The organism is Drancourtella massiliensis, from assembly GCF_016900655.1.
Classification (GTDB): domain Bacteria; phylum Bacillota; class Clostridia; order Lachnospirales; family Lachnospiraceae; genus Sellimonas; species Sellimonas catena.
The window spans coordinates 1-57,292 of the sequence record NZ_JACJKH010000021.1; the positions used below are offsets into that span (position 1 = coordinate 1).

The following is a 57,292-nucleotide window of genomic DNA, read 5'->3' on the forward strand; positions in this document are numbered from 1 at the left end:
GCAGGTTTGTCAGTTTCAAATTTTTCCTGGCAATCTGAAAAAATATCTGCCAGAGAAAGCTGTTTATATGGTATCATAGTATCAGAATAACTCCTTTCTTGGATGGTGGTTTATAGTTTTGTGCAACTCTATTATAGCATATCAGGTGAGGAGTTATTTGTTTTTAAAAGCAAAAATGCCGTATTTATGCGGCTTGTGGCGTTTCGCAAACGCCTATTTCACTTACAGTTTGAGAGGAGGTCGAATGCATGGCAATATACAAGAAAATTTTAGGGTTATTCCCCCTGATGATAGTCTTGACAATGATTTGGGGATGTGGGAATCATATGGACAAATCCAGTGAATCTTTTGATATAACAAAATTCCCACGAGATGAGCAGGGCTATCCTAAAAGCGATATTGCAATTATCAATGGAAAAGAATTTTCTTTAAAAGATTTATCGGAATCCTATGTAGAAGACAACCTTGATTGTGTAATTGAACTTCCTGATGTTAAAACAGGGGATCGTATTGAAGTAATTCTTCCTCAATATCTTCCGGTTAATTTATGGAGTATTGAAGAAAAGGAGACCATTGATTTAACAAATTACAATAAGAAGGAATTGTCTGTTCGACAGGATGTAGAGGGAAAATCGGCCTTTGTTCAAAAATTTACCTTTACTACGGATGACACAAGTATTTTGTTTAAGTGGTCTAATGTGCGAGAATGCGGAAAATCATTTAATGAAAAAGAGAAGGATTATTTATTAAAAATAAATCTAACTTAACTCTAATTATATATCGAAAAGATTTTCTCCCGCCAACCGGTAATCGGTCGGCGGGATTGATTTATGTGGCTTTAGCTAGTTAAGCGTGGTGGAGTTTTTCGCGTTCCGAAAAATGTAGGCACGCTTAACAAAAAACCACTATTGACGGGTGGTCATGGTTTTCATGAACTATTGACATACGTAAAATTACGTATTACTATAAAGACATGATAAGGAAAGGAGATACAAAAGATGCCAATGACTCCGAAAGAGATGATAAAATATCTCAAGAAAAAGGGATTGGAGCAGGCAATACTTAAACAAGCAGGGCTCAAATAAGCCCTGCGCCTGAAATGAGAATGGAAATGGAGGTATCATGTATGAATAAATTATTTTATCCGTCAATCTTTCATACGGCAGAGGAAGGTGGATTTTGGGTAACTTTTCCGGATTTTCCAGAGTGTCTCACTGAAGGCGATGATTTGCAGAAAGCTTATGAAATGGCAGTGGAAGCTTTGGGTATAGTATTAGTAGGCAGAAAAGAAGATAGAGAAGTCATTCCAGATCCTACACCGATTAATGAGTTGAATGTAGAGGATGGTGCCATTGTGATCGTAGGATTTGATATGCTGGAATATCAGAGAAAGCACAATTCAAAGGCGGTCAAGAAGACTTTGAGTATTCCGGAATGGTTGAATGAAGAAGCAATAGAAAAGGGAGTGAATTTTTCACAAGTTCTTCAGGAAGCATTGATGAATAAATTGAATATCAGAAAATAAGAAACTGTACATTTAGAGAGTATGAATCCTTAGATACAGGAGTAATTCCTTCTGGATTTGTAAGAAAAGCGCCGCAAATACGGCGCTTTTTCCATTCTGTTTTATAAAATACAGGAAGAGATCAGTCTTCCGATTTCTCTTATATCTCCTCCGGCAGAAAACTCAAATGTGACATTACCAAGGCCGCTGAAGCAGAGGGTCAATTCGGAATCCATATCAAAGGTTCCGGCTGTTTCAATGGAAAATGCCTGAACTTTGGAGTACGGAAGGGAAGTAAAATCCTTTTTGGATCCGGTAATGCCCTGTACATTGCAGGCGATCAGTCGTTTGTTTGTGAATACCACATAGTCCCGCAGAGCACTGTAGTACCCGACGATTTCTTCTCCATAAATCAAAAGATCCAGGATTTCTTTCGGAAGATGCTTTTCTTTTGCTTTACTGAGTTTGAATACTTTTTTGTTCTGAAAATCAATCATAGTCTGTCCTCCGTTTTTCTTTTATCATAGCATATGGAAGATGTCTGTTCAATTATGAGCAGAGGTATCTTTCGTATTGACAACATAGTAAAACGATGTAAAAATTTATATATAAATCAAGCAAAAAAGAAGCTGAAAATCTGAAATGAGGTGAGGAACATGCACTTTGAAAGAAAAGAAACCATGTTTACAGGAACAACAAGCAGGGAACCGGAAGCATATGAGAAACTTCATGGGGAAATTGCGCGCCGGGCAGCAGAAGAGGGGATTGTCCTTTTGAAAAATGAGGAGCATCTGCTTCCGCTCAAAAAGGGAAGTAAACTTGCGCTGTTTGGTTCTGGTGCGTCCAGAACAGTCAAAGGAGGCACCGGTTCCGGAGATGTAAACGAGAGAAGAAGTATCAGCATCTATGAAGGTTTGAAAGATGCCGGATTTGAAATTATGACGGAGAAATGGCTCCATGAATATGAAGAAGAATATAAGGGAAAACGGTTGGAATGGAAAGAAGCGATTCTTGATAAAACAAAAAGCGGAACAGATTTTTTCACCGCATATTCCACTTCTCCATTTCATGTTCCGGCAGGACCGGAAATTTATACTGTCGATGCGGATGCGGCAGTTTTCGTCCTTGCCCGGAATGCAGGGGAAGGGGCGGACAGACGGGCAGAAAAAGGAGATTATTTTCTGAGCGATGAAGAGTATACCCTTCTTTCCGATGTCTGTGACAGATTTGAAAAGGTCATTCTGTTGCTGAATTCCGGCGGAGTTGTGGATTTGTCATTCCTTGAAAAGCTTCCGCAGATTCAGGCAGTACTGGCAGTATCACAGCCGGGCCAGGAGGGCGGCACTGCCGTGGCAGATGTTATCAGCGGGATTATTTCTCCAAGTGGAAAATTGACTGATACATGGGCATTTTCTTATGATGACTATCCGAATGCCGCGACATTTTCGCATAATAACGGAAATGTCGAGAAGGAGAAGTACGAGGAAGGCATCTATGTGGGATACCGTTATTTTGATACCTTCGAGATTCCGGTACGTTACGGATTCGGGTATGGAATGTCCTATGCATCTTTCACCATGAATACTGTCCGTATTAAAACGGCAGAAAACGGAGAGGTAAGAGTTACGGTCAAAGTGAGAAACCACAGCCAGGAGTTTTCCGGAAAAGAAGTGGTTCAGCTTTATGTATCCCTTCCAGTCGGAAAGATTGAAAAAGAGTTCCGTAGATTGTGCGCTTTTGCCAAGACCAGGATACTGGCTCCGGGAGAAGAGGAGACGGTTGAGATGACTTTTGATGCCGGAACGCTAGCCTCCTTTGATGAAAGCCGGGCAGCATGGATTCTGGAAGCGGGATGCTACGGAATCTATGTGGGAAATTCCCTTATGGAAAGCACACTGGAAGGTATCCTTGATGTAAAAGAGGAGAAAGTGCTGGCAGAAACAGAGCATATCTGTCCATTAAGAGAAACTCTGGAGGAGCTGTCTGTTCCGGCTGAAAAAATCCGGAAGCGGTATGAAGCGCTGATCAACAATACGGAGAATGTGCCGCACTTTTCCTATGATCTGGCCGGACTTGATACTATCCGGTATTGTTACGATTATAAAGAGCCGGGGGATGAAGCGGCGGAAATCACCAGTGGGCTGTCCGAGGATCAGCTGATCCTGCTTGCTGTGGGAGATCCGGGAAGCGGACAGGGAAGCAATCTTGGCGCAGCCGGGATTTCGGTGCCTGGATCTGCAGGTGAGACCAGCTCCTGTGCGGCCGGACAGGGAGTAAAAGCGATTGTTCTGGCTGACGGACCGGCAGGTCTGCGCCTGAGTCAGAATTATGTGGTGTACGATGGAAAAGTGCAGACGATTCCGTTTGAAGCGGCGATTGAAAGAGGATTTTTTTACGATGGGCCGGAACAGGAAGGAGATATTTATTATCAATATTGTACGGCGTTCCCTGTCGGAACACTTCTGGCTCAGACGTGGAATGAAGAATTGATCCGGGAAGTCGGTAATGCAGTGGGCGAGGAGATGGAGCGGTTTAAAGTGACGCTCTGGCTCGCGCCGGGAATGAATATCCACCGGAATCCTCTGTGCGGACGGAACTTTGAGTATTATTCGGAAGATCCGTTCCTCAGCGGAAAAATTGCCGCAGCCATGACAAAAGGAGTGCAGAAGCACCCTGGATGCGGAACAACTGTGAAGCATTTTGCCTGCAATAATCAGGAGGATAACCGGAGCGGATCCGACAGTATTCTTTCGGAACGAACCCTTCGGGAAATCTATCTGCGCGGCTTTGAAATTGTTATTCGGGAAGCGCATCCGCTTGCAATCATGACAAGCTATAATCTGATCAATGGTATCCATGCGGCAAACAGTTATGATCTCTGTACGAAAGCGGCCCGCTGTGAATATGGATTTCAGGGATTGATCATGACGGACTGGACAACGACGCAGCTGAGTGAAGACTGTACGGCTGCGGGATGCATTAAGGCAGGAAATGATCTGGTAATGCCGGGAGAACCGGAGGATCAGGAAAGTATCCGGCAGGCGTTGTCTGATGGAACGATATCAGAGAAGGAACTCCGGGACTGCGTCACAAGGATTGTGCGGACGACATTAAAATAATATAAAATCTGTTGTACTTACAACATATTTTGCTTTCTGACTCCTGTATACTGGCCATGGAACGAAAAAGTAAGGAGGACAGAAAATGGAAAAGCAGATGTTTTGTTATCAGTGTGAACAGACGGCAGGGTGCAGCGGATGTACCGGGAAAGCGGGAGTCTGTGGGAAGAAAGCAAGGACAGCAGGCCTTCAGGATGAACTGACCGGGGCGCTGATCGGACTTGCAAGGACGTGTGCGTCCAATCCGAAGACAGAAAATACGGACCGGTTGATTCTGGAAGGTCTGTTTGCTACTGTCACAAATGTCAATTTTGATGATGAAGCCATTGAAAGGCTGATTGATAAAGTAAGAGCAGAAAAAGAGCAGATTGCGCCGGGCTGCGCAGTATGCGAAGTAAAGTGCGGGAACACCGATGAATATGATATGAAATGGATCTGGGAAGCGCAGGAGGATATCCGGTCATTGAAATCTCTGATCTTATTTGGAATCCGGGGAATGGCGGCGTATGCTTATCATGCCATGGTACTGGGCTATGTGGATGAGGAAGTCAACACCTTTTTCTACAAGGCATTATCTATACTTGCAGAGGACTGGGGAATGGAAGAACTTCTTCCGGTGGTTATGGAGACCGGAGCAGTGAACCTGAAATGCATGGAACTGCTCGACCGTGCCAACACGGAAACATTTGGAAATCCGGAGCCGTCAGAAGTATCCTGGAAAGTGGAAAAAGGGCCGTTTATCGTTGTAACCGGTCATGATCTCTATGATCTGAAACTTCTTTTGGAACAGACGAAAGATCTGGGAATCCAGGTTTACACCCACGGAGAGATGCTCCCGGCTCATGCATATCCGATGCTTCGGAAATATCCGCATCTGAAAGGAAACTTTGGAACCGCATGGCAGAATCAACAGAAGGAGTTTGCAGACATTCCGGCACCGGTTCTTTATACGACAAACTGTCTGATGCCGGTAAAGGACAGTTATGCGGACCGGGTATTTACAACGGAAGTAGTAGGATATCCGGGCATGGTCCACATTGGTGAGGACAAAGATTTTACCCCGGTGATCCAAAAAGCACTGGAACTTGGTGGATATGAAAAAGATATGGAATTTACAGGAAGCAACGGCGGCAGCACCACAATGACCGGATTCGGCCATCAGGCAGTTCTGGGTGTGGCGGGTCAGATCATCGCAGGTGTGAAAAGCGGAGCGATCCGGCATTTCTTCCTGGTAGGAGGATGCGATGGAGCCCGCCCTGGAAGAAGCTATTATACAGAGTTTGTAAAACAGGCACCAAAGGATACGGTGATTTTGACACTGGCCTGCGGAAAATACCGGTTTAACGATCTGGATCTGGGAACAATCGGAGGAATCCCGCGGATGCTCGACATGGGACAGTGCAATGATGCCTACAGTGCCATCAAGGTTGCACTGGCACTGGCAGATGCATTCGGATGTGGTGTTAATGAACTGCCGCTGTCTATGATTCTGTCCTGGTATGAACAGAAAGCGGTCTGCATTTTGCTGACGCTTCTTCACCTCGGCATCAAAAATATCCGGCTTGGCCCGACACTGCCGGCATTTCTTTCAAAAGGTGTGGCGGAGTATCTGATAAAAGAATATGGAATTGCTCCGGTTACAACGCCGGAAGAGGATTTAAAGACAATCTTAGGATAAGAAGCTAAGAAGAAGGATGTTTCCACAATCAGGAGACATCCTTTTTCTATGCGCAGGAAGAAACCAGATTAGAATCTACGGCTTAAAATGACAATTTGCAAATTTGAACCGTATTTTTTGCTGACTTGTACTGGAAAATAGAACGAAACGATTAAGATGTTATCTTTTAGTCAGAATCTATTGACAAATGCCTACCTTGCTATATAATATAGTCAAGAGAAGAACCTTATCATACAAGGTAGACTGGAGGGAAATCATGGGAACAGTGTTAGAAGTGCAGGATATTATTAGAAATTATTCTAAAAAAGGTGATGGAGCCCGTCCGGCAGAGGATGATATCAAGGTCATCCGCGGGATCAGCATGAAAGTCGAGAAAGGAGATTTCCTCGGAATCATGGGAAAATCCGGATGCGGAAAGTCAACGCTGCTCCGGGTGCTTGGACTTCTGGACCGGCCGACAGAAGGAAAAATTTATTTTGAAGATTTTGATACGGAAGAGTTGTGGAAGGATGAGCTGGCAGACATCCGCAGAAGGAAGATCGGATTTATCTTCCAGGACTACTACCTGATGGACAGTCTGACAGTGAGGGAAAACATGATTCTGCCGATGATTTTAGACAAGGCGGATTCCGCGGAAATGAAAAAGCGGGCGGAAAAATATGCGGAACAGTTTGAGATTTCGCATCTTCTTGATAAGAAGCCGACGGAGCTTTCCGGCGGAGAGAAGCAAAGAGCCGCGATCTGCCGGGCGCTGATCAATGACCCGGAACTGATTCTGGCGGACGAACCGACGGGAAATCTGGATTCCAAATCCGGAAAAATTGTTCTGGATGCACTCAAAGAGATTAATAGATGGGGAAAGACTATCATCATGGTGACTCATGACCCTCAGATGGCGAGCAATTGTAAGCATGTGATTTTGCTGAAAGATGGCGTGATTTTAAAGACACTGGACCGCAAAGGAGACGATGAAAAAGAGCGGGAACGCTATTATCGGGAGATTCTCGGAGAAATGGAGCAGCTTTAAGTGAAACAACAAGAGACAGGCGGTGAGAAATATGGACAAAGCGCAGCTTATGAAAGGGATTCTGGAAGGATGCATTCTGAAGATCATTGATCAGGAAGAGACATACGGATATGAGATCGTAACAAGGCTCCAGGATTATGGATTTTCTGACGCAAAAGAAGGCACGCTTTATCCGCTTTTACTCCGCCTGGAGAAAAAGAAGCTGATTAAGGGAACCTTTAAAGAAAGTCCTCTGGGGCCGAAGCGGAAGTACTACGCACTGACTCAGGAGGGAAAGGACTATGTCGATCAGTTTTATCAGGCATGGCAGGAAGTGAAAGAGTCTGTTGACCGGATCTTCTGACAGGAGGCGAGAAAAATGTTATGGAAAAATGAATTGACAGAAATAAGAAATGAGAATGCAGAGCAGATCAGTGGAATGAACGGAGCAATGTGGGATCAGTTATCTCCGATGGTAGAATATCTTTCCTCTTTTTCGATCCCGATGTTTGAAGAAGAAGTGATAAAAAAAGATCTGATCGGCATGGCAAAGGAGGCGGAGATCGAACAGATCTCTCTGGAAGAAAAACTGGGCATGCCGCCGAAAGAATTTTGCGACAACCTGATTGAAAACGGGGAAGAAAGAACCGGAAAAAGAAAGGTGGAGGAGCAGATTCTGGAATTGGCTGTGAATTTTGTATGGTATCTGACTGTTTTCTGGCTCATTGGGGCTTTGCTGGATGCAGAACCAAGAATGGTTTATGCATCAGATATGTTATTCGCATTTTTCGCAGCATTGTCAGATGTATGGCTTCCTGGAAAACGTATTATGGCATGGGATAAACGTAAAGAATATCTTAGGCATTTGATTAAGATAGGGTCATTAGTACTTGTAGTATTTACAGATGTCTGGACAGATCTGGCTATTACAGGAAATGGATTTGTCATAGGAGGGTGTCTGATTTTGTTATCTGTTTTGGCAGCTTTTATCAGTGCAAACTACTGGAAAAAGCAGTCGCAGAAATACGACTGGAAATAGAAAGCGGGGAAAAGAAGATGTATGTGCTTGAAGTTGAAAATTTAATTCGTAATTATCAGAAGGCTGTAGGGAAAAAGGGAAAAGAAGATATAAAAGTTTTAAAAGGACTGAACTTTCAGGTGGAAGAAGGAGATTTCACCGGAATTATGGGAAAATCCGGATGTGGAAAGACGACCCTTCTGAAAGTTCTGGGGATGATTGATAAGCAGACAGATGGAACGGTCCGATTCATGGGACAGGACACAAAAGGACTTTCCGGAGATACGCTGGCGGATATCAGAAGAACGAAACTCGGATTTATCTTTCAGGACTATTACCTGATGGACAGTCTGACAGTTGAGGAAAATATCATGTTGCCGATGATCCTCGGGCAGGAGGACGCGCAGAAGATGATGGACGCGGCAAAGGCATATGCGGAAAAGTTTCAGATCGATCATCTGCTAAACAAGAATCCGTATGAGCTTTCCGGCGGGGAAAAACAGAGAGTGGCAATCTGCCGGGCACTGATTAACAATCCGGATCTGATTCTGGCCGATGAGCCGACGGGAAATCTGGACTCCAAGTCCGGCAAAATCGTGATTGAAGCACTTCGAACCATCAATCAGGAAATGAAGAAGACGATTGTCATGGTTACTCACGACCCGCAGATGGCAAGCAACTGCCGGAAGATTATCCTTCTGAAAGACGGAGTGATTTTGGAAACGCTGGAACGGGGAGAAAAGAGCCAGGAAGAATTTTATCAGGAAATCATCGGAAAGATGGAGGAACTGTAAAAAAGTAGAGAAAGGTCAAAGCGGGGAAGAAGGGATCATATGCTGCTGACAAAGTTATGGGAAAATGATCTGATCAAAATCAGACAGGAAAATGTAAACCGGATATCCGTTCTGGATGGGAAAATGTGGGATCAGCTTTATCCGATTGTAGAATATCTGGATTCCTCGTCACTTCCGCTCTTTGAAGAAGAAGTGATCAAAAAGGAACTGATCGGAATGGCAGAAGAAGCCCTGATTGAAGGAATCACTCTGGAAGAGAAGCTTGGCATGCCGGGACAGGAGTTTTGTGATCAGATGCTAAGCTCCAGAGAGAAAAGTGACAGGAGAAAAAAAGGAGAATATTTGGTAGAATTTGCAGTTCACTTCGTCTGGTTTCTGACATTTTTCAGTATAGAAACCATCTGGACAAATCAGATTGAACTGGATATGAGTACTGTGATCCTGGCAGTGATAGGTGCGGCCGCTTCTCTTTGGATTCACGATCAGATATTTATTCATCCTATTACAGATTACAGAGGGAAGATCGCATTCCGGTCTAAAAAATCACAGGCGCTGATCATCCTTTTGGTGATTCTGTGTCTGATCTTTGCAGACTGGCTGCTTTGGAGAATGGATATCCGGATTTCCATTCCATGCGGAGGCAGAATCTTCTTTGCAGGAATGCTGGTATTATCCTACCTGATGCTGCTTGTAAGAAAACAGTACTGGAACCGCCGGTCAAAGGAATATGAATGGGCATGATGAAGAAAAGGCAGGAGGCATAAAGACATGTTCTGGAGGAACGATTTGACAACATTAAGAAAAGAAAATACAGGCCGTATCGCGGACATGGGAGAAGAGATGTGGGAACAGCTGTATCCCGCACTACAGTACCTGTCGACCAGGCAACTTTCACTTTTTGATCGGGAACTGATCAAAAGCGAACTGATCGGCATCGCGGAAGAGGCAGAGATCCAGGGGGCCAGGCTGGACCGGAAGATGGGGATGCCTTATCAGGCATTCTGCGATTTTCTGATTGAAAAACGGGGAATCAGGAAAAAAAGTTCCATTGGAGAACAATTACTGGAAACAGGGACTTGCTTTATATGGTGGCTGACGTTCTTTGCAGTAGTCAATCTGATTCAGAATGATAATGCTGTCCGCTCTAATGAGATTCTGGCGGCGCTGGTAGCAGCCATGGCGGTTGTTCTTCTGGGAGACCACATGTTTGAGTACAGAGGAAGACTTTCCGTGGATCAAAAGAAATGGCGGATACAGATTGGAGTGATGGTGGTCTGCTTTTTCGTTCTGGCGGCTGTGACATCCAGGTATCCGATTGCCATCCCTCTGACAGCAGGTAGATGGATTGTGATCGGGATTCTGCTTGTTGCTTCCGTTCTTCTGCTGCTTATCAGAAACTGGTACTGGAACAGCAGGTCAAAGCAATATAACTGGAAATCTGAATAAAGAGTGGAAAAGAACTCCTGCGATGTTGGGGAATGAAATCGCAGGAGTTCTTTGTTGCACTTAAATGATTGAATTTGACCGATTGTGAAAAATTTACAAAAAATAAGTAAAAATATTGTGAAATAAAATGATTGATTATGACTGATAATGGTGCTATGATAAGCATAGAAAGAACGGAGGTAGAAAAGAATGATTTACACAGTAACATTTAATCCGTCACTGGATTACATTGTGACAGTCAATGATTTCCGGCTTGGAGAGACGAATCGGACGGCATCAGAGCAGATGCTCCCGGGAGGCAAGGGAATCAACGTGTCTACGGTACTGGAAAACCTCGGATTTGATAATACTGCCCTTGGATTTGTGGCAGGATTTACCGGAAGAGAGATTGTAAGCAAAGTGCAGGAGCTGGGATTCCAAAGTGAATTTATTGAGCTTGACGAGGGATGGTCAAGAATCAATATCAAAATGAAGGATTTTGACGGAACCGAGATCAATGGACAGGGACCGGCTATCAGTGAAGCGGCTGTGAAAGCACTTCTGGAAAAGCTGGACGGACTGAAAGAAGGAGATATTCTGGTGCTGGCAGGAAGCATTCCGGCAAGTATTCCGGAAACGATTTATGCGGAGATTATGAAGCGGTTGGATGGAAAAGGAGTGCTCACAGTGGTGGATGCGACCAATGACCTGCTGATGGAAGTACTTCCGTATCATCCATTCCTGATCAAACCGAATCAGCACGAACTGGGAGCGATATTCGGAGTGGAACTTGATACTCAGGAATCTGTTGTGCCGTATGCCCGGAAAATGCAGGAACGGGGTGCGCTGAATGTGCTCGTATCCATGGGCGGCAAGGGAGCCGTGCTTCTGGATGCAGACGGAGAGGTGCATATGCTTCCGGCGCCGGAAGGAACTCTTGTCAATGCAGTGGGCGCAGGAGACTCCATGGTGGCAGGATTTCTGGCAGGATGGCTGGAAAAGAAAGATTACGAACATGCTTTCCGGATGGGAGTGTCCGCAGGAAGTGCCAGTGCCTTCTCGGAGCGTCTGGCAACAAGAGCAGAGGTGGAAACATTGTATCGATCGATAGAGGATGGGAGGAAATAGAGGATGAGAATCACAGAATTACTGGATAAAAGAAGTATTTCTCTTACTGCCGCGCCGGCTTCCAAAAGCGAAGCACTTGATATGGCGGTGGATCTGATGGCGGCAGGCGGAAAGATCCGGGACAAAGAAGCGTACCGGAAAGAAGTGTATTTAAGAGAAGAAGAAAGTACGACCGGAGTCGGAGGCGGCATCGCGATTCCGCACGGAAAATGTGACGCGGTGGCAAAGCCCGGTCTTGCAGCGATGGTAATCAAAGACGGAGTGGATTTTGATTCTTTGGACGGGGAGCCGGTAAATCTGATTTTCCTGATTGCCGCGCCGAATACAAAGGATAATATTCACCTGGATGTGCTGAGCAAACTTTCTATTCTCCTGATGGATGAGCAGTTTTCAGAGAATCTGAAAAAAGCATCCACACCGGAAGAATTCCTTCGGATCATCGATGAGGCAGATGAAGAGAAACCGGATGTCGATGAACAGCTGGCGGCACAGACGGAGTCCGAACCGCAGGAAAAGGCATGCAGGATTCTGGCAGTGACTTCATGTCCGACTGGTATTGCACACACGTATATGGCTGCGGAAGGAATCGAAAAAGCAGCGAAAAAGGCAGGATGCTTTGTAAAGGTAGAGACGAGGGGATCCGGCGGAGCAAAGAACGTACTGACAGAAGAGGAAATCGCAGAGGCAGACTGTATCATCGTTGCAGCAGACGCAGAAGTACCAATGGACCGTTTCCATGGAAAACGTCTGATCGAATGCCCGGTTTCCGATGGAATCGGTAAGGCAGATCAGCTTGTAGAGCGGGCGATGCATGGTGATGTGCCGATTTACAAAAGCGGAAATCCGAATGCAGGCAAGTCACAGAAATCATCCGGAGGCGGAGCCCACAAGGTATATACACAGCTGATGAACGGAGTTTCCCACATGCTTCCGTTCGTAGTTGGAGGCGGTATCCTCATTGCCCTTGCGTTTCTGATTGATGGCCTCAGCATCGATATCAATTCCCTTTCCGATGAGATGCGTGCAAACTTCGGTACGATCACGCCGGTAGCAGCGGCATTGAAAGGAATAGGAGATACGGCATTTGGATTCATGCTCCCGGTACTTGCAGGATTCATTGCCATGAGTATCGGAGACCGTCCGGCACTGGCAGTCGGATTTGTAGGCGGAATGCTTGCATCTCAGGGCAAATCCGGATTTCTTGGAGCTCTTCTTGCGGGATTTGTAGCAGGATACCTGATTCTCCTTCTGAGAAAAGTATTTGCGAAACTGCCGCAGTCCATTGAAAAGATTGCGCCGGTGCTTCTGTATCCATTGTTCGGAATTCTGATTATGGGACTTCTGATGAATTATGTGATTGAGCCTCCGGTGGGAGCATTGAATACCGCGCTTAATACAGGACTGACCAATATGAGCGGAAGCAGCAAGATTCTCCTTGGAATTATCGTTGCAGGCATGATGTCTATCGATATGGGAGGACCGTTCAACAAGGCAGCATATGTATTCGGAACTGCATCCATTGCAGCCGGTAACTATGATATTATGGCAGCCGTTATGATCGGCGGTATGGTACCTCCATGCGCCATCGCTCTGGCGACACTGCTCTTTAAGAAGAAATTTACAAAAGAAGAACGGGAATCCGGTCCGGTAAACTTTATCATGGGACTTGCGTTTATTACAGAAGGAGCGATCCCGTTTGCGGCATCTGATCCGATCCATGTCCTTCCGTCCTGTATCATCGGTGCCGCAGTATCAGGTGCGCTTTCCATGGCATTTGGCTGTACTTTGATGGCTCCGCATGGCGGAATCTTCGTATTCCCGGTTGTGGATCATGCCCTGATGTATCTTGTATCCCTGGTAATCGGTACGATTGTCGGAGCCGTACTCCTTGGAATACTTAAAAAAAGGGTAGAAGAATAAAGAAAAAATCAAACAGCATTACGCCGCGAGAAGATTATCACATCCGCGGCGTATTTTGATCCGGGTGGGAGATTGACGGGAAAGGAGAATTCTACTATAGTTATATGAGAGAAAAAGGTTTAGTCGGAGGGAAGGTTATGCTGACAGAAAAACGACAAAAAGAGATCTTGAAACTTCTGGGAGAGAAGGGAAGCGTGACCGTTCAGGAACTGACAGAAAAGCTGAATGCGTCCGAGTCCACAATTCGGAGAGACCTGACACTTCTCCATCAGAAAGGAGAACTGGTCAAGGTGTTTGGAGGAGCTGTCCAGACAGAATCCAGGATCAATATCCGGGAAGAAAAAGTTGCTCTCAGGAAAGAATTGAAAAAAGAGGAAAAAATCCGGATTGCCAGGTATGCGGCATCGCTTGTGGAGCCGGATGATTTTGTCTACCTGGATGCCGGCACGACAACGGAATACATGATTCCGTTTCTGACAGAGAAGTCAGCCGTCTTTGTGACCAATGCGGTTTCCCACGCTCTGCAGCTCACGGAGAATGGGTTCCGGGTGATCCTGATCGGCGGCGAACTCAAAGCGGCGACCGAGGCGATTGTTGGAAACGAAGCCTACGTCAATCTCCAGAAATATAATTTTACAAAAGGTTTTTTCGGAACGAACGGGGTAAACCGGACGTCCGGGTTTACGACGCCGGATATCAATGAGGCGATGATAAAAGGATGTGCGATGAAACATGCCCAAAAGCCGTATGTACTCTGTGACAGCAGCAAATTTCTGGTATCGAGTCCTGTAAGCTTTGGAGAATTCGGGGATGCAATGATTATTACGGACCGATGCCCGGATGAAAGCATGTATTCGGACAGCAATATTATCATAGTAGAATAGGACAGATACATGTTATGATCCCGGAAAAAACAGCAGGAATTCATCCTGCTGTTTTTTTGTTGACAGAACACTGATCTTTCGATAAGATGGGAAATATTTAGAGGGATGATGAGCCGGAAAGGGGAAATCTGCATTAAGAATTGTTCAGAACTTTTTCAGGAACGGTTAAGATCTGCCGTTGATAATAGAAGTATCAAAGGAAGCAGATATAAAGATACATAACAAAGCAGCCTTTGAAACAGAAAAAGAAAGTGAGGAACAGATTTTATGCAGGAACAGAAAAAAGAAAAAGGAAAAAAAGGATTTGTAAAGAAAGGCCTCATTCTGGCACTGGTTGGAGCAATGGTGTTTGCCATGGCAGCATGTGGAGGAAAAGATGATAAAAAGTCCACAGCAAAAAGCACTGCCGGGAGCAGCTCAAGCTCCGAAAAAAAAGATTCCGATAAGAAAGGCGCTGAATCTGAAAAAAAGGACTCCGATAAGAAAGTCACTGAATCTGAAAAGAAGGACTCCGATAAGAAAGGCGCTGAATCTGAAAAGAAGGACTCCGATAAAAAAGTCACTGAGTCTGAAAAGAAGGATTCCAAAAAGAAAAGCGGGAAAACTTCAAAGAACAACAAAACAAGAGGAAAAGCATCCGGGAATACGAAATCAGGAAAGACGGGTTCAGGAAAGAGTTCAAAATAATAAGAACAGGAATCAAAACAGGTGATACAGGGTGTGCTTCTTTCGGGAGGCGGACCCTGTTGTTTTGTCAGAGTGAGTGTAAGGTGAGTAAATGGAACGGATTTTAATGATTGAAGATGATGAAGACATCAGGGAAGGAGTGAGGATTCTTCTTGAAGGAGAAGGTTATGAAGTGCTTGAGGCAAAGAATGGGGGGGAAGGTCTGCAGCTGCTGGCAGAGGGGCCTGATCTTGTGATTCTGGACATCATGATGCCCGGGATGTCCGGACTGAAGACATGTGAAGAGATCCGGAAAATTTCGTATGTACCGGTACTGTTTCTGACCGCAAAAGCGCAGGAATCGGACAAACTGATCGGATTAATGGCAGGCGGGGATGATTATCTTCCGAAGCCGTTTTCCTATTCGGAACTTCTTGGAAGAGTCAAGGCTTTGATCCGCAGATGGAAAACATACCGCGGAAAGGAACCGGATCGAAAAAAGGACACGTATCTGGAACAGGCCGGAATCCGTTTGAATGAAATGTTTAATGAAGTTTTTGTCCGGGGTGGAAGTACAGAGCTTTCCGAAATTGAATACCAGATTTTAAAACTGATGATGCAGCATCCGGGGAAGATTTTTTCGGCCCAGAATCTTTATGAAAGTGTCTGGGATGAACCATATTTTTACAATTGCAATGGTACGGTAATGGTGCATATCCGGAAACTACGGGTAAAAATAGAGGAAGATCCGAAAAATCCACAGAGAATTCAGACTGTATGGGGGAAGGGGTACCGATTTGGATAATGGGAAGAAAAAAATTCATTCATTATATTTTGAACTGATCCGCCTGCTTCTGGTATCAGCAACAGTTTCTCTTTTGTTTTTTTTCATATTGAACCGGGCGGGGGAAAATCTGCTTACATTTTATTTTTATGAAAGTGATTATGTACAGAAAGCAAGTGACCATTCCATCAAAAATCTCCAGGAATATGTTACAGAAAACCATGTTTCCTCCAATGATTCTGAAAAGCTGACGAAATGGGTGAATGAACAGAAAATCGTTGCAATCAGTGTCTATAAGGAGGAACTTCTGACATATGATTCTCTGTATCCGGATGAAGAAGTGGAGAATGCCGCAATAGAAGGCGGGTATTATGAGTGGGAGTCTTACTATACAGTTGAATTTTCGGACGGAACCGCAGATGTATTTCTGTATGGATTCTTTTCCTACCAGTTTTACAGCTATGCGCTGATTGCCGAGATTCTGCTTGCTGTGGCGTTGTTTATTATGACAGCGGTACTGGGGATCCGTAAACCTGTAAAATATATTGGAAAGCTGAAAGAAGAATGTGAGATTCTGGGAAATGGCGATCTGGAATATCAGATTTCGGTAATAGGAAAGGATGAGCTTGCCGATCTTGCGTCCGGAATGGATCACATGCGCAGGGCTTTGAAAGAAAGTATAGAAAAAGAAGAAGAACTGTCCCGGGCAAATCGGAGAATGATTACGGAAATGTCCCACGATCTGAGAACACCGCTCACTTCTTTGCTTCTCTATACAGATATTCTGGCGAAAAAAGAGATCCATGATATGGAGCAGATCCGGGAATACATCCGCAAAATTGACCGGAAAGCCCACCAGATCAAAGTTATGTCGGACCATATTTTTGAGTATGCCCTCGTAACAGAAGATATGGAAGTCAGGACCGGAGAGCCGGAAAGCCTGGACAGCATCTTTTATGATCCGCTCTCTGAGATGGCGGGGTATCTGGAAGAAAAAGGCTACAGAGTCGATGTCGAATGGAAAGACGAGGATGGGAAAATCTGTGTGGATCCGGAATACATCAACCGGATTCTGGATAATCTCGTCTCTAATATTGTAAAATACGCAGATCCGGAAGAACCTGTCCGGATTCGGACAGTCTGCAGGGATTCCTGTCTGGGGATCTGTTTTTCCAACCGGATCTTGCGGGAAACGGACGAAAGAAAAGAGAGTACGAAAATCGGGCTTCACAACATTCGGAAGATGATGAAAAAAATGCGGGGAGTTTCCGAGGTATGTCAGGAAGACGGCATGTTCTTTCTGACGATACTCTTTCCAAGAACAGAAGAATAGAGCAAATCCTGCCGGGAGATATGATGTTTCCACAGGCAGGATTTTTTCGTGTACCCGGGAAAGCTCTGAACAAAAAAAGGAGGAGCCGTCCTGGCGGCTCCTGAAGGAAGAGAGAAAAATCTATCTAAAAAAATCTAAATGTCTAGGCGAAGGACAACAATCACAAAGAATTAGGAACTCTTTCCAACTGTTGTCTTCTTCTTCTCTGAAGATGTTTATAGTATAGCGCACAAATGTGAGTAATTTATGTCTCCGCGATGAAGGATTTATAAAAGAACTTAAGAAAATATAAACATCATCTGAATGATTTGGAAAGCTTGCAGATACAATAAAAGGAAACAGGTTTTCCGGAGGATGAAGAAGTGAGAAAGAAGAGAAGAATAGTCATATATCTGTTTGTTCTGGCGCTTTTGGCAGGTATGTCTGTTATCTGGATTCTGGGCAGAAAAGCAGAGAATCCGGAACAGAATAATACGGAAACAGTATCCGGAAACATGGAGGTGCACTTTCTGGATGCAGGACAGGGGGACAGCATTCTTGTGCGGTCGGAGAATGAAAATTTACTGATTGATGCAGGGACCAATGAGGATGAAGAAATGGTCGTTTCCTATTTAAAAGAACAGGGGGTAGAAAAGCTTGATTATGTCATTGCCACACATCCTCATATTGATCATATCGGCGGGATGGATGCTGTAATTGAAACCTTTCCGGTGGGAACCTGTTTCCTTCCGGAAGAAACGTATGATACAGAAAGCTTTCAAGAAGTTCTTACCGCGCTGGATGAAGCGGACGTAAAGATCAGACATCCTGAGTTTATGGAAAACTATGAAATAGGAAGCGGCAGATTTGTATTTATCACGCCGGATTCTGAAAAACAGTATGAAGATATCAACGATTCATCACTCGGGATTCGTCTGACAAATGGTGTACACAGCTTCCTTTTATGCGGAGACATCAGTCAGAGAATCGAAAAAGAGATCCTGAAATCCGGGATCTCAATCCGCTCGGATGTCATGAAACTGAATCATCATGGAAGCCGGGACGCCAACTCATGGAAGTTTTTAAAAGCGGCATCTCCTTCTTTTGTCGTGATAACCTGCGGCACCAGAAATGAGTTCGGACATCCACATGAGAAAGTCATGAAACGGGTGGAGAAACTGGGGGCAGGTGTTTTCCGGACCGACCTTCAGGGAACCATCGTGTTTGAAAGTGACGGGGAAGCTCTGAAATGCAGCACCGGTCCGGAGGAAGGAAGCAGAAAATAAGATTGTACACAAAAAGGACATAATTATCTGTTAAAATACAGAAAATAGATAGATTATCGAGAAGAAGGGATGAATTGTTTATGGAGCATATTAAGATACTGGTGGTGGATGACGAAAGCAGAATGCGCAAGCTTGTCAGAGACTTCCTGGAAAGAGCCGGATTCCAGGTGCTTGAAGCAGGAGACGGGATGGATGCGCTGGATGTTTTTTACGATAATCAGGATATCGGACTTATTATTCTGGATGTGATGATGCCGAAGATGGATGGATGGGAAGTATGCAGGGAGATCCGCAAGGAGTCCAAAGTTCCGATCATCATGCTGACGGCAAGAGGAGAAGAGCGGGATGAGCTGAATGGGTTTGAACTTGGCGTCGATGAGTACATTTCCAAGCCGTTCAGTCCGAAAATCCTTGTGGCCCGTGTCAATGCGCTCTTAAGAAGGACGAGCGGACTTGCCATGGATCAGACGGTTTCTGCAGGAGGTATTGAGATTGACAAGGCAGCCCATATCGTGAAAATTGACGGCAATCCGGTCGATTTAAGTTTCAAGGAGTTTGAGCTTCTTACCTATTTTATGGAAAATCAGGGGATTGCCCTGTCCAGAGAGAAGATTTTGAACAATGTATGGAACTACGATTATTTCGGAGATGCCAGAACGATTGATACTCACGTGAAGAAGCTTCGAAACAAGCTGGGGGACAAAGGCGAGTATATCCGGACCATCTGGGGGATGGGCTACAAATTTGAGGTTGCAAAATCATGAAAAAATTTGGAGCAAAGCTCTCTATCCGAAAAAAGATGATGTTCATTTTTGTCGGACTGATTCTTTTTCTTCTGATTCTTCTTGTGTTTGTAAACGGTACATTTGCAGAATGGTACTATATGGCAAATAAACGGTCGGACTTAGTGAGTATTTATAAGGAAATCAGCAAGGTGCAGGAGAAGGATCTTCTGGGAAACGACTCGGAAGTGCTGAAACTGAACCGTATGACCGAGAGAAATAATGTTTCCGTCCTTTTGATTGACAGTTCCATGAGGGTACAGTATGCGAACGTCTATGATGTGAGCATCCTGATAGATCAGGTTCAGGATTATGTGCTCGGCAACAAGCCGCCGCTGCTTGACAGCGGGGACTACCTGATTACAAGGGCGAGAGATGTGATGAGCGGAGCGGAATACCTGGAAATGTGGGCACAGTTTGATAATTCCAATTATCTGCTGATGCGGTGTTCCCTTGACAGTATCCGCTCTAATGTGTCGATTTCCAACCAGTTTATTTTCTATATCGGTATTCTGATTCTTGCGATTGGAATTATTCTTGTTTGGTTTTTCTCAAGAAGAATTTCGGAGCCGCTTCTGGAACTGGCGGAGCTGTCAAAAAAGATGGCAAAGCTTGATTTTGACGCAAAATATACAAGAGGCGGAGCAGACGAGATCGGAATTCTTGGAGAAAGTTTTAATACGATGTCAGATGAGCTGAAAGACAAGATTTCCGAATTAAAGACAGCCAACTATGAACTGCAAAGAGACATCAAAAAGAAGGAACAGGTAGAGACCATGCGTACAGAGTTTATCGGGAATGTATCGCATGAACTGAAAACACCGATTGCACTGATCCAGGGATATGCGGAAGGTTTGAAAGACGGGATCACGGATGATCCGGAAAGTATGGAGTTTTACTGCGATGTCATTATTGATGAGGCCAACAAGATGAACAGGATGGTGAAAAACCTTCTGACGTTGAACCAGCTGGAACAGGGCAGAGACGATACCCAGTTTGAACGGATCGATATCACAAGCCTGATCCGGGGTGTGGTGCAGAGCCTTGAAATCATGGCAAAGCAGAAAGAAGCGGATATCCGTATGAATACCCAGGAGCCGGTTTTTGTATGGGCAGATGAGTTCAAGGTAGAACAGGTTGTGCGAAACTATGTAAGCAATGCCCTGAACCATGTGGATGAAAACCGGATCGTGGATATCCGGATTGAAGAGCGGGATGGTAAGATACGGATCAGCGTCTTCAATACAGGGGAGCCGATACCGGAGGAGGATATCGAACACATCTGGGAGAAATTTTATAAAGTGGACAAGGCAAGAACCAGAGAATATGGAGGAAATGGAATCGGACTTTCGATTGTCAAGGCCATCATGGAATCCTTCCATCAGAATTACGGGGTAAAAAATTATGAAAACGGAGTACAGTTCTGGTTTGAACTTGACAAAAAGTAAAAATGCGGGCGTGTCCCGCATTTTTACATTTTCTTTTTGAAAGGGGTGTGTTAAACTTAGAAAGATAAGGAGTGGATAACAATGATTGCATTGATTGATTATGACGCAGGAAATATGAGAAGTGTGGAGAAGGCGCTTGATTTTCTTGGAGAGAAGCCGGTTGTCACACGAAAACGGGAGGAGATACTGGGAGCAGACCGGATTATCCTTCCGGGAGTCGGGTCTTTTGGAGACGCGATGCACAATCTGGAAGCATTTGGACTGACAGAGGTGATCAAAGAGGCGGTAGAAAAGAAAATTCCGCTGCTTGGAATCTGCCTTGGCATGCAGGTCCTTTTTGAAAAGAGCGAGGAAAGTCCGGGCGTGAAAGGTCTTGGAATTTTAGAAGGTGAGATTGTCAGGTTCCCGAAGACGGAAGGGCTTAAGATTCCGCATATGGGCTGGAATTCTCTTTCCTGTTCGAAGGACGGCAGGCTGTTTGAGGGACTTGAGGAGAATCCTTATGTATATTTTGTCCACTCATACTATCTGAAAGCGAAAGATCCAAAGATCGTAAAAGCAACTGCCGAATATGGAGTGACGATTCATGCCTCGGTGGAGAAGGGCAGCGTCTTCGGATGCCAGTTCCACCCGGAAAAGAGCGGCGGGACAGGGCTTCATATTCTGAAAAATTTCATAGAAAGACAGGGGGAGTAGCAGATGTTTACGAAGAGAATTATTCCATGTCTGGACGTGAACAATGGACGGGTTGTAAAGGGAGTCAACTTTGTAGATTTAAGAGACGCCGGAGATCCGGTGGAAGTCGCAAAGGTTTATGATAAAGAAGGGGCGGACGAACTGGTATTTCTGGATATTACCGCTTCCTCTGATGCAAGAAATACAGTCGTTGACATGGTAGAACAGGTGGCTGAGAATGTCTTTATTCCGTTTACGGTTGGCGGCGGAATCCGTACAGTGGAGGACTTCCGGACGATTTTAAGAGCCGGGGCGGACAAGATTTCCATCAATTCCTCTGCGCTGAATACTCCGGATCTGATCTCGGACGCGGCGTACAAGTTCGGGAGCCAGTGCGTGGTGGTCGCCATCGACGCGAAGAAGCGTGCGGATGGAAGCGGATGGAATGTATACAAAAACGGCGGAAGGATCGACACCGGCCGGGATGCTGTGGAGTGGGCCATGGAGGCCGAGCGGCGCGGCGCAGGGGAAATTCTTCTGACGAGTATGGACGGAGACGGGACGAAGGCAGGATATGACCTGAACGTGACAAGACAGATTGCGGATGCGGTGTCGATTCCGGTGATTGCTTCCGGAGGAGCAGGAGAGCTGTCCCATTTCTATGACGCGTTCAGCGAGGGACATGCGGATGCGGCTCTGGCGGCATCGCTGTTCCACTATAAAGAGCTTACGATCCGGGAAGTCAAGGAGTATCTGAGGGACAAAGGAATCCCGGTCAGACTCTGATGTGAGGAGGCAGCATGGCAGCAATTCAGAATGACTGGCTGGATGCTCTGAAGGAGGAGTTCAGACAGCCTTACTATAAAAAATTATTTCAGACGGTCAACGAGGAGTACCGGACGAGGCAGATTTTCCCGCCGGCGGACGACATTTTCAATGCGTTCCACCTGACGCCGCTTCATGAGGTGAAGGTGGTGATACTGGGACAGGATCCGTATCACGGAGAGGGGCAGGCACACGGGCTCTGCTTTTCCGTAAGGCCGGGAGTGGACATTCCGCCTTCTCTTGTCAATATTTATCAGGAGCTTCACGATGATCTGGGATGCACGATCCCGAATCACGGATGCCTCACCAAATGGGCGAAGCAGGGAGTGCTGCTTTTGAATACGGTACTGACAGTACGGGCGCATCAGGCCAATTCCCACAAGGGAATCGGATGGGAAGAGTTTACGGACGCGGCGATCCGGAAATTAAATGAGCAGGACCGGCCGATCGTCTTTATGCTGTGGGGAAGACCGGCCCAGGCGAAGAAATCCATGCTTCACAATCCTAAGCATCTGATTCTGGAGGCCCCGCATCCGAGTCCGCTTTCCGCATACCGGGGATTTTTCGGAAGCAGGCCGTTCAGTCAGGCCAACCGGTTTCTGGAGGCACAGGGGGTAGAGCCTGTGGACTGGCAGATTGAGCCGATGTAAGAAAAGGGAGTATGATGTATGAGCAGAAAAATTGATTGTATGGAGACAGAGTGCTGTGACTGTATCGAGATCCACGGGGACTGTATCAAGAAGGTCATGGAACGGATGCCTGCGGAAGAGACACTGAATGATCTGGCCGCCCTGTTTAAGGTGTTCGGAGATCCGACGAGAGTGAAGATTCTCTATGTGCTCTTTCAGTCAGAGCTTTGTGTCTGTGATCTGGCGGAGGTACTGCATATGACACAGTCTGCGATTTCGCATCAGCTTCGGATTTTAAAGCAGATGAAACTGGTTAAGAGCAGACGTGAGGGGAAGACGGTGTTTTATTCGCTGGCGGATGACCATATACAGACAATTATGAATCAGGGAATGGAACACATACTGGAATAAGAACAGGGAATCATAAAGAAAGATAAGGGTGACAAGGGAAATGAAAAAGCGAGTTGGAATGATTATGGCGGCATGTCTTTTATCCTTTACGATGACAGGATGTGCCACACAGATTGATAAAGGGAAATCCCTTCTTGAGGAGGGAAACTATGAGCAGGCCGCCGAGGCTTTTGAAAAAGCTTCGAAGGATTCCGATATGGAACAGGAAGCATACCGGGGGCTTGGCATCAGCTATTACGAGCTGGAGCAGTATGACAAGGCGGTTTCCGCCTTTGAGTCGGCACTTGAGAAAGGGGCCGAGGCAACGCCGGAGCTTTATAATCTGCTTGGAATTTCGTATATGCAGAGCGGCCAGTATGAAAAAGCGGCAGACTCTTTTGAGACCGGCAGCCAGATGGAAGGCGCCGGGGATGATCTGAAAAAGGAAATGGCCTACAACCAGATCTTCTCTCTGGAAAAGGCAGGAAAGTATACAGAAGCCAGGGAAAAGGCGGACGCATATCTTCAGACCTGGCCGGATGACGAAGATGTGAAAAAAGAGGCAGAGTTTTTAGAAACACAGGCGGGAAATGAATGATTGAGACAGGAAGGAAAAAGGAAAAGGTAATTCTGGTGGCGGCGGCTCTGGATGATCTGGAAAAGGCAGAGCAGTCGCTGGATGAGCTTGGCGAGCTGGTAAAGACAGCGGGAGCGGAAGTGGCCGGACAGATGATCCAGCTAAGAGACGCGGTTCACCCGGGGACTTATATCGGAAGCGGGAAGCTCGACGAGTTAAAGTGGCTTGTATGGGAAAAGGAAGCGGACGGCATTGTCTGTGATGATGAGCTCAGCCCGTCCCAGATCAACAATCTGGAGGAAGTGCTGGACTGTAAGATTATGGACCGGACGCTTGTGATTCTCGATATTTTTGCGGCCAGAGCATCGACTAAAGAGGGAAAGATTCAGGTAGAACTGGCCCAGTTAAAATACCGGCAGTCGAGACTGACCGGACTTGGAAAGAGTCTTTCCAGGCTCGGTGGAGGAATCGGGACAAGAGGACCGGGAGAGAAGAAGCTGGAGATGGACCGGAGACTGATCAAAAGCCGGATCGCCCAGCTGAACCGGGAACTTGCGGATGTCCGCAGACACCGGGAGGTGACAAGGGAGCAGCGAAGCAGAAACCATATGCCGGTCTGTGCGCTTGTGGGATATACCAATGCCGGAAAGTCTACGCTGTTAAATACACTGACAGGTGCATCGGTGCTGGAAGAGGACAAGCTGTTTGCAACACTGGATCCGACAACCAGAGTGCTGAATCTTCCGGGAGGCCAGAAGATTCTTCTTACCGATACGGTCGGATTTATCAGCAAGCTTCCGCATAACCTGATCGAGGCATTCCGCAGTACGCTGGAAGAGGCAAAGTATGCGGATGTGATTCTCCATGTGGCGGACATGTCCAATCCACAGATGGATGAGCAGATGTATGTAACCTATGAGACACTGGAAGAACTCGGAGTGTTGAACAAGACCGTGATTACGGTGTTTAATAAATGTGACAAAGCAGGAGAAGACCTTTTGATCCGGGATTTCAAGTCGGATGCAAGAGTCGTGGTCTCTGCAAAGACAGGGCAGGGACTGGATACGCTGAAAGAGATTCTGGAAGACTGGATCAGAGAACAGAGAATGGAGATTAAGCGTCTTTATCCGTATGCGGAGGCAGGAAAGATTCAGATGATCCGCGCCTACGGAGAAGTGACGAAAGAAGAGTATCAGGCGGATGGAATCTATATTGAAGGATTCGTTCCGAGAGAACTGTACGGAAAAGTGAATTAGGAGAATGTCATGGCATTACAGTTTATTTTTGGGAGTTCCGGTTCAGGGAAGTCCCATTCTCTATATCAGAAGACAGTAGAAGAAGCGGCTGCAAATCCGGAGAAGACTTATATTGTTCTCGTGCCGGAGCAGTTTTCCATGCAGACTCAGAAAGATCTTGTGGAGGCAAGCCCGAATCATGCGATCATGAATATTGATGTGTTAAGTTTTGGAAGGCTTGCTTATCGTGTCATGGAAGAGACCGGGGGAAACGACCGGATTGTTCTGGATGACGAGGGGAAAAATCTGATTCTCCGGAAGATTGCGGGGGATTATGAGGACGATTTGACTGTCCTTCGTGGAAATCTGAAGCGGCAGGGGTATATCAGCGAAGTGAAATCGGTCATTTCCGAGTTTACCCAGTACGATATTGGAGAAGAAGAGCTTGACCGGATGATGGAGCAGGCGGGGGAAGGAACCTCGCTTTATTATAAGCTTTCTGATTTGAAGAAGGTGTACGAAGGCTTCTATGCCTATCTGGAGGAAAAATATATCACAAGAGAGGAGATTCTGGATCTGCTCTGCGAGAGGGTGCCGCAGTCTGCCATTCTGCGGGACAGCATCATTGCGCTGGACGGCTTTACCGGATTTACCCCGGTTCAGAACCGGCTGCTGGAGCAGCTTCTCAAGGTGTGTCAGGATGTCCGGGTGACAGTGACGATTCCGAAGAATGAGAATCCTTATCTTTATCAGGGACCGTACCAGCTGTTTTCTCTCAGTAAAGAGATGACGACAAAGCTCCTTGCCATCTGCCGGGAGAAGAAGATTACGGTGAACGATCCCGTATGGATGGACGGAGAGATTCCGTACCGGTTCCGCGAAAATACTCCGATGGCCTTTCTGGAACGTCATCTTTTCCGCTACGGCAAGGCCCGTTACGAAGAAGAACAGGACCGGATCCGGATCTGCCATGCGGCAACGCCGGGGCAGGAAGTGGAAGCGGCAGCAAGAAAGATCCGTTCCCTTGTCCGGACAAAGGGATGGAGATACCGGGATTTTGCGGTGATCGTGCCGGATCTGTCCGCTTATTCGGATGATATCCGGACAATTTTTTCCGAATACGGGATTCCGGTATTTGCAGACCAGAAACGAAGTGTGCTGTTAAATCCATTTGTAGAATACGTCCGCAGTGTGACGGCCATGATCCAGAAGGGATTTACCTACGAAAGCGTATTCCGGTTTCTGAGGACGGGCCTTAGCGGATTTACGATGGAGGAAGTTGACACACTGGAAAACTATGTGCTTGCCCTTGGAATCCGGGGATACAAAAAGTGGCAGGGCGCCTGGATCCGGAAAAGCAAAGGGATGAGCGAAGAAGAGCTTGCAAAAGTCAATCATCTTCGTGTCCGGTTTATCGAAAAGGTGGACAGCCTTGTCTTCGTGTTGCGGCAACAGAAAAAGACGGTAAGGGACATTACGGAAGCGCTTTATGATTTTCTCGTGCAGGAAGGAATGTACGGGAAGGTTCGGGAGCAGGAACAGGTTTTTGAGAAGAGCGGCGAGGCCGCCCTTGCAAAGGAGTATTCTCAGGTTTACCGGATTGTCATCGATCTGTTTGATAAATTTGTAGCGCTTCTCGGGGAGGAGAAGGTTTCTCTGGAGGAATACGGGGAGCTTCTGGACGCCGGACTCGAGGAAGCCAAAGTCGGTGTCATTCCGCCGGGAATTGATGAAGTTATGGCCGGGGACATGGAGCGGACGAGGCTTACTGATATCAAAGCCCTGTTTTTCCTTGGCGCAAACGACAGCTTCCTTCCAGGGCAGCTTGGCTCGGGCGGGCTGCTCTCCGAGTATGACCGGGAGAAAATCCGGTCCGGAGGGACGGAACTTTCCGCCGGAGGGAAAGAACAGGCCTATATTCAGAAATTTTATCTGTACACGATGCTGACTAAACCACAGGAACTGCTGTACCTGTCTTATGCTTCGGTGGCGGCGGACGGGACTTCTCTCAGACCGTCTTATCTGATCCGGGATATTCAGAAGCTGTTTCCGCGTCTGACTGTGACGCGGGAGGAGGAACGGACCCTGAAAGAGACGGAACTGACCGGGAAAAACGGTCTGGAACTTCTGATCCGGGGACTTCAGAATGAGGAGACGGAAGATCCGCAGTGGCAGGAGCTTTATGCCTGGTATAAAAAGGATTTGAAACGCAGTCAAAGTCTGGAACAGGTGATGCAGGCACATTTTTACCGGATGCCGGATGACCGTCTCTCAAAGAAGGCGGCAGAGATTCTTTACCGGGAAGGAATCGACAAAGGTGTGACCCGTCTGGAGAAATATGCATCCTGTGCTTTTGCGCATTTTATGGCCTACGGCTTGCGGTTAAGCGAGCGGCAGGAGTATGAATTCAAGCCTCTGGACTGGGGAAATCTCTTCCACAAGGCGATGGAGCATTTTGCGGGGAAGGCAGAAAGACTGGAGATCCCGGTTACGGATATCACCGACGAGATGCGCCGGGAAATGGTGGACGCCTGCGTGGAGGAAAGTATCATTGATTATGAAAATACCGTGCTTTACAGTACGAAGCGCCGGGAATATCTGATTACGAGAATGAAGAGGCTTGTGGACCGGACGGTATGGGCGCTGCTTCGTCAGCAGAAAATGGGGGATTTCCGGCAGACCGGGACAGAAGTCCGGTTTGCGGGAGGCGTCATCGACCGGGTCGATACGTGTGAAGATGAAAATCAGGTCTATGTCAAGGTGACGGATTATAAGACCGGATCCAAGTCCTTTGACATCACGTCCTTTTATTACGGACTTCAGCTTCAGCTTGCGGTCTACATGAATGCGGCCCTGGAGCTGGAGCGGAAGAAGCATCCGAGCAAGGAAGTGATTCCGGCGGGAATCTTTTATTATCAGATGAAGGATCCTATGGTTTCAAAATCTGACAAAGAGCAGGCAGAGGAAGATCTGTTAAAGGAACTCCGTCCCGATGGTCTTGTGAATTCCGATCCGGATGTTCTCGGACATCTGGATCATACGGGGGCGAAAAGTTCTCTTGCGGCGCCGTTTGGAAGGAACAAAGACGGAAGTGTTTCTAAAACCTCCCGGGCCGCGTCAAAGGCGGAATTCGGACTTCTGTCTTCTTATACAAAGAGGAAGACGAAGCAGCTTAAAGAAGAGATTCTGGAAGGAAATGTCAAAAAGGAGCCTTACGAACTGGGGATGAGCACCGGGTGCGATTACTGCCCGTACCACAGTATCTGCGGGTTTGATGAGAGAATTGAGGGGTGCGGATACCGAAGCCTTGTATCGAAGAAACGGGAGGAGATTTTCCGGCTGATTGCGCAGGAACTCTCGGAACAGGAAGGGGAGTGAGAATCATGGGATGGACAAAAGAACAGGAGCAGGTCATAGCGGCCAGAGGATGTAATCTTCTTGTTTCGGCGGCGGCAGGTTCCGGAAAGACCGCTGTCCTTGTGGAGCGGATCATTACCAGGCTGACGGAAGGGGAAGATCCTCTTGACGTGGATCGGCTTCTCGTTGTGACCTTCACAGAGGCAGCGGCAGCCGAGATGAAAGAGAGAATCCGCGGCGCCATTGAAAAAAAGCTGGAGACAGATCCGGACAATGCGCATCTGCAGCGGCAGGCAACGCTCATCCACCATGCAAAGATCACGACGATCCACAGCTTCTGTCTGTCTGTGATCCGGGATTATTTCCACACGATTGATCTGGAACCGGGATTTCGGACGCTGGAAGAAGGAGAACGAAAACTTCTGATGCAGGAAGTGATGGAAAACCTTCTGGAAGAGGAGTATGCAAAAGGGGAAAGCTCATTTACTGACTTTGTAGAGATGGCATCAACGGGAAGAGACGACAAAAAAGTCGAGGAGTTGATTCTGGAGCTCTATGAGTTTTCACGAAGCAATCCGGATCCGGAAGAATGGCTTCTGGACAGCATCGAAGGATATGAATCCGTCAAAAGCGAACCGTGGGGTACGCTTCCGTTTGTTGAGGCGGCAGTGGAGCATACGAAGGCAACGCTGGAGGATATGGAAAGTGAACTGCGTTACGCGGCAGAGCTGTGTGAGGAGCCGGACGGACCGGCCGCATATGCCGATACGATTTCCTCGGATATCGGACTGATCCGCTCTCTGCGGTCAGAGGAGACCTTTGGGGAGCTTCAGGAGCAGATTGCGGGGGCGTCGTTCGCAAGGCTTGCGGCGAATAAAGATAAATCAGTTTCCGAGGAGAAGACGGCATTTGTCAAGTCCTTGCGGGATCAGGTTAAAAAGGAACTGTCCGCTCTGAAAGAACAGTTCTTCTATGAGACCGAGGCGGATTTAAAAGAGGATATGGAACAGGCAGCCCCGTTTGCCGGGGAGCTTGTGCGCCTGACAATTGCGTTTGGACGGGCTTTTGAAGAAAAGAAGAGAAATGCCGGTGTGATTGACTTTGGGGATATGGAGCAGTATGCGCTCCGGATCCTGAAAAAAGAAGAAATCGCCGAGGAATACCGGAAGAAATACGAAGAGATCATGATCGATGAGTATCAGGACAGCAACCTGATTCAGGAGACGCTTCTGATGCAGATTTCACGGATCAGTCATGGGCAGTACAATGTCTTTATGGTAGGGGATGTGAAGCAGAGCATCTACCGGTTCCGGCTTTCCAGGCCGGAGCTTTTCATGGCAAAGTACGCATCCTATGAGACGGCCGGAGAGGGGGACCGGCGCAGAATTGACCTGCACAAAAATTTCCGCAGCCGGGGGGAAGTGCTGGATGCGGTCAATTTCCTGTTTTATCAGATCATGACAGTATCTCTTGGAAGAGTGGAGTACGACGAGCAGGCGGCCCTGTACGTGGGGGCACAGTTCGAGGAAAAGGAAGGATTTGATACGGAGATCCTGCTGATCGAAGAGGGAGAGTCGCTGGAGGCAAAAGAGCTGGAAGCGCGGGCTGTGGCGGCCCGGATCAAGGAGCTTCTGAAAAATACGGAGGTGCTGGACAAGGAGACCGGTGTCTATCGAAAGGCATCCTACAGAGATATCGTGATTCTTCTCCGAAGCCTCAAAGGGTGGACGGATGTCTTTTCGAAGGTGCTGAATGAGGAAGGAATTCCGACATTCTGCGGGACAAAGGAAGGATACTTCCAGACAAGGGAGATCAGTCTTCTTTTGGACTATCTGAAAATTCTGGATAATGAAAAGCAGGATCTTCCGCTTGCGGCAGTGCTTTCCTCCTGTTTTGGCGGACTGACAAATGAGGAGCTTGCAAGGATCCGGTGCGCGTATCCGGAAGAGCCGTTTTACCAGGCGGCGGCAGATTTTGCGAGGGACACGAAAGATGAGAAACTTGGCGTATTTTACGAACAGGTACACAGGTTTCGGGAACAGGTGCCGTACACAGCGATTCATGAACTGCTGGAGCAGGTTGTATCTCAAACCGGATACCGGGACTATGTCCTTGCCATGCCGGGCGGCATACAAAGAAGAGCGAATCTGGATATGCTGATCGAGAAGGCAAAAGCGTATGAAAGCACGAGTTACAAAGGACTATTTCATTTCCTGCGGTACGTGGAGCAGCTGCAGAAATATCAGGTCGATTACGGGGAAGCCAATACAAGCGATGAGATGGCTGACACGGTGCGCCTCATGAGTATTCATAAAAGTAAAGGTCTGGAGTTCCCGATCGTGATTGTCTCCGGAATGGGAAAGAAGTTTAATACCCAGGATATTCAGAGAAAGGTGGTTATCCATCAGGATCTGGGGATCGGTGTGGATGCAGTCTATTTAAAAGAGCGGATGCAGGCACCGTCCTTTTTGAAAAAGATGATCCAGAATGAAACACGGCTGGAAAATCTGGGAGAGGAGCTCCGTGTCTTATATGTGGCACTTACAAGAGCAAAGGAAAAGCTTATTATCACCGGAACTCTGAAACATGCCGGGGAAAAGCAAAAGCAGTATGAGCGGGTGAAAAGCCAGACAGAGAGGCAGCTTTCCTTCGGGCTTTTGCAAAAGGCAGGAAGCTATCTGGACTTCCTGATTCCGGCGCTGGTCCGGCTGGATGATCCGGAATGGTCAGAGAAGGTGCCGATTCGTGTAGAAATTCTGACGGAAGAAGACGTGCTGATGGAATCCGTGATGGAGGAAGAAAGAAAACAGATCCGCAGGGAGGATATCGAAGCCATTGATCCGGAGCAGCTCTATGATGAGGAAATCCGGAATCATCTGATGGAAAGCTATCTCTTCCGGTATCCGTATGAAGAGGAAAGCCGGTGGAAGAGAAAGTTTTCTGTATCGGAACTGAAACGGGCGGCGCATGAGCCGCAGCCGGAAGAAGAGGAAAGTGTCCGTATGTTTGAGAAGCCGGAAGAAGAGATCATCCCAAAATTCCGGAAAGGGGAAACGAAGATCCGGGGAGCGGCAAGAGGAACAGCCTACCACCGGATTCTGGAACTTCTGGATTTTGGAAAATCCTATACCATGGAAACACTGGAAGAGGAAATCCGGCAGTTCGTGGAAGCGGAAAAAATCGATGAGGCATCCGCCGGGGCTGTGGAAAGAGAAGACATTCTGAAGTTCTTACAGTCGGACTGTGCGGCCCGGATGCAGAAAGCGGCACAGAACGGAAAGCTGAAAAAAGAGCAGCCGTTTGTGCTTGGCGTGGAAGCAGACCGGATTTATCCGGAAAACGGCGGAGAAAAAAGTGGAGAACTTCTGATTGTGCAGGGGATTATTGACCTGTTTTTCGAGGAAGACGGGGAAATCGTCCTGCTCGATTATAAGACTGACCGTGTCAGAACGGAAGAAGAACTGACAGGGCGTTACCGTATTCAGCTGGAATACTATCAGGAAGCTCTGGAAAAGAGTCTTGGAAAACATGTAAAAGAAAAACTGATCTATTCCTTTGCACTTGGAAAGGAGATCAGAGTATAGGAGGAAGCGATGATCTGGCAGTACCTGCTTTTGGTGATGGCGGCCTGGAACGTAATCGTACTGATAATGTACGGAATTGATAAATGGAAGGCGAAGCATGACAGATGGCGGATTTCCGAGGCAGCGCTCCTTGGAAGTGCCTTCTGCCTTGGAGGGGCGGGAGCTCTTTTTGGCATGACCGTTTTTCGCCATAAGACAAAAAAATGGAAATTCCGGATTCTGGTACCGCTCTCTGTTGTTTTACAGGCGGCAGTTGTGTACGGAATCCTTCCGCGATAAAGGAGAGCAAAAGAAATGAAAATTGCACTGGTACAAAAAAAGGCAGTGCCGAATGATGTGAAAGCAAATCTGGATCTGGCTGTCCGTTATATGGAGGAAGCCGGGCGGGCAGGCGCGGATCTGGTGCTTTTCCCGGAAATGTGGTCGATTGGATATGCGCCGCCTTTTCCGGAGGCATTTGATGATCCCTTTCAGAAAGAAAGAGAAAAAGAGCGAAAGGCATGGATTTCTCAGGCGGTTGGAGAGGACAGTGCCTATATCCGGACACTCAGGGAGACGGCAAAGCGGCTCTCCGTCGGCGCAGTGATCACCGGTATGTATGAAGGGGAAAAAGGACCGCAGAATGAAGCATTTCTGATAGGAAGAGAAGGAGAAATCCTTCTTCGATATGCCAAGGTACATACGTGTGACTTTTCCCTGGAGGCGCTGTTACAGAGCGGTACGTCCTTTGAAACCGCAGAATTTGACGGCGTCCGGATCGGAATCATGATCTGCTATGACAGAGAATTTCCGGAAAGTGCAAGGGTTCTCATGCTGAAAGGAGCAGAACTGATTCTTGTGCCGAATGCCTGCGACATGAATCCCGCCCGCCTGCACCAGCTGGAGGCACGTGCCTTTGAAAATATGACCGGAATTGCCATGGCCAATTATCCGGGCAGGGGATGGGGACAGTCCTGTGCGTTTTCTCCGGTTGTGTTCGGTGAAGATGGATATCAGGATCCGACAATTCTGATGGCATCGGAGGAGGAGGGGATTCTGATGGCGGAGTTTCCTATAGAAGAGATCCGGGAGTACCGGAAAAACGAAACGTGGGGGAATGCCTACCGGAAAACCGGAGCCTATGAAAAGCTTCTGGATCCGGCTGTAGAAGAGCCGTTTATACGGCCTCCCCTGACAAAGGAAAAGGAGGAAGGTTAAGATGCCGGGAGTTTGTTATGTGGCGCTGGGAGGAGCGCTTGGCGCATCGGCAAGGTACGCACTGAGTCTTCTGCCGGTCAGGGGAGATTTTCCGGTCTGGACCTTCCTGACCAATCTGCTGGGCGCGGTGGTAATCGGTTTTCTGGCAGGAATACTGGCGGGGGAGGATCCTGATGTGTCAAAAAGACACGCATGGTTCTGGAAGACCGGATTCTGCGGAGGCTTTACCACATTTTCCACATTTTCGCTGGAAGCCTGGACGCTTCTGGAACAGGGAAAAATGCTGAGCGGAGGACTTTATATTGCCCTGAGTGTAATCTGCTGTCTGGCAGGTGTATGTCTTGGAAGAATGATTGCAGTTCAGGTGCGGGGATAGAAGACAGGAGAATCCTGGAAACGGGGTTCTCTTTTATTTTGCAGAAAAGTCCTTTGTGGCAGTCTTCAGAAAATCTTTCGCATTTCTTTTATATAAATTCATTGACGTACAATATTATACGACGTATAATATAGAAAACGATATGATATAGGAGTCAATAAGTTTCGGGGAGGATACCCCGGCATATAAAAGGAAGTGAGGCTATGGTTTTTAATACCGGAGCAGCCCTTTTGGATGCAATTGTGCTGGCGGTTGTATCGCGGGAAGAAGAGGGGACATACGGTTATAAGATTACGCAGGATGTCAGAAAGGCGATTGACATTTCCGAATCCACACTCTACCCGGTGCTTCGCAGACTGCAGAAAGATGAGTGCCTGGAGGTCTACGACAGACAGTATGACGGAAGGAACAGACGGTATTATAAAGTAACTGACAAGGGAGCGGTCATGCTGGAGCTGTACAGGTCCGAGTGGCTGAAATATTCAAAAAAGATTACTGATATTTTTGAGGGAGGAATGATTTGATGAATCGTCAGGAGTTTTTGGAAAGATTGAGAATACTTCTCGGCGATCTTTCAGAAGAAGAGCGGGAAGAGGCCGTCCAGTATTATGAAGACTATTTTGCGGATGCAGGACCGGAGATGGAGGAACAGATCATAAAAGAACTGGGAAGTCCGGAGAAAGTTGCCCTGATGATCCGGGAAGGATTAAGAGGGGAAGATGCAGGGGATGCGTACGCTGAGAATGGATTTTTTCAGAGCCGGTACGACGACAGAGAGGTGCCGGCGGACTATACGACAAGCAGCGGTTACACGGGAAAAGAGGAGTCGTACCGCGGATACGGAGACGGGCAGCCGGAGAGGAGGCCCTGGACCAGCAGGACATTAAAAATCATTTTGATCATACTTATTATCTGTGTAGGATTTCCTGTCGTGATTCCAATCGTCGGCGGAGCTGTAGCAGGGCTTTTTGGACTGATTGCAGGAGCCTTCGGAATCTTTTTTGCTTTTGTTATTTTTTCATTCTGCATTGCGGTTTGCGGAGTGGCGATGGCAGTGGCAGGAGTGACAGTAATGTTTTCTTCAATTTCAGCAGGATTCCTCGTCTGCGGAATCGGGCTTCTTTTGCTTTCCGCGGGAATTTTGCTTACCGTGTTCAGCGTCAGACTCTGCTGCGTCATGGTTCCGTCTATTTTCCGGGTGTTGACAGGAGTCACAAGGAGACTGTTTTACAGAGGAAAGGAGCGCGCATAGTATGAGAAAGAGGTGGAAAGGTGTTCTGATTACTTGTGGAATACTGGCTGTTCTGGGAGCGGGGATGTGTGTTTCGGCAGCAGCGATCGGAATAGACCGGTCAGAAATACCATCTGATTTTTTCCCGTATGTCAGATGGCTTCATGAAAATGACACAGAACATCACGAAAAAACAGGAGATACTGTATATTTCAAGAGTTTTTCGGGAATTCAAAGTCTGGATATCCGGGCAGAAGCAATGAAAGTCGAGGTAAAGACCAGTACGGACCAGTCCGGTCAGATAAGGATTGACACAAGAGATGTGGATACGGAGTCCGAGCTGGAAGTGAAAAAAGACGGGACAAAACTTGTGGTTCGCTCAGAAAAAGAAAGAAATAATCATTGGCAGGATGACTCGGATGCTACGGTGATTATTACTGTACCGAAGAAGATTGAATTTGATAAGGTAAAAGGATATGCCGGTGCAGGATCTATATGGTTTGAGGAGATTCGATGCGAGAAGCTGGATCTCGATGTTGGCGCTGGAGCTGTAGAGGCAGATACATTTTCGGCAGGGAAGATAGAGATTGAATGTGATGCAGGAAGTGTAGAACTGAGCAGAGGGAACAGCCCGTCCGATACAGACGTTTCCTGTAATGCAGGAGGCATTACACTCGAACTTTCCGGGGACCGGTCTGAATACGATTATAAGATGAAGGCAAGTGCAGGAGATATCAGTATCGACGGTGAATCCGTTGCTTCGGGACTTCAGGAAAACTATGATCAGGACCACGGAACAGGGAAAAAGATCAAAGCTGACTGTATGGCAGGAAGCATCGAAATTGTATTTAAATAATTCGGGAAGAAACGGAGAACTCAGATAAACGGACAGGAGGAATAGAAGATATGGAACCGGAAAAAAGATTATACCGTTCAAATCATGACAGGCTGCTCTGCGGAGTGTGTGCAGGTGTGGCAGAATATTTCCACATTGATCCGACCATCATACGGCTGGGATACGTTTTGTTTACCTGCGCAAGCTTCGGGACAGGAGTCCTGGGATATTTCATCGCGGCCGTTGTGATGCCGGAGCGTCCGGAAGGCGTATAAAGAAGGAAAAGGATGGAAATACTCTCTCCATGAAAGGAGAGGGTATTTTTATGTCTCAGAAAAAAGAAAAGAAAATCAACTTAAGCGAACTGACAGAAGAGGAAAAGTTAAAATACGAGATTGCGGAAGAACTTGGACTTCTGGACCAGGTGATGAATGACGGATGGAAGTCTCTTTCCTCGAAGGAGACAGGGAGAATCGGAGGAATGGTGAACCGAAGGAGGAGGGAAAAGAAAACCGGGGAGTGAATGGAGATACGCCAGGGGCAAGCTCGGAAATCGGAGGAGGGGAAATGGAAGAGGGAAGCGAAATGACCGATTTCCTCGCTTGATGGCTGTCGCCATACGCCCAGAAACATATGTACGCCGTCCAGCAAACGAGTTTGCTTTCCGTCGTCCAATGTTCCTGGCCCCCTGGCTTGTAGCTTTACAAAAGTGTTAATTTGTGTGAAGAGTTTGTGAGAATTGTTGAAATTCGGCTGGGGGTCTGCTATAATTGCCCGGTTAGGAATGATAGGTGATAGTATGTGTGAAAAGTTTGAGGTTTTAGGCGTACAATTAGACGGATATACAGCAAAAGAGGCAATGCAGGAAGCAATCCGCTATATGGAAACGGAACCGATCAGTACTATAGAGATCCTGGCCGGAACTTCAGTAATCGAACTGACAGAAACAGGTGATCTTCGGGAGAAGATTGCGCAGATGGATCTTCTTGTCGTGGGAGACAGGACACTTCTGGAGTTGTCGGGGGTGGAAGACCGGACGCTTCTTCGGGAGGCTGAAACGAATCTGTTTGTCAAGATGTTTCTCAGATATCTGAAAAAGGATCGTCGGAAAGTATTTCTGCTGGCGCCGGGAGACGACAAACAGGAAATTCTGAGGGAGTATCTGGAGCGGTACTATTCCGGAATTGAGATTTCCGGTGCCGAGATCGTTGAGGACAGGCCCGGAGTGAGTGATATGATTGTCAATAAGATCAATGGAGCTGAGATTGACTGTATCATTTCCGTGCTTCCATCTCCGCTTCAGGAAGATTTTATTGGCGAGAACAAGTCTGTGCTGGATGCCAGAATCTGGGTGGGCCTTGGTGAAGTAATTAAGAATATACAACAGAAAAATAATAAAAAAAGCCGACTGCAGGATTTTTTTGTAAAATTCAAACTGAAATCGGAAATAAAAAGGAAAGAAAAGGAACAGCAGGGGCAGTCGGGAAGCAAACAGTAATTTCGTCACAATGCACAGAGTCATGCAGTGGAAAGACCGGATGCGGGGAGAGGAAATGCATAAAAAAATGCTATTTCCTCTTTCTTTTTTTGTGAATTTATATTAATATATAACATAGGTGAGTTTTAGAAAACGAAAGAAAAGAACAATGCGATTGTGAAAATTGCATACAAAAAATGGAGAAAAGAGGAGTCGGAATGATATCAAACCAGATACTACAGAACACCATTGAAGGATTAAAGGGAATAACGAGAATTGATTTATGTGTCATGGATATCGATGGGAAGGTGCTGGCATCGACATTCCCTGAAAACGGCGATTATGAGAATGCGGTACTTTCTTTTGTAGCATCTCCGGCCGACAGCCAGGTGATCCAGGGATATCAGTTCTTCAAGATTTTTGACGAACATCAGCTGGAGTACATCCTTCTTGCAAACGGAGGAAATGATGACGTATATATGATCGGAAAGATTGCGGCATTCCAGATTCAGAATCTGCTTGTCGCATATAAAGAGCGGTTTGATAAAGATAATTTTATCAAAAATCTTCTGCTGGATAATCTTCTTCTGGTGGATATTTATAACCGTGCCAAAAAATTGCATATTGACACTGACGTCAGACGTGTTATCTTTATTATTGAAACTTCTCACGATAAAGATACGAATGCACTTGACAATGTTCGTACTCTTTTTGGTGGAAAGACAAGAGATTTCATCACGGCCGTAGACGAAAAGAATATTATTGTCGTAAAGGAGCTTTCCGCGGGAGAAGGCTATGCCGAGATGGAAAAGGTTGCCGAAGAGATGCTTTCTATGTTAAAATCAGAAGGCGAAGAGGGGGCTCATATCGCATACGGTACGATCGTAAGTGATATCAAGGAAGTGTCAAAATCATATAAAGAGGCAAAGCTTGCTCTGGATGTCGGGAAGATCTTCTTTGAGGAGAAGGATATCATTGCATACAGCGCGCTTGGCATCGGCCGGCTGATCTACCAGCTTCCGATTCCGCTGTGCAAGATGTTTATCAGGGAGATTTTTGAGGGAAAATCCCCGGATGACTTTGATGAGGAGACGCTGACAACAATCAACAAGTTTTTTGAAAACAGCCTGAATGTATCTGAGACATCGAGACAGCTGTATATCCATAGAAATACACTGGTATACCGTCTTGACAAGCTTCAGAAGAGCACCGGGCTGGATCTTCGTGTGTTCGAGGATGCCATTACTTTCAAGATTGCGCTGATGGTAGTCAAATACATGAAGTATATGGAGACACAGGAATACTAAAAGGCAGCCAGATTACAAGGAGTATCAGTAATTAGCAGGAGGAGACTTATGATTGAATTTAAGGAAGTAACGAAGGAGTATTCCAAAGGGATTGCTGCGCTCAATGGTGTAAACCTGAAGATTGAAAAAGGAGAGTTTGCATTTATTGTCGGTGACAGTGGTTCCGGGAAATCTACACTGATTCGTTTACTGTTAAAGGAACTGGATCCGACCAGCGGCAGTATTATTGTCAACGGCCAGAACCTGAACCGTCTGAAACACAGAAAGATACCTCAGTACCGGAGACATCTGGGGGTTGTATTCCAGGATTTCCGTCTTCTGAAAGACCGGAATATCTATGAGAATATTGCATTTGCTCTCCGCGTGACAGAGACATCACCGCGTATTATCAAGCAGAAAGTGCCGGCAGCATTGTCGCTTGTGGGTCTGGCACAGAAATATAAAGCGTTTCCGAAAGAACTCTCCGGAGGGGAACAGCAGAGGGTGGCCATTGCAAGAGCAATTGTTAATGAGCCTGCGATCCTGCTGGCGGATGAGCCTACGGGAAATCTCGACCCGACCAATTCATGGGAGATCATGAAGCTTCTTGAGGAGGCCAATGACCGTGGAACGACGGTCCTTGTCGTGACACATAACCAGGAAATCGTAAACGAGATGAAAAAACGCGTTATCACAATGAAGAAGGGCGTTATTGTAAGCGACGAACAAAAAGGTGGGTATAATAATGAAAATTAGTACAATAGGATATTCGACAAAGCAGGGGGTTAAGAACATTTTCCGTAACAAGCTGTTCTCACTTGCTTCTGTTGCAACGATGGCAGCATGTATTTTCGTGTTTGGCCTTTTCTTTGCGATCGTCATGAACTTCAATTACATGGTTCAGAAGGCAGAAGAAGGGGTTGCGATTACAGTTTTCTTTAATGAAGGCACCTCCGAAGAGCAGATTCAGGCCATCGGAGATGACCTGAAACAGCAGGACGGTGTCCTGAGAGTAGAGTACGTCTCAGGAGAACAGGCATGGGAAGAGTTCCAGGAAGATTATTTTGCAGGCAATGAAGATGCGGCAGAGGGATTTGCTGATGACAACCCGCTGATCAATTCCAATCACTATGAGGTGTATATGAGCGATGTCTCAAAACAGCAGGATATCGTAGAGCATGCACAGAGTCTGGAGGGAGTCGGCAATGTCAACAAATCTGACGTTGTTGCCAAGACACTGACAAGACTGAACTCCCTGATCTGGTATGTATCCATTGCGATTATCGCGATCCTGCTTGCTGTATCCGTATTCCTGATCAGCAACACAGTTACAATGGGTGTGACGGTACGGCGTGAAGAGATTGCCATTATGAAATATATCGGTGCGAAGGACGGGTTTGTCCGGGCGCCGTTTGTAATCGAAGGTCTTATCATCGGAATCGTGGGAGCGATTATTCCTCTGATTCTTCTCTACTTCATGTATAATAAGGCAGTAGAGTATATTATGGCGAGATTCAGTCTTCTGAACAATATTATTGATTTTATTCCTGTCATGGATGTTTACCGTACGTTGCTTCCGGTAGGGCTTGCTCTGGGTGCCGGTATCGGATTCCTTGGAAGTTTTATCACCATTCGGAAGCACTTGCGCGCGTAGTCATAAGGAGGACAAAAGATCATGTTGAAAAAGAAAGCCAGACATATGGCAGCTGCGTTCATGGCGGGCATCATGATATTTTCACTTACCGCAGTTCCTGTGCAGGCTGATTCTATTTCAGAGGCCGAGCAGAGAGGAAAGGAGCTTCAGCAGCAGAAAGAAGCGGCGGAGAATGAGAAAAATTCACTTGCCGGTCAGCTGAATCAGGTAATCAGCGATATGCAGGAAGCGGAGGAAAAGCTGACAAAGAAGCAGGATGAGATCAAAAAAGCGCAGGATGAACTTGTGCAGGCCCAGATCCAGGAAAATGACCAGTATGAAGCGATGAAGCTTCGCATAAAATATATGTATGAGAACGGAAACACCAGCCTGATTGAGATCCTTTTAAGTGCCAGGAGTATGGGAGACCTGCTGAATAAAGCAGAGTATGTTCAGACAATCTCCGAGTACGACAGAAACATGCTGGAAAAGTATGAACAGCTGACAAAAGAGATTGAAAAGAAAGAACAGGCACTGAAGAAAGAGGAAGAGGAATTAAAGACACTTCAGAATGACCTGATTGCAAAGCGTGACAGTGTCAACCAGCTTCTCGCGGAAAAGGAAGTGCAGATTTCCAGTCTGGAACAGCAGATCGGTGAAAATGCCGCAAAGCTTCAGCAGCTGATTAAGGAGGCCGAAGAGGCCAAGAGACGTCAGGCGGAAGCGGAAGCTGCCAGAAAGGCAGCAGCAGAAGCTGCAAGGAGAGCCGCTCAGGCCGCATCTTCTTCCGGAAGTTCATCAAGTGCGGGAAGTTCCTATGTGTCCGGAAATGGTACACTGGCTTACCCGGTTGCAAGTCCGCGGATCACAAGCGGGTATGGATATCGTACAGCTCCGACGGCAGGTGCGACGAGCAGACATGACGGTATCGATTTTGGCGGAGCGACCGGAACGCCGATCTATGCGTCGGAAGCCGGAACCGTTGTCACGGCATCTTATAACAGCGCACGTGGAAATTATGTAGTAGTCAATCATGGAAATGGAATCCAGACATGGTACCAGCATTGCAGCGCCGTGTATGTCAGTGCAGGACAGAAGGTGTCCAGGGGACAGAATATTGCGGCGATCGGTGCGACGGGAATTGTAACCGGACCGCATCTTCACTATGAAGTACATGTAAACGGAACACCGGTGAATCCATTGAGTTACTTATAATTTCAGACTCAGAAAGGGATCAGATGGAAGATCAAAGGAAAGAAAAACGAATTTTACTTAAGGGGGCGCTTTACGGCGCCCTCACGATGTTTATGGCGGCACTGCTTGTGCTGGCAGGATTAACAGCAACGGGAAGGATCAGTCTTCACACGGATGCAATCAGTGCCGGCACGTCAAGGAAGGCTGCCGAGATACAGAGTATTATCGAAAATCAGTTTCTCTACGAGGATGAGGTAAGAGAGGAAGATCTGCAGGATATGTCACTGAAAGGCTATGTGGCGGGACTTGGAGATCCCTACTCGGTCTATTATGACAAGGAGGAGACAGAAGACCTTCTTGCTTCCACCGAGGGAAAATATGCGGGGATAGGGGCTTTGATGGCACAGGATCAAGAGACACTTGAGATTACCGTGCAGGAAGTCTACGAAGACACCCCGGCTGAGGACGCAGGAATGAAAAACGGAGATGTCCTTCTGTCGGTAGACGGAAAGGACGTGACGGGAATGTCCCTCTCAGATGTTGTAGATCTGGTAAAAGGAGAAGAAAATACGAAGCTCACCGTAACTGTACGCAGAGATGGCAGCAGTATTGATATGGAAATGACAAGAAAGATTGTGGAGAACCGGACTGTAAAGACCGAGATGAAGGAAGGCGGAGTCGGATATCTTAAGATTACCGAGTTTGACAGTGTTACTTATGAACAATTCCAGAACGGACTGGAAACGTTGGAAAAAGAAGGAATGACAGCTCTTGTCGTGGATCTTCGTGACAACCCGGGAGGAAATCTGGATACCGTTTGTCAGATTCTTGATCTGCTTCTCCCTGAGGGGACAATTGTCTATACTGAAGACAAAAACGGGGAGCGTGTGGACACGAAAACATCAGATGATGAGCACCAGTTTACGAAGCCCCTCGCAGTTCTTGTGAACGGCAGAAGTGCAAGTGCCTCTGAAGTTTTTTCCGGCGCGGTTCAGGACTATGGGACAGGAACCATCATCGGGACACAGACTTACGGGAAAGGGATCGTACAGACACTCTACTCCCTGTCTGACGGCTCCTGTTTAAAACTTACGACGGCACAGTATTTTACGCCGGACGGCCGAAATATCCATGGAGAAGGAATTACCCCGGATATTGTTGTGGAAAAGTCAGCGGATGATCAGACGGACAATCAGCTGGAAAAAGCGGTCGAGACAGTACAAAATGCCGTAGATGGAACAGAAAAGGAATGATATTTTCATTCCTTTTTTTTATGTCCTATGGTAAGATAGATATGATATATACTTGAGCATGAGGAATATGCAAAAGCAGAAAGGAAAGAAAACTGAATGAAAACATGGATTCAGAATGGACATGTGCTGGATCCGCTTACCGGAACAGATCAGGTCTGTGATGTTCTGGTAGACGGAGAAAGAATCAAAAAAGTAGGAACCAGAGAAGAAATACAGAGATGCCTTGAAAGTGAGGATGTGCAGATGCTGGATGCTTCCGGCTGCTACGTGATGCCGGGATTTATCGATCTGCATGTACATTTCCGCGATCCGGGGCTGACGTATAAAGAGACTTTGAAAACAGGAGGCGAAGCGGCTGCCCGGGGCGGGGTAACAACAGTATGCGCCATGCCGAATACAAAACCGGTGATTGATACGAAAGAAAAGGTGGAGGAAGTACACCGCCGGGCAAAGGAAGAGTCGCCGGTGAATATCATCCAGCTTGGAGCAATCACGGTAGGAGAAGAGGGAAAAGAACTTGCCGATATCAAAGGAATGGCAGAAGCAGGGTGTATGGCACTTTCCGAGGACGGAAAGTCAGTCATGAATTCCGCACTGTACCGTGAGGGAATGAAACTTGCGAAAAAGTACGGACTTCTGATTTTTGCGCACTGCGAGGAGATCGATCTGCGCCGGGATCCGGATACCGGAGAGGACGGCGTGATGAACAAATGTCAGAGAAGCGAGGAGCTTTCGCTTCCGGGAATCACCAATTCCGTTGAGGACATTATCACCGCTCGTGATATTTTTCTTGCAAAGGATACCGGAGTACACCTGCATCTGTGCCACTGCTCCACAAAGGGCACGGTGGATCTGATGCGGATGGCAAAGGCGGAAGGCATTTCTGTTTCAGCAGAAGTCTGCCCGCACCATTTTACCCTTTCCACCGATGATATTACGGAGGATCATGGACGGTTCAAGATGAATCCTCCGCTTCGGGAGATGGAGGACGTGGAAGCGCTCCGTCAGGGATTGAAGGAAGGCATCATGGAGGCGATCTCCACGGATCACGCCCCGCATTCCACAGAGGAGAAAGACGTACCGATGAGAAAGGCAGCGTTTGGAATTGTAGGACTTGAGACCAGCGCTGCACTGACTTATACAGAACTGGTCGAGGGAGGCGTGCTTACGCCGATGCAGATGGCAGAGCGCATGAGTCTCGCGCCGGCGAAGATTCTGGGATTGACGGACAAAGGTTCTGTATCCGAAGGAAAGATCGCGGATCTGGTTGTCTTCGATCCATCAAGAGAGTATGAGATCGATACAGATACCTTTTTCTCAAAAGGAAAGAACACTCCATTTGACGGATGGAAAGTCAAAGGAGATGTCAAATACACACTGGTAGACGGAAACGTTGTCTATAAAAATCAAGCATATGAGGAACAGGAGTAGAGAGTATGATTAACAAATTAGTGGAAAACATTAAGAAAACAAATGCACCGATCGTAGTAGGACTGGATCCGATGTTGAATTATATACCGGATCAGGTAAAAGCAAAAGCATTTGCAGAATTCGGAGAGACACTGGAAGGAGCTGCGGAAGCAATCTGGCAGTTCAATAAAGAGATCGTGGACAAGACTTACGATCTGATTCCGGCAGTGAAACCGCAGATCGCCATGTATGAGCAGTTCGGTATTCCGGGACTTGCGGCATTTAAAAAGACAGTAGATTACTGCAAGGAGAAAGGGCTTGTTGTTATCGGAGATATCAAGAGAGGAGATATCGGATCTACATCTGCAGCCTATGCGGTAGGACACATTGGAAAGGTACAGGTGGGAAGCAGATCCTACGCCCCGTTTGACGAGGATTTTGTGACAGTCAATCCGTATCTTGGTTCCGACGGAGTCAATCCGTTTATCGATGTCTGCAAAGAAGAAAAGAAAGGTCTCTTTATTCTTGTTAAAACATCCAACCCGTCAAGCGGTGAATTCCAGGATCAGCTGATCGACGGACGTCCGCTCTACGAACTGGTTGGAGAAAAAGTTGCCCAGTGGGGAGAAGGATGCATGGGAGATGAGTACAGCTACATCGGCGCGGTTGTAGGAGCAACGTACCCGGAGATGGGAAAAGTGCTCCGCAAGATTATGCCGAAGTCCTATATTCTGGTACCGGGATACGGCGCACAGGGCGGACAGGGCAAGGATCTCGTACACTTCTTTAACGAGGACGGTCTTGGAGCAATTGTCAACTCATCCAGAGGCATTATCGCGGCCTACAAGCAGGAGAAATACGCACGTTTTGGAGCCGAGAATTTTGGAGATGCTTCCAGAGCGGCTGTAGAAGATATGATTGCGGATATCAGTCAGGCACTGAACAACAGATAATACCGGATAAGGGGAAAAGAAGAGATGGCAGAAAGAGAAAAAGAACTGGCAGTGATTCATTCTCAGGAACAGCTGGCAGATGGAATTTTCAGTATGTGGATTAAGACGAAGGCGGCCGAAAGTGCAGTGCCGGGTCAGTTTATTTCCATGTACACAAACGATGGAAGCAAACTGCTTCCGCGCCCGATCAGTATTTGTGAGATCGACCGGGAGCAGGGAATGCTCCGGGTTGTATACAGGGTAACAGGAGAGAATACCGGAACAGAAGAGTTTTCCGAAATGAAAGCGGGAGATACACTTCCGGTCATCGGACCTCTTGGGAACGGCTTTCCTCTTGAGGCGGCAAAAGGAAAGAAAGCGTTTCTGATGGGAGGCGGAATCGGGGTACCTCCGATTCTCGAACTTGCCCGTCAGATTGACTGCGAAAAGCAGATTATTGTGGGATACCGGGATGCGCAGACATTCCTGAAAAAAGAGTTTGAGCAAAATGGAACGGTATATATTTCCACAGAGGACGGAAGTGTAGGAACAAAAGGAAACGTGATGGATGCGATCCGTGAAAATCAGCTGGATGCGGACATTATCTATGCATGCGGACCGACACCGATGCTCCGTGCAATCAAAGACTATGCGGAGGGAAAAGGCATTCCGTGCTACATTTCTCTGGAAGAGAGAATGGCATGCGGAATCGGCGCCTGCCTTGCCTGCGTGTGCAAATCAAAGGAAGTCGATCATCACAGCCATGTGCACAACAAGCGCATCTGTAAAGACGGTCCGGTATTTCTTTCGACGGAGGTGGAATTATAATGGCAGATACAAGAGTAACGATTGCGGGAGTAGAGTGGAAAAACCCGGTTACAACAGCCTCCGGAACCTTCGGATCCGGTGCGGAATTCTGTGAATTCGTAGATCTGAACAAGCTTGGCGCCGTGACGACAAAAGGTGTTGCCAATGTTCCTTGGGAAGGTAATCCGACACCAAGAGTGGCGGAAGTATACGGTGGCATGATGAATGCAGTAGGCCTTCAGAATCCGGGAATTGATGTCTTCTGTGAGAGGGATATCCCGTTCCTCCGTCAGTATGACACCAATATCATTGTGAATGTCTGCGGACGTTCCGAGGAAGATTACTGTGAAGTCGTGGAACGGCTTGCGTCCGAAGATGTGGATATGCTGGAGATCAACATTTCCTGTCCGAACGTCAAAGAGGGCGGAATCGCTTTCGGACAGAATCCAAAGGCGGCAGAAGCAATTACAAAGGCGGTAAAGAAATATGCAAAACAGCCGGTCATCATGAAGTTAAGCCCGAACGTGACGGACATCACGGAGATGGCAAAAGCGGTAGAGGCGGGTGGAGCCGATGCGGTTTCCCTGATCAATACGCTGACCGGCATGAAGATCGATATTAACCGGAAACAGTTCGTACTGGCAAATAAAACCGGAGGAGTATCCGGACCGATTGTAAAACCGGTGGCAGTGCGGATGGTATATCAGGTGGCAAACGCCGTGAAGATTCCGGTGATCGGTATGGGAGGAATCAGTACCTGGGAAGATGCTGTGGAATTTATTCTTGCGGGAGCAAGTGCCGTATCAGTCGGAACAGCGAATTTCTTCAATCCAAAGGCGACAGAAGAAATCGCAGAAGGCATTGCGGCGTACATGGACAAGAATGGATTCCAGACCGTGGCCGACATGACAGGCATTGTCAAATAACATTTGATTTTGGAAAAACGAAAGAAGATCGAAATACCAAAAAGAAAGAGTCTGGCGTATCGTAAAGGTACGCCTTTTCTTTTTCAACTTCTCTGTAAAAAGAAAGGAAGAAGGAGGAAAGCGGTATGATTCGCATGATGGAAGAAAAGGATCTTGACCAGGTGGCAGCAGTCTGGTTAAGTGGAAATAAAGAGGCACACCCGTTTGTGCCGAAGCAATACTGGGAGGAAAACCTTCCGGAGGTCAAAAAGCAGTTTTTGCAGGCGGAGATCTTCGTGTATGAGGAAGAGCAGGCTGTAAGAGGATTTGCCGGACTTCAGGGAGACTACCTTGCAGGAATCTTCGTGGAACAGAAATTCCGTTCCCGCGGGATCGGAAAGAGGCTTCTCGATGAGGTCAAAAAAACGCATCCGAAACTGACGCTGCATGTCTATCGGAAAAACAAGGGTGCAGCAGCGTTTTATGAAAGAGAAGGATTCCGGATTGCCGGAGAAGGTGTGGATGAAGCAACCGGGGAAGTAGAATACACGATGAGTTATACGAGAAAATAACCGGATATCAAATCTGATATGGAGGCCCCTGGGAATTGAAAAACTTCAGGGAGTATGTTAGAATTGAAAAGAATTTAACCGTTGCTGCCTGATGATGACGGGCAGAAGGATAAAAATAAAGAGTCTGGATGAAAAGTCCACAAACACGGAGGTTTGAAAAGAGATGGAAGCATACAAGAAAGAGTTTATCGAATTTATGGTGGAGAGCGATGTGCTCAAATTTGGAGAATTTACATTAAAGAGCGGACGGAAATCTCCGTTCTTCATGAACGCAGGAGCTTATGTGACAGGATCTCAGTTAAAGAAGCTTGGAGAATACTACGCAAAAGCCATCCACGACACATACGGTGATGATTTTGACGTGCTGTTCGGACCGGCTTACAAGGGGATTCCGCTCAGCGTTGTAACAGCGATTGCATACAGTGAGCTTTACGGAAAAGAAGTACGTTACTGCTCTGACAGAAAAGAGGAAAAAGACCACGGCGCAGACAAGGGAAGCTTCCTTGGGAGCCAGTTAAAAGACGGTGACCGTGTGATCATGATCGAAGATGTAACGACATCCGGAAAATCCATGGAAGAGACCGTGCCGAAGGTCAAAGGTGCTGCAGATGTAACAATCAAAGGACTGATGGTATCTCTGAACCGTATGGAAGTAGGGAAAGGCGGCGAGAAATGTGCGCTGGACGAAGTAAAAGACCTGTATGGATTTGATACGGCGGCGATTGTTACAATGGAGGAAGTTGTAGAGCATCTTTATAATCAGCCTTGCCAGGGAAAGATTGTGATAGATGATGCATTAAAAGCAGCAATTGACGCATATTATGAACAGTATGGAGTAAAATAAGGAGGCCTGTAAGATGGAAGAAAAAGTATACCGCAGCATGGGAGTCATCGGTGCATGCAATCTTGCAGTCGGAATCATTCTGATGGTTGTCGGAGTGACCTGCGGGATTTTGTCAATCATCGGAGGAGCGCACTTATTTAAAAATCAGAAAAAGCTTACATTTTAAGGCGGTGCCGATTTGAGAACACAGGAAAGAAACTGGCTGAGGAGACTTGGCAAATTGTTGTTTGTTCTTTACATTGTGTTTCTGTTCTGGTTTTTGTTATTTTCAGACTGGTATGGCCGAAGCGGTGAGATGAGGGAGTATCATTACAATCTGGAATTGTTCAGAGAAATCCGGAGATTCTGGACGTACCGGGAACAGCTCGGCCTGCTGACATTTACCAATCTGATTGGAAATGTACTGATTTTTGTGCCGTTTGGTTTCTTTATGCCGATGGCAAGCAGATACTGGAACCGGAGTTTTTTCCTTACCGTGTTTTATAGTTTTGGAATCAGCTTTTTTGTGGAAGTATTTCAGCTCCTTACGAAAGTAGGGAGCTTTGATGTAGATGATCTGCTTTTGAATACAGCCGGGGGACTGTGCGGATATATACTGTTTGCGCTATGTAATGTAATAAGGAGAAACTATGTGGAAAAACGACAAAGAAAACGACAGAGGCAGAAGAAGAATAAGAGGTAGAAAAAGACGGGAGAGGGAAAGAGAAAGACGAAAAAAAAGGATCCAAAAGAGAGATGAAAATAGAACACCTCATGCATCCAGAGGAATCACATCCTGCATCTATGCGGGAGGTTTTTTTGTGGCGCTGATTGTTATGATTATTATTTCCATTGTCACAGGAGGAAATGCTCCGGCGTTCGTCGGCGGGCTTGCGCTTGTGATCTTTTTTGGCTCATGGATGGGTGTTATCACCGGTTTCCGGGGATTCAAAGAACGAGACAAAAATTATATTACCTGTAAGATCGGAGTTGCATGTAATCTGGCAATTCTGATTGGTTTCGCGGGAATTTTTATCAGGGGGCTTTTGTAAGATGGATGATGTGATGGTAAGAGAACGATATGAGCTTTCCAAAGAGCGTCTCGGCGTTATCATGTTAGAGGAGACGGTCAAAGAGCCGTACCGGGATTATTTCAGAAAGACAGCAGAATTTCTTCTGATGCTGGACGAGGTACAGGAACTGGTACGAAACAGAGACTGGGAGAGCGCGGATATTTTGATGCTGGCGGAGGAGAACCGGAAGCTTTATGAGGATATTCTCCCGGAACAGTATGAGACAAGCTATGGAAATCCGGCTTATGCACAGAAAATGCTGGGAGAGACGTTTGGCAGTTTTTTAAGTGCGCTTTACAGTGAGATGCGTTCCGGCATTGTGTATGCATATGAAGGACAGATGGAATATCTCTCCATTCTGAACGAATTATTTATTGAGATTTATAACTGCTTTGAAGAGGAACCGGAGTATCAGGCAGTCAGAGATATTTTTTACTGGTACGCGAATGATTACTGTGAAGTATTTGCGGCAGACCGGATTATGGATCAGATCGATCCGGACCGTACCTTTGCGGTGGATATTATCTGCAGGAGTGATTTGAGCGATCTGAAGTATCTGTACCGCTATGGCGAATATATTTCCGACAATGAGATCGAGACGGCAAAATATATTGCCGATCTTCCGGAGGAGACGATTCAGAAGATGGCGGATGTTTATACAGAGGGATTCCGCAAAGGATTTGTTCTTGGAAATAAAGATCTGTCAAAGAAGACAACGGTAAACATCCGGTTTAAGCTTGGATTTGAGCGGGTCGTAAAGCAGGCAGTCGCAAACTTTGAAGCTATGGGGCTGCGCCCAACGATCTACCGTGCAGGGGCAAGTGTGCTGACAAGACGCGGTGTTTCCAGAAACGGGTATTTCGGAAGAATTCCAAATCAGCAGTATGATTACGACCATAAGGACGATCAGGCGCTGTTTATGGACAAGCACTATGTGGAGCGCAGGCTGGAAGTGATGAAGACTGTATACGAGCAGAATAAAGAGCTGGCAGCAGGATTTGCCGGCCCGGCAGTGATGGAAGTCTTCGGTGAGATTCCGTTTGCTCCGCAGAAGAAAGAAGAGGCGCTTACTCTTACGAAAAAGCAGGAAGAAATGCTGCTTTCCTTTGACGGCAAGGCAGGCCAGATCACAAATACCTATATTCCGGGCGATGAGAGAAGCTTTACGATCATCTCATGGCCGGTGCCGGAGATCGGAGAGAAGTTTGAGGAGATCTTTGGAGAAGTGATCCGGATCAATACGCTGGATTCAGACCTGTATTCCAAAGTACAGCAGACCATGATTGATGCTCTGGATGAAGGGGAGTCCGTACACATTCTTGGATCAGGCAAAAACCGTACTGATCTGACGGTACAGCTTTACCGCCTTCAGGATCCGCAGAAAGAAACGATTTTTGAAAACTGCGTTGCGGATGTCAATATTCCGGTGGGAGAAGTATTCACCTCTCCGGTGCTCAGAGGCACGAGCGGAGTGCTGCATGTAAGCCGGGTATATTTAAACGGTCTTCAGTACCGGGATCTGGAAATCCGTTTCCAGGACGGCATGATTTCCGGGTATGGATGCGGAAATTTTGAGGATGAAAAAGCGTGCAGGGACTGTGTGAAGGAAAACATTCTGTTTAACCATGAGACCCTTCCGCTGGGGGAATTTGCCATCGGAACCAATACGACTGCCTATGTGGCAGGACGCAGATTCGGAATCGAGGACAAGTATCCGATTCTCATTGCGGAAAAGACCGGACCGCATTTTGCGGTAGGCGATACGTGCTACAGCTACAGTGAGGATACGAAGGTCTACAATCCGGACGGAAAAGAGATTGTGGCAAGAGATAACGAAGTCTCCATTCTGCGAAAAGAGAATCCGGAACAGGCCTACATGCACTGCCATACAGATATCACCATCCCGTACGATGAACTGGGAGCGATCACGGTGATCCGGAAAGACGGAAGTGAAATTCCGCTTCTGAAAGACGGACGTTTTGTCCTGCCGGGAACAGAGATTTTGAACGAACCTTTGGACTGCCGCTAAATCATAAGCAGGGCAGGTTCCCAGTTATAAGAAAATATAATCACTACACAGGCGGGCATCGGTTGACAGAGCCCGCCTGTATTAGTAAAATAACTTATAAATAGGAATCTATTTATTTAGAAAACTTATAAATCATAGACCTGAGAAAAGAAAGGAAGGACACTATGCCAAAAGTGGGAATTGTTATGGGCAGCGACTCAGATATGAAAGTAATGAGCCAGGCTGCTGATATGCTGGAAAAATTAGGAGTAGAATACGAGATGACAATCATCTCCGCACACCGTGAGCCGGATGTTTTCTACGAATACGCGAAATCTGCGGAAGAGAAGGATTTCAAAGTAATCATCGCAGGAGCCGGAATGGCTGCGCATCTTCCTGGCATGTGCGCTGCAATCTTCCCGATGCCGGTCATCGGTATTCCAATGACAGGAAAGGTACTGGACGGTCAGGACGCACTTTATTCCATCGTACAGATGCCGCCTGGAATCCCGGTTGCAACAGTAGCAATCGACGGCGGAAAGAATGCTGCCATCCTTGCAGCGAAAATTCTTGCAACCTCTGATCCGGAGCTGCTTCAGAGATTGAAAGACTACTCAAAAGAAATGAAGGAAGAAGTCGAGGCAAAGGCAGAGAAGCTTGCAAAGCTTGGACATAAAGAATACATGGCTCAGAAAGCCGCAAAATAAATTCAGAAAACACGATCTTATGGAGGAACGATCATGGATTATAAGAATGCAGGTGTGGATATCGAAGCAGGTTACAAGTCAGTGGAACTGATGAAAGAGCACATCAAAAAGACGATGCGCCCGGAAGTGATCGGAGGACTGGGAGGATTTTCCGGTGCCTTTTCACTGGAGAAAATCAAAAACATGGAGGAGCCTGTATTGTTATCCGGTACAGACGGATGCGGAACAAAGGTAAAGCTTGCCATGGTACTGGACAAGCATGACACCATCGGAATCGATGCAGTGGCAATGTGTGTCAATGACATTGCCTGTGCAGGCGGTGAGCCGCTGTTTTTCCTTGACTATATTGCCTGCGGGAAAAATGAACCGGAAAAGATCGCTACGATCGTAAGCGGAGTTGCGGAAGGATGCGTACAGTCCGGCGCGGCTCTGATCGGCGGTGAGACAGCAGAGCATCCTGGACTGATGGCAGAGGATGAATACGATCTGGCCGGATTTGCCGTAGGTGTCTGCGACAAGAAGGATATGATTACAGGAGAGACATTAAAAGAAGGAGATGTCCTGATCGGCATCGCTTCCTCCGGTGTACACAGCAACGGATTTTCTCTTGTAAGAAAAGTATTTGACATGAGCAGAGAGTCTCTGGAGACGTATCATGAGTGTCTGGGATGTACGCTCGGAGAGGCACTTCTTGCACCGACAAGAATTTATGTAAAGGCTCTCAAGAGTATCCGCGAGGCAGGCGTGACTGTAAAAGCATGCAGCCACATCACAGGAGGCGGATTCTATGAGAATGTACCGCGTATGCTCAAAGACGGCACACATGCAGTAATCAGAAAAGACAGCTATGAAGTTCCGGCGATCTTCCGCATGCTTGCGAAAGAAGGGGATATCGAGGAACATATGATGTACAATACCTTCAACATGGGAATCGGAATGGTGATTGCCGTGGATGAAAGCGATGTGGAAGCAACACTTTCCGCAATCGAAGCAGCAGGAGACAAAGCCTGCGTGATCGGAAACATTGAGGCAGGAGAAAAAGGAGTCACATTATGCTAAGAGTGGTAGTCCTGGTATCCGGCGGCGGTACGAATCTTCAGGCCGTTCTGGATGCAGTGCGGGATGGAAAGATCACAAACACCGAAGTGGCCGGTGTGATCAGCAACAATAAAAAGGCATATGCCCTGACGAGGGCCGAGCAGGCAGGGATTCCGGCAAAATGCGTTTCCCCGAAAGACTTTGAGGACCGTGCCCGGTTTAACCATGCCCTCATGGAGGCGGTGGATGCGTTCCAGCCGGATCTGATCGTGCTTGCCGGATTCCTTGTGGTGATTCCGGCGGAGCTGATCCGTAAATATGAAAACCGGATTATCAATATCCACCCGTCTCTGATCCCGTCTTTCTGCGGAACGGGATATTACGGGCTGAAAGTACATGAGGCTGCCCTGGCGCGTGGAGTGAAGATTACAGGAGCGACCGTGCATTTTGTAGATGAAGGGACAGATACCGGACCGATTATTCTTCAGAAAGCAGTGGAAGTGTTCCCGGACGATACGCCGGAAGTGCTTCAGAGACGTGTGATGGAGCAGGCAGAGTGGCAGATCATGCCGGAAGCGGTCAATCTGATCGCCAACGGGAAAGTGTCTGTAAAAGACGGACATGTCGTGATTCAGAAATAGAGACAAAAAGGGGTATTGTAGGAAAGAAAGACAATACCCTTTTTCTGGTTGATACAGTAAGGAGGATGTCAGATGAAAGTAATGATTGTCGGCGGAGGCGGGAGAGAACACGCTATCGCCATGAGTGTCGCAAAGAGCAGCAAGGTGGAGAAGATTTACTGCCTTCCGGGAAATGCAGGGATCGAGGAGGTTGCAGAGTGTGCGCCGATCGGACCGATGGAGTTTGAGAAGATCCGGGACTTTGCAAAGGAAAAGAAGATCGATCTTGCTGTGATCGGAATGGATGATCCGCTGGTAGGAGGACTGACGGATGTCCTGGAGGAAGCCGGAATCCGTACCTTCGGACCACGGAAAAATGCGGCGATCCTCGAGGGAAGCAAGGCGTTTTCCAAAGATCTGATGAAGAAATACAATATTCCGACGGCTGCTTACGAAAATTTCGACAATGCAGAGGAAGCGGTTTCCTATCTGGAGACAGCCAAATATCCGATTGTCTTAAAGGCAGACGGACTTGCGCTTGGAAAGGGCGTTCTGATCTGCAACAGTTTTGAGGAAGCAAAAGAAGGCGTCAAAGAGATCATGCTGGATAAGAAATTCGGAGCATCCGGAAATACAATGGTAGTGGAAGAGTTCATGACAGGAAGAGAAGTATCGGTTCTCTCTTTTGTGGACGGCAAAACCGTAAAAACGATGACTTCCGCACAGGACCACAAGCGTGCCAAAGACGGAGATGAAGGATTAAATACCGGAGGAATGGGTACATTTTCACCGAGCCCGTTCTATACAGAAGAGATTGCGGCATACTGTGAGCAGCACATTTTCCAGCCGACCGTGGACGCTATGCGTGCGGAGGGAAGAGAGTTCAAGGGAATTATCTTCTTTGGACTGATGCTTACAGAAGACGGACCGAAGGTACTGGAATATAATACCAGATTTGGAGATCCGGAGGCGCAGGTCGTGCTTCCGAGAATGAAGACAGACATTGTAGATGTCATGGAAGCATGCATTGACGGAACGCTGGATCAGGTCAATCTGGAATTCGAAGACAATGCGGCAGTCTGCGTTGTGCTGGCGTCTGACGGCTATCCGGTTGCCTACGAGAAAGGCATCCCGATTACCGGGTTTGAAAACTTCAAAGACAAAGAAGGATATTACTGTTTCCATGCGGGAACGAAGAAAAATGAGAAAGGCGAGATCGTAACAAACGGCGGCCGTGTTCTTGGCATTACCGCAAAGGGAGCAGACTTAAAAGAAGCAAGAAAGAACGCTTACGAGGCAACGGAGTGGATTTCCTTTGCCAACAAATATATGCGCCATGATATCGGAAAGGCCATTGACGAGGCATAAAGGTGCGGGAAAACCGGAAGAACGGGTACAGAAAGAGGCTCTGTATCCGTTTTTTCATTTAACAGGAAACTTCGTTCCCTGTTAAACAAAAACGCTCCGCGGGATGCGCACTCGCGGAACTCTTTGTTCTTTCCAGCCTTGATTGCAAAAGGAGAAAGAAGGGCATATAATAAGAAGAACGAGAAGAAAAGGAGTAAGGTCAGATGATTTATGAAAATATACTTGAGGCGGCAGGGAATACCCCTCTGATCCGTCTGCAGCACATGACAGGGAAGGATGACGCGCAGATTCTTGTGAAATTTGAGGCGGTCAATGTGGGTGCTTCCATCAAGACGCGGACGGCACTTGGAATGATCGAGGCGGCTGAAAAGGAAGGAAAAATTACAAAAGATACCGTGATTGTGGAGCCGACAAGCGGAAACCAGGGAATCGGTCTTGCATTGATCGGTGCAGTAAAAGGATATCGTACAATCATCATCATGCCGGATTCTGTCAGTGAGGAGAGAAGAAAACTGGTCCGTCAGTACGGAGCGGAAGTCCGACTGATCCACGATGCGGGGAATATTGGCGACTGCATTCAGGAATGCCTGAACACTGCCCTTCGGATGGCCGAAGAAAACCCGAATGTTTTCGTGCCGCAACAGTTCGAAAATGAGAATAATGTCCGGGTGCACTATGAATGGACCGGACGGGAGATTCTTTCACAGGCAGACTGCACCATCGACGGATTTTGTTCCGGAATCGGTACCGGGGGTACCATCACGGGAATCGGGAAGGCACTGAAAGAGGCAAATCCGGACACCGTCATCTGGGCAGTCGAACCGGAACATGCGGCGATTCTTTCCGGAAAGGAAGTGGGAACCCACGTGCAGATGGGAATCGGGGACGGGCTGATTCCGGGCATCCTCGATCAGGAGATTTATGATGATATTACAATTGTGACAGACGAGGAAGCCCTTCAGACAGCCAGAGAACTTGCGGCGAAAGAAGGACTGATGTGCGGGATCTCCAGTGGAACGAATGTGGCAGCAGCCCGCAGAATGGCAGCACAGCTTGGAAAAGGAAAAACTGTGGTAACGATCCTCCCTGACACGGCAGAACGGTACTTCTCCACGCCGCTGTTTGAAGCATAGGAAAGCCGGATAAAGTATCTTTTTCTTGCAAAATCATGCCATCTGTTATATGATGTGTGTAACAAACGAAAGAAAAGGGTGGAGCGTTTATGAAAGAAATCATGATAGAGATTGATTTTAACAGTGATGAAGCGATCTACATGCAGCTGCGCAACCAGATCATTATGGGGATCGCACTTTCCGCGATTCAGGATGGAGACACGCTCCCATCGGTGCGAAAACTCTCCGAGCAGATCGGCGTGAACATGCACACGGTCAATAAGGCTTATACCGTACTGAAGCAGGAGGGATTCATACAGCTTGACAGAAGGAGGGGAGCTGTGATTGCGGTCAGTGAGGATAAACTTCACGCGCTGGAAGATATGAAGAGGCAGCTCCGTATGGTCCTTGCAAGAGGATACTGTAAAAATATTACGCGGGAAGAAGTACACGAGCTGGTGGACGAGATTTTCCACGAATACGAGACAGAGTAAATCAGATCAGGAGGATAGGCATGGAGAACAGATATACAAGGCAGGCACAGGAAGCACTGGATGCGGCCGGAAACTACGCGAAGGATTTCAAGCATCCGTACATCGGGACAGAGCATCTGCTTCTGGGGCTGAAATCTGTCTATTCCGGAGTGGCAGGGCAGGTACTGGATATGAACGGCCTGAAAGAGGATGAAGTGGTGAAAGTCGTGGGAGAACTGGTGTCCACGGTAGGGGAAGAGACCTTTTCGGGGACACCGGAAGAAAGCCCGAGACTGAAATTCATACTGGAGGAAAGCCGGAAGATCGCGGAGCGTTTCCGTATGGAAGAAATTGGAACGGAGCATATGCTTCTGGCAATTATTCAGGATACTGACTGCGTGGCGGCAAGGATTCTCATCACTTTGAATTTAAATCTTCAGAAGGTGATGCAGGACTGCCTCACTGCTATCGGAGAAAATCCAAAAGCATTTGCCGAAAAAAATGAAGGCGCTGCAAAAGGCGCAGTTCTGGAACAGTACTGCACCGACCTGACAGCCCTTGCGGAAGATGGAAGGCTGGATCCGGTGGTCGGCCGTGAGGAAGAGATGCAGAGACTGATGCAGATCTTAAGCCGCAGAACAAAGAACAATCCGTGCATGGTCGGTGAGCCGGGTGTAGGAAAGACGGCAATTATCGAAGGCATTGCACAGCGGATCGCCAAAGAGGCGGTCCCGGAAAAAATGAGAGAAAAAAGAGTACTGTCACTGGATCTGGCGGCTCTGATTGCCGGCTCCAAATACCGGGGTGAGTTTGAAGAGCGGATGAAACGACTGGTCAATGAAGTGAAGGCGGACGGAAACATTATCCTGTTCCTGGATGAGATTCATACGGTAGTCGGCGCAGGCGGCGCGGAAGGCGCCATGGATGCGTCCAATA

The 57,292-nt window shown here is 47.2% G+C and carries 60 protein-coding genes (1 of these 60 cut by a window edge); 59 read left to right on the forward strand and 1 reads right to left on the reverse strand.

The features are described 5' to 3' along the window. Window positions 1–248 precede the first annotated feature (248 nt). Both H6A32_RS11415 and H6A32_RS11420 read left to right on the forward strand, forming a co-directional pair. A complete protein-coding gene (locus tag H6A32_RS11415; protein ID WP_191437242.1) occupies window positions 249–767 on the forward strand; it encodes a hypothetical protein in 519 nt (172 codons plus the stop codon). Between the two features lie 359 nt (window positions 768–1,126). Further along, window positions 1,127–1,525: a type II toxin-antitoxin system HicB family antitoxin gene (locus tag H6A32_RS11420; protein WP_204864397.1), complete on the forward strand. Its 399-nt coding sequence runs from the start codon at window positions 1,127–1,129 to the stop codon at window positions 1,523–1,525. 101 nt (window positions 1,526–1,626) lie between these two features. Here H6A32_RS11420 and H6A32_RS11425 read toward each other — a convergent pair whose 3' ends face one another. Further along, window positions 1,627–2,001 (reverse strand): PH domain-containing protein, encoded by a 375-nt coding sequence (locus tag H6A32_RS11425; protein WP_191435198.1) that lies wholly within the window; start codon window positions 1,999–2,001, stop codon window positions 1,627–1,629. Between the two features lie 159 nt (window positions 2,002–2,160). Here H6A32_RS11425 and H6A32_RS11430 point away from each other — a divergent pair, with 159 nt between their 5' ends. From H6A32_RS11430 to H6A32_RS11705, 57 genes are all read left to right on the forward strand, one after another. Further along, entirely contained in the window at window positions 2,161–4,623 is a 2,463-nt protein-coding gene (locus H6A32_RS11430; protein ID WP_204864398.1) for a glycoside hydrolase family 3 protein, read from the forward strand. Between the two features lie 85 nt (window positions 4,624–4,708). Then, window positions 4,709–6,301 (forward strand): hydroxylamine reductase, encoded by a 1,593-nt coding sequence (gene hcp, locus H6A32_RS11435; RefSeq protein ID WP_204864399.1) that lies wholly within the window; start codon window positions 4,709–4,711, stop codon window positions 6,299–6,301. Between the two features lie 256 nt (window positions 6,302–6,557). Continuing rightward, window positions 6,558–7,328 (forward strand): ABC transporter ATP-binding protein, encoded by a 771-nt coding sequence (locus tag H6A32_RS11440; protein WP_087252475.1) that lies wholly within the window; start codon window positions 6,558–6,560, stop codon window positions 7,326–7,328. Between the two features lie 31 nt (window positions 7,329–7,359). Next, a complete protein-coding gene (locus H6A32_RS11445; protein ID WP_087169428.1) occupies window positions 7,360–7,671 on the forward strand; it encodes a PadR family transcriptional regulator in 312 nt (103 codons plus the stop codon). Window positions 7,672–7,686: 15 nt separating this feature from the next. Continuing rightward, window positions 7,687–8,346, forward strand: coding sequence for a hypothetical protein (locus tag H6A32_RS11450; protein WP_138372812.1), 660 nt, complete (start codon window positions 7,687–7,689; stop codon window positions 8,344–8,346). Window positions 8,347–8,363: 17 nt separating this feature from the next. Next, entirely contained in the window at window positions 8,364–9,119 is a 756-nt protein-coding gene (locus H6A32_RS11455) for an ABC transporter ATP-binding protein (protein WP_087252477.1), read from the forward strand. Between the two features lie 39 nt (window positions 9,120–9,158). Further along, on the forward strand, window positions 9,159–9,860 hold the full coding sequence (locus H6A32_RS11460) for a hypothetical protein (RefSeq protein ID WP_204864400.1): 702 nt from the start codon (window positions 9,159–9,161) through the stop codon (window positions 9,858–9,860). A gap of 45 nt (window positions 9,861–9,905) precedes the next feature. Next, window positions 9,906–10,565, forward strand: coding sequence for a hypothetical protein (locus H6A32_RS11465; RefSeq protein ID WP_138372814.1), 660 nt, complete (start codon window positions 9,906–9,908; stop codon window positions 10,563–10,565). A 189-nt stretch (window positions 10,566–10,754) separates the two neighbouring features. Beyond that, window positions 10,755–11,672, forward strand: coding sequence for a 1-phosphofructokinase (gene pfkB / locus H6A32_RS11470; protein WP_087252479.1), 918 nt, complete (start codon window positions 10,755–10,757; stop codon window positions 11,670–11,672). A gap of 3 nt (window positions 11,673–11,675) precedes the next feature. Then, entirely contained in the window at window positions 11,676–13,592 is a 1,917-nt protein-coding gene (locus H6A32_RS11475) for a PTS fructose transporter subunit IIABC (protein ID WP_204864401.1), read from the forward strand. A gap of 137 nt (window positions 13,593–13,729) precedes the next feature. Then, window positions 13,730–14,476: a DeoR/GlpR family DNA-binding transcription regulator gene (locus tag H6A32_RS11480; protein ID WP_087169437.1), complete on the forward strand. Its 747-nt coding sequence runs from the start codon at window positions 13,730–13,732 to the stop codon at window positions 14,474–14,476. A gap of 178 nt (window positions 14,477–14,654) precedes the next feature. Continuing rightward, window positions 14,655–14,786, forward strand: coding sequence for a hypothetical protein (locus H6A32_RS16720; RefSeq protein WP_275950822.1), 132 nt, complete (start codon window positions 14,655–14,657; stop codon window positions 14,784–14,786). Between the two features lie 32 nt (window positions 14,787–14,818). Then, window positions 14,819–15,163: a hypothetical protein gene (locus H6A32_RS11485; protein WP_204864402.1), complete on the forward strand. Its 345-nt coding sequence runs from the start codon at window positions 14,819–14,821 to the stop codon at window positions 15,161–15,163. A gap of 91 nt (window positions 15,164–15,254) precedes the next feature. Then, a complete protein-coding gene (locus H6A32_RS11490) occupies window positions 15,255–15,947 on the forward strand; it encodes a response regulator transcription factor (protein ID WP_087169420.1) in 693 nt (230 codons plus the stop codon). Beyond that, a complete protein-coding gene (locus H6A32_RS11495; RefSeq protein WP_204864403.1) occupies window positions 15,940–17,259 on the forward strand; it encodes a HAMP domain-containing sensor histidine kinase in 1,320 nt (439 codons plus the stop codon). Before H6A32_RS11490 ends, H6A32_RS11495 begins: the two co-directional genes overlap by 8 nt. Before the next feature lie 362 nt (window positions 17,260–17,621). Then, on the forward strand, window positions 17,622–18,524 hold the full coding sequence (locus H6A32_RS11500; protein WP_204864404.1) for an MBL fold metallo-hydrolase: 903 nt from the start codon (window positions 17,622–17,624) through the stop codon (window positions 18,522–18,524). 80 nt (window positions 18,525–18,604) lie between these two features. Beyond that, window positions 18,605–19,288: a response regulator transcription factor gene (locus H6A32_RS11505; protein ID WP_087169417.1), complete on the forward strand. Its 684-nt coding sequence runs from the start codon at window positions 18,605–18,607 to the stop codon at window positions 19,286–19,288. Then, on the forward strand, window positions 19,285–20,754 hold the full coding sequence (locus H6A32_RS11510) for a sensor histidine kinase (RefSeq protein WP_118637545.1): 1,470 nt from the start codon (window positions 19,285–19,287) through the stop codon (window positions 20,752–20,754). Before H6A32_RS11505 ends, H6A32_RS11510 begins: the two co-directional genes overlap by 4 nt. A gap of 81 nt (window positions 20,755–20,835) precedes the next feature. Then, a complete protein-coding gene (gene hisH, locus H6A32_RS11515) occupies window positions 20,836–21,450 on the forward strand; it encodes an imidazole glycerol phosphate synthase subunit HisH (RefSeq protein ID WP_087169415.1) in 615 nt (204 codons plus the stop codon). Between the two features lie 3 nt (window positions 21,451–21,453). Continuing rightward, complete coding sequence (gene hisF, locus H6A32_RS11520; protein ID WP_087169414.1) at window positions 21,454–22,215, forward strand: imidazole glycerol phosphate synthase subunit HisF; 762 nt, start codon at window positions 21,454–21,456, stop codon at window positions 22,213–22,215. A 14-nt stretch (window positions 22,216–22,229) separates the two neighbouring features. Continuing rightward, window positions 22,230–22,904 (forward strand): uracil-DNA glycosylase, encoded by a 675-nt coding sequence (ung, locus tag H6A32_RS11525; protein WP_087169413.1) that lies wholly within the window; start codon window positions 22,230–22,232, stop codon window positions 22,902–22,904. A gap of 18 nt (window positions 22,905–22,922) precedes the next feature. Beyond that, a complete protein-coding gene (locus tag H6A32_RS11530) occupies window positions 22,923–23,294 on the forward strand; it encodes an ArsR/SmtB family transcription factor (RefSeq protein ID WP_087169412.1) in 372 nt (123 codons plus the stop codon). Between the two features lie 40 nt (window positions 23,295–23,334). Then, on the forward strand, window positions 23,335–23,871 hold the full coding sequence (locus H6A32_RS11535) for a tetratricopeptide repeat protein (RefSeq protein WP_204864405.1): 537 nt from the start codon (window positions 23,335–23,337) through the stop codon (window positions 23,869–23,871). Further along, window positions 23,868–25,106 (forward strand): GTPase HflX, encoded by a 1,239-nt coding sequence (hflX, locus tag H6A32_RS11540; RefSeq protein ID WP_087252487.1) that lies wholly within the window; start codon window positions 23,868–23,870, stop codon window positions 25,104–25,106. The genes H6A32_RS11535 and hflX overlap by 4 nt, the downstream gene beginning before the upstream one ends. A gap of 9 nt (window positions 25,107–25,115) precedes the next feature. Beyond that, window positions 25,116–28,463 (forward strand): helicase-exonuclease AddAB subunit AddB, encoded by a 3,348-nt coding sequence (gene addB / locus H6A32_RS11545; RefSeq protein ID WP_204864406.1) that lies wholly within the window; start codon window positions 25,116–25,118, stop codon window positions 28,461–28,463. A 5-nt stretch (window positions 28,464–28,468) separates the two neighbouring features. Continuing rightward, window positions 28,469–32,026: a helicase-exonuclease AddAB subunit AddA gene (gene addA, locus H6A32_RS11550; RefSeq protein WP_204864407.1), complete on the forward strand. Its 3,558-nt coding sequence runs from the start codon at window positions 28,469–28,471 to the stop codon at window positions 32,024–32,026. A 9-nt stretch (window positions 32,027–32,035) separates the two neighbouring features. After that, window positions 32,036–32,305, forward strand: coding sequence for a DUF1294 domain-containing protein (locus H6A32_RS11555; protein WP_087169407.1), 270 nt, complete (start codon window positions 32,036–32,038; stop codon window positions 32,303–32,305). Between the two features lie 15 nt (window positions 32,306–32,320). Then, window positions 32,321–33,223, forward strand: a complete 903-nt coding sequence (locus tag H6A32_RS11560) for a carbon-nitrogen hydrolase family protein (RefSeq protein WP_204864408.1) — start codon at window positions 32,321–32,323, stop codon at window positions 33,221–33,223. Between the two features lies 1 nt (window position 33,224). Continuing rightward, a complete protein-coding gene (gene crcB, locus H6A32_RS11565) occupies window positions 33,225–33,599 on the forward strand; it encodes a fluoride efflux transporter CrcB (protein ID WP_087169405.1) in 375 nt (124 codons plus the stop codon). A 203-nt stretch (window positions 33,600–33,802) separates the two neighbouring features. Continuing rightward, window positions 33,803–34,123 carry a PadR family transcriptional regulator gene (locus H6A32_RS11570; protein ID WP_087169404.1) on the forward strand — a complete coding sequence of 107 codons (321 nt, stop codon included), beginning with the start codon at window positions 33,803–33,805 and terminating at the stop codon, window positions 34,121–34,123. Then, window positions 34,123–34,851 (forward strand): DUF1700 domain-containing protein, encoded by a 729-nt coding sequence (locus H6A32_RS11575; RefSeq protein ID WP_087252492.1) that lies wholly within the window; start codon window positions 34,123–34,125, stop codon window positions 34,849–34,851. The genes H6A32_RS11570 and H6A32_RS11575 overlap by 1 nt, the downstream gene beginning before the upstream one ends. 1 nt (window position 34,852) lies before the next feature. Continuing rightward, window positions 34,853–35,686, forward strand: a complete 834-nt coding sequence (locus H6A32_RS11580) for a DUF4097 family beta strand repeat-containing protein (RefSeq protein WP_087169402.1) — start codon at window positions 34,853–34,855, stop codon at window positions 35,684–35,686. Between the two features lie 50 nt (window positions 35,687–35,736). Continuing rightward, on the forward strand, window positions 35,737–35,940 hold the full coding sequence (locus H6A32_RS11585; protein ID WP_087169401.1) for a PspC domain-containing protein: 204 nt from the start codon (window positions 35,737–35,739) through the stop codon (window positions 35,938–35,940). A 50-nt stretch (window positions 35,941–35,990) separates the two neighbouring features. Then, window positions 35,991–36,188 (forward strand): small, acid-soluble spore protein, alpha/beta type, encoded by a 198-nt coding sequence (locus H6A32_RS11590; protein WP_204864409.1) that lies wholly within the window; start codon window positions 35,991–35,993, stop codon window positions 36,186–36,188. 276 nt (window positions 36,189–36,464) lie between these two features. Then, entirely contained in the window at window positions 36,465–37,163 is a 699-nt protein-coding gene (locus H6A32_RS11595; protein WP_171027885.1) for a WecB/TagA/CpsF family glycosyltransferase, read from the forward strand. 197 nt (window positions 37,164–37,360) lie between these two features. Next, entirely contained in the window at window positions 37,361–38,449 is a 1,089-nt protein-coding gene (locus H6A32_RS11600; RefSeq protein WP_087169398.1) for a PucR family transcriptional regulator, read from the forward strand. Window positions 38,450–38,497: 48 nt separating this feature from the next. Further along, a complete protein-coding gene (gene ftsE / locus H6A32_RS11605; protein WP_087169397.1) occupies window positions 38,498–39,184 on the forward strand; it encodes a cell division ATP-binding protein FtsE in 687 nt (228 codons plus the stop codon). Beyond that, on the forward strand, window positions 39,174–40,082 hold the full coding sequence (gene ftsX, locus H6A32_RS11610; RefSeq protein WP_204864410.1) for a permease-like cell division protein FtsX: 909 nt from the start codon (window positions 39,174–39,176) through the stop codon (window positions 40,080–40,082). Before ftsE ends, ftsX begins: the two co-directional genes overlap by 11 nt. Window positions 40,083–40,103: 21 nt before the next feature. Further along, window positions 40,104–41,276 (forward strand): murein hydrolase activator EnvC family protein, encoded by a 1,173-nt coding sequence (locus H6A32_RS11615; RefSeq protein ID WP_242960258.1) that lies wholly within the window; start codon window positions 40,104–40,106, stop codon window positions 41,274–41,276. 23 nt (window positions 41,277–41,299) lie between these two features. Then, window positions 41,300–42,508 (forward strand): S41 family peptidase, encoded by a 1,209-nt coding sequence (locus H6A32_RS11620; protein ID WP_087252496.1) that lies wholly within the window; start codon window positions 41,300–41,302, stop codon window positions 42,506–42,508. A gap of 96 nt (window positions 42,509–42,604) precedes the next feature. Continuing rightward, window positions 42,605–43,939, forward strand: coding sequence for a dihydroorotase (locus H6A32_RS11625; protein ID WP_204864411.1), 1,335 nt, complete (start codon window positions 42,605–42,607; stop codon window positions 43,937–43,939). A gap of 5 nt (window positions 43,940–43,944) precedes the next feature. Then, complete coding sequence (pyrF, locus tag H6A32_RS11630; protein ID WP_087169393.1) at window positions 43,945–44,871, forward strand: orotidine-5'-phosphate decarboxylase; 927 nt, start codon at window positions 43,945–43,947, stop codon at window positions 44,869–44,871. Between the two features lie 24 nt (window positions 44,872–44,895). Then, window positions 44,896–45,678 carry a dihydroorotate dehydrogenase electron transfer subunit gene (locus tag H6A32_RS11635; protein WP_138372827.1) on the forward strand — a complete coding sequence of 261 codons (783 nt, stop codon included), beginning with the start codon at window positions 44,896–44,898 and terminating at the stop codon, window positions 45,676–45,678. After that, on the forward strand, window positions 45,678–46,583 hold the full coding sequence (locus H6A32_RS11640) for a dihydroorotate dehydrogenase (protein ID WP_087169391.1): 906 nt from the start codon (window positions 45,678–45,680) through the stop codon (window positions 46,581–46,583). The genes H6A32_RS11635 and H6A32_RS11640 overlap by 1 nt, the downstream gene beginning before the upstream one ends. A 125-nt stretch (window positions 46,584–46,708) precedes the next feature. After that, window positions 46,709–47,134 (forward strand): GNAT family N-acetyltransferase, encoded by a 426-nt coding sequence (locus H6A32_RS11645; protein WP_087252499.1) that lies wholly within the window; start codon window positions 46,709–46,711, stop codon window positions 47,132–47,134. 163 nt (window positions 47,135–47,297) lie between these two features. Next, entirely contained in the window at window positions 47,298–47,978 is a 681-nt protein-coding gene (gene pyrE, locus H6A32_RS11650; protein WP_087169390.1) for an orotate phosphoribosyltransferase, read from the forward strand. Window positions 47,979–47,991: 13 nt separating this feature from the next. Then, window positions 47,992–48,144, forward strand: a complete 153-nt coding sequence (locus H6A32_RS11655) for a hypothetical protein (protein ID WP_171027886.1) — start codon at window positions 47,992–47,994, stop codon at window positions 48,142–48,144. A 12-nt stretch (window positions 48,145–48,156) separates the two neighbouring features. Continuing rightward, window positions 48,157–48,660, forward strand: a complete 504-nt coding sequence (locus H6A32_RS11660; protein WP_087169389.1) for a VanZ family protein — start codon at window positions 48,157–48,159, stop codon at window positions 48,658–48,660. Continuing rightward, window positions 48,608–49,009, forward strand: coding sequence for a DUF6142 family protein (locus H6A32_RS16425; protein ID WP_087169388.1), 402 nt, complete (start codon window positions 48,608–48,610; stop codon window positions 49,007–49,009). Before H6A32_RS11660 ends, H6A32_RS16425 begins: the two co-directional genes overlap by 53 nt. Before the next feature lies 1 nt (window position 49,010). Further along, window positions 49,011–51,059, forward strand: coding sequence for an aminopeptidase (locus tag H6A32_RS11670; protein WP_243424913.1), 2,049 nt, complete (start codon window positions 49,011–49,013; stop codon window positions 51,057–51,059). A 164-nt stretch (window positions 51,060–51,223) separates the two neighbouring features. Beyond that, entirely contained in the window at window positions 51,224–51,745 is a 522-nt protein-coding gene (purE, locus tag H6A32_RS11675) for a 5-(carboxyamino)imidazole ribonucleotide mutase (protein WP_087169387.1), read from the forward strand. 33 nt (window positions 51,746–51,778) lie between these two features. Further along, window positions 51,779–52,804 carry a phosphoribosylformylglycinamidine cyclo-ligase gene (gene purM, locus H6A32_RS11680; protein ID WP_087169386.1) on the forward strand — a complete coding sequence of 342 codons (1,026 nt, stop codon included), beginning with the start codon at window positions 51,779–51,781 and terminating at the stop codon, window positions 52,802–52,804. Next, entirely contained in the window at window positions 52,798–53,424 is a 627-nt protein-coding gene (gene purN, locus H6A32_RS11685) for a phosphoribosylglycinamide formyltransferase (protein ID WP_087169385.1), read from the forward strand. The genes purM and purN overlap by 7 nt, the downstream gene beginning before the upstream one ends. Before the next feature lie 72 nt (window positions 53,425–53,496). Continuing rightward, complete coding sequence (purD, locus tag H6A32_RS11690; protein WP_204864412.1) at window positions 53,497–54,771, forward strand: phosphoribosylamine--glycine ligase; 1,275 nt, start codon at window positions 53,497–53,499, stop codon at window positions 54,769–54,771. Window positions 54,772–54,974: 203 nt separating this feature from the next. Next, window positions 54,975–55,904: a cysteine synthase A gene (gene cysK, locus H6A32_RS11695; protein ID WP_087169383.1), complete on the forward strand. Its 930-nt coding sequence runs from the start codon at window positions 54,975–54,977 to the stop codon at window positions 55,902–55,904. Between the two features lie 89 nt (window positions 55,905–55,993). Continuing rightward, complete coding sequence (locus tag H6A32_RS11700) at window positions 55,994–56,377, forward strand: GntR family transcriptional regulator (protein ID WP_207738696.1); 384 nt, start codon at window positions 55,994–55,996, stop codon at window positions 56,375–56,377. A gap of 20 nt (window positions 56,378–56,397) precedes the next feature. Continuing rightward, on the forward strand, window positions 56,398–57,292 hold the beginning of the coding sequence (locus H6A32_RS11705) for an ATP-dependent Clp protease ATP-binding subunit (RefSeq protein ID WP_191427039.1). It continues 1,544 nt past the right edge of the window; 895 of the gene's 2,439 nt are visible here — the first part of the coding sequence; the start codon lies at window positions 56,398–56,400; its stop codon lies off the right edge, out of view.

What these genes read in the sequence shown, in the direction of transcription:
- H6A32_RS11415 (WP_191437242.1), top strand. Translation starts at nt 249, where the DNA reads ATGGCAATATACAAGAAAATTTTAGGGTTATTCCCCCTGATGATAGTC.
- H6A32_RS11420 (WP_204864397.1), top strand. Translation starts at nt 1,127, where the DNA reads ATGAATAAATTATTTTATCCGTCAATCTTTCATACGGCAGAGGAAGGT.
- H6A32_RS11425 (WP_191435198.1), bottom strand. Translation starts at nt 2,001, where the DNA reads ATGATTGATTTTCAGAACAAAAAAGTATTCAAACTCAGTAAAGCAAAA.
- H6A32_RS11430 (WP_204864398.1), top strand. Translation starts at nt 2,161, where the DNA reads ATGCACTTTGAAAGAAAAGAAACCATGTTTACAGGAACAACAAGCAGG.
- hcp (WP_204864399.1), top strand. Translation starts at nt 4,709, where the DNA reads ATGGAAAAGCAGATGTTTTGTTATCAGTGTGAACAGACGGCAGGGTGC.
- H6A32_RS11440 (WP_087252475.1), top strand. Translation starts at nt 6,558, where the DNA reads ATGGGAACAGTGTTAGAAGTGCAGGATATTATTAGAAATTATTCTAAA.
- H6A32_RS11445 (WP_087169428.1), top strand. Translation starts at nt 7,360, where the DNA reads ATGGACAAAGCGCAGCTTATGAAAGGGATTCTGGAAGGATGCATTCTG.
- H6A32_RS11450 (WP_138372812.1), top strand. Translation starts at nt 7,687, where the DNA reads ATGTTATGGAAAAATGAATTGACAGAAATAAGAAATGAGAATGCAGAG.
- H6A32_RS11455 (WP_087252477.1), top strand. Translation starts at nt 8,364, where the DNA reads ATGTATGTGCTTGAAGTTGAAAATTTAATTCGTAATTATCAGAAGGCT.
- H6A32_RS11460 (WP_204864400.1), top strand. Translation starts at nt 9,159, where the DNA reads ATGCTGCTGACAAAGTTATGGGAAAATGATCTGATCAAAATCAGACAG.
- pfkB (WP_087252479.1), top strand. Translation starts at nt 10,755, where the DNA reads ATGATTTACACAGTAACATTTAATCCGTCACTGGATTACATTGTGACA.
- H6A32_RS11475 (WP_204864401.1), top strand. Translation starts at nt 11,676, where the DNA reads ATGAGAATCACAGAATTACTGGATAAAAGAAGTATTTCTCTTACTGCC.
- H6A32_RS11480 (WP_087169437.1), top strand. Translation starts at nt 13,730, where the DNA reads ATGCTGACAGAAAAACGACAAAAAGAGATCTTGAAACTTCTGGGAGAG.
- H6A32_RS11485 (WP_204864402.1), top strand. Translation starts at nt 14,819, where the DNA reads ATGGTGTTTGCCATGGCAGCATGTGGAGGAAAAGATGATAAAAAGTCC.
- H6A32_RS11490 (WP_087169420.1), top strand. Translation starts at nt 15,255, where the DNA reads ATGGAACGGATTTTAATGATTGAAGATGATGAAGACATCAGGGAAGGA.
- H6A32_RS11505 (WP_087169417.1), top strand. Translation starts at nt 18,605, where the DNA reads ATGGAGCATATTAAGATACTGGTGGTGGATGACGAAAGCAGAATGCGC.
- H6A32_RS11510 (WP_118637545.1), top strand. Translation starts at nt 19,285, where the DNA reads ATGAAAAAATTTGGAGCAAAGCTCTCTATCCGAAAAAAGATGATGTTC.
- hisH (WP_087169415.1), top strand. Translation starts at nt 20,836, where the DNA reads ATGATTGCATTGATTGATTATGACGCAGGAAATATGAGAAGTGTGGAG.
- hisF (WP_087169414.1), top strand. Translation starts at nt 21,454, where the DNA reads ATGTTTACGAAGAGAATTATTCCATGTCTGGACGTGAACAATGGACGG.
- ung (WP_087169413.1), top strand. Translation starts at nt 22,230, where the DNA reads ATGGCAGCAATTCAGAATGACTGGCTGGATGCTCTGAAGGAGGAGTTC.
- H6A32_RS11530 (WP_087169412.1), top strand. Translation starts at nt 22,923, where the DNA reads ATGAGCAGAAAAATTGATTGTATGGAGACAGAGTGCTGTGACTGTATC.
- H6A32_RS11535 (WP_204864405.1), top strand. Translation starts at nt 23,335, where the DNA reads ATGAAAAAGCGAGTTGGAATGATTATGGCGGCATGTCTTTTATCCTTT.
- hflX (WP_087252487.1), top strand. Translation starts at nt 23,868, where the DNA reads ATGATTGAGACAGGAAGGAAAAAGGAAAAGGTAATTCTGGTGGCGGCG.
- addB (WP_204864406.1), top strand. Translation starts at nt 25,116, where the DNA reads ATGGCATTACAGTTTATTTTTGGGAGTTCCGGTTCAGGGAAGTCCCAT.
- addA (WP_204864407.1), top strand. Translation starts at nt 28,469, where the DNA reads ATGGGATGGACAAAAGAACAGGAGCAGGTCATAGCGGCCAGAGGATGT.
- H6A32_RS11555 (WP_087169407.1), top strand. Translation starts at nt 32,036, where the DNA reads ATGATCTGGCAGTACCTGCTTTTGGTGATGGCGGCCTGGAACGTAATC.
- H6A32_RS11560 (WP_204864408.1), top strand. Translation starts at nt 32,321, where the DNA reads ATGAAAATTGCACTGGTACAAAAAAAGGCAGTGCCGAATGATGTGAAA.
- crcB (WP_087169405.1), top strand. Translation starts at nt 33,225, where the DNA reads ATGCCGGGAGTTTGTTATGTGGCGCTGGGAGGAGCGCTTGGCGCATCG.
- H6A32_RS11570 (WP_087169404.1), top strand. Translation starts at nt 33,803, where the DNA reads ATGGTTTTTAATACCGGAGCAGCCCTTTTGGATGCAATTGTGCTGGCG.
- H6A32_RS11575 (WP_087252492.1), top strand. Translation starts at nt 34,123, where the DNA reads ATGAATCGTCAGGAGTTTTTGGAAAGATTGAGAATACTTCTCGGCGAT.
- H6A32_RS11580 (WP_087169402.1), top strand. Translation starts at nt 34,853, where the DNA reads ATGAGAAAGAGGTGGAAAGGTGTTCTGATTACTTGTGGAATACTGGCT.
- H6A32_RS11585 (WP_087169401.1), top strand. Translation starts at nt 35,737, where the DNA reads ATGGAACCGGAAAAAAGATTATACCGTTCAAATCATGACAGGCTGCTC.
- H6A32_RS11590 (WP_204864409.1), top strand. Translation starts at nt 35,991, where the DNA reads ATGTCTCAGAAAAAAGAAAAGAAAATCAACTTAAGCGAACTGACAGAA.
- H6A32_RS11595 (WP_171027885.1), top strand. Translation starts at nt 36,465, where the DNA reads ATGTGTGAAAAGTTTGAGGTTTTAGGCGTACAATTAGACGGATATACA.
- H6A32_RS11600 (WP_087169398.1), top strand. Translation starts at nt 37,361, where the DNA reads ATGATATCAAACCAGATACTACAGAACACCATTGAAGGATTAAAGGGA.
- ftsE (WP_087169397.1), top strand. Translation starts at nt 38,498, where the DNA reads ATGATTGAATTTAAGGAAGTAACGAAGGAGTATTCCAAAGGGATTGCT.
- ftsX (WP_204864410.1), top strand. Translation starts at nt 39,174, where the DNA reads ATGAAAATTAGTACAATAGGATATTCGACAAAGCAGGGGGTTAAGAAC.
- H6A32_RS11615 (WP_242960258.1), top strand. Translation starts at nt 40,104, where the DNA reads ATGTTGAAAAAGAAAGCCAGACATATGGCAGCTGCGTTCATGGCGGGC.
- H6A32_RS11620 (WP_087252496.1), top strand. Translation starts at nt 41,300, where the DNA reads ATGGAAGATCAAAGGAAAGAAAAACGAATTTTACTTAAGGGGGCGCTT.
- H6A32_RS11625 (WP_204864411.1), top strand. Translation starts at nt 42,605, where the DNA reads ATGAAAACATGGATTCAGAATGGACATGTGCTGGATCCGCTTACCGGA.
- pyrF (WP_087169393.1), top strand. Translation starts at nt 43,945, where the DNA reads ATGATTAACAAATTAGTGGAAAACATTAAGAAAACAAATGCACCGATC.
- H6A32_RS11635 (WP_138372827.1), top strand. Translation starts at nt 44,896, where the DNA reads ATGGCAGAAAGAGAAAAAGAACTGGCAGTGATTCATTCTCAGGAACAG.
- H6A32_RS11640 (WP_087169391.1), top strand. Translation starts at nt 45,678, where the DNA reads ATGGCAGATACAAGAGTAACGATTGCGGGAGTAGAGTGGAAAAACCCG.
- H6A32_RS11645 (WP_087252499.1), top strand. Translation starts at nt 46,709, where the DNA reads ATGATTCGCATGATGGAAGAAAAGGATCTTGACCAGGTGGCAGCAGTC.
- pyrE (WP_087169390.1), top strand. Translation starts at nt 47,298, where the DNA reads ATGGAAGCATACAAGAAAGAGTTTATCGAATTTATGGTGGAGAGCGAT.
- H6A32_RS11655 (WP_171027886.1), top strand. Translation starts at nt 47,992, where the DNA reads ATGGAAGAAAAAGTATACCGCAGCATGGGAGTCATCGGTGCATGCAAT.
- H6A32_RS16425 (WP_087169388.1), top strand. Translation starts at nt 48,608, where the DNA reads ATGTGGAAAAACGACAAAGAAAACGACAGAGGCAGAAGAAGAATAAGA.
- H6A32_RS11670 (WP_243424913.1), top strand. Translation starts at nt 49,011, where the DNA reads ATGGATGATGTGATGGTAAGAGAACGATATGAGCTTTCCAAAGAGCGT.
- purE (WP_087169387.1), top strand. Translation starts at nt 51,224, where the DNA reads ATGCCAAAAGTGGGAATTGTTATGGGCAGCGACTCAGATATGAAAGTA.
- purM (WP_087169386.1), top strand. Translation starts at nt 51,779, where the DNA reads ATGGATTATAAGAATGCAGGTGTGGATATCGAAGCAGGTTACAAGTCA.
- purN (WP_087169385.1), top strand. Translation starts at nt 52,798, where the DNA reads ATGCTAAGAGTGGTAGTCCTGGTATCCGGCGGCGGTACGAATCTTCAG.
- purD (WP_204864412.1), top strand. Translation starts at nt 53,497, where the DNA reads ATGAAAGTAATGATTGTCGGCGGAGGCGGGAGAGAACACGCTATCGCC.
- cysK (WP_087169383.1), top strand. Translation starts at nt 54,975, where the DNA reads ATGATTTATGAAAATATACTTGAGGCGGCAGGGAATACCCCTCTGATC.
- H6A32_RS11700 (WP_207738696.1), top strand. Translation starts at nt 55,994, where the DNA reads ATGAAAGAAATCATGATAGAGATTGATTTTAACAGTGATGAAGCGATC.